This window comes from uncultured Thiothrix sp. (assembly GCF_937873765.1).
Lineage (GTDB): Bacteria > Pseudomonadota > Gammaproteobacteria > Thiotrichales > Thiotrichaceae > Thiolinea.
Genome location: NZ_CALMZC010000034.1, coordinates 1 through 55860, shown reverse-complemented (window position 1 = coordinate 55860; position 55860 = coordinate 1). Strand labels below are relative to the sequence as shown.

Genomic DNA, 55860 nt, shown 5'->3' with positions numbered 1-55860 from the left:
ACCCCCCCTACGACACTGGCAGTTAAAGCAGCCGCGACCAATAACTACGATGCCAGCATACTCCCCAAGCAATTGGTAGTTCGGGTGGCGTGGGAAAATGTGAGTAGTCTGCAATATACCTATTATGCAGGGCAATTTGGCGGTACGGATGTCGACTTACAGGCGTTTAATACCTCAGGAATCACCTCTAGTTGTGAGACCTATGACTCTAGTGATGCCCCTGCAACCTATGGCAACCCCACGCATGCAATAGTATCGGGCATTTATTTAGGTACAAATACCCCCGATAATGAAAATGCGCCACCATCGCCCTTGGATGGCATGGGTGATGATAGCACGGGAATCGACGACGAAGATGGTGTAACCCTACCGGCACTGACCCAAGGGCAAACAGCAATGATTAGTGCGACGGTGACCGGTACAGGGGGTTATCTACAAGGCTGGATAGACTTCAATGGAAATGGCATCTTTGATGTAGGCGAACAGATCGCCACTAATCTCCAAGATAATGCTGCTGGAGATACCAACGCCACCGTTGGCACACTTGCCTTTACGGTCAATGTGCCTGCTACCGCAGTAACGGCCCAGACTTATGCACGTTTCCGTTGGTCGACTACCATCAACCTTAATGCCACCACAGCCACCGTGAATGGTGAGGTGGAAGATTATGCTATTACTTTAGGCAGTAGTAGGACTGTTGAGGGCGTGGTGTTTGAAGATGTGAACTATGGTGGTGGCGCAGGGCGTAGCCAAGCAACTGCTTCCGGTCTAGGGGTCAATGGCGTTACCGTAGAGTTGTACAATAGCAGTGGCGTGTTAGTCACTTCTGCTACTACCGCTAATGATGGTAGTAAAGATGGTGCTTATAGTTTTACAGGGTTATCGGACGGTGCTTATTATGTGCGTGTAGTCAATGACACGGTAAACTCTACCCGCCTTGGTGGAGATGGAACAGAACTCGGTGTACAAACCTTCCGTACTGATGGCCTAACCCCTATCACTAGTGAGGTGGGTGGTAGACTACCCGCCTTGACTGATGCTGCCACGAATACAGGCACTGAAGTGCTGAATCCCAGTAATTTTATTCTCGGTGTTGTCGATGGTGGCAGACAAGCCCAATCAGTCACACCGATCACCTTAGCAGGTGCGGCTATTAGCGGCATCGACTTCGGCTTTAACTTTGACACCATTGTCAATACTAATGACAGCGGACAAGGCTCTTTACGACAGTTTATCCTCAACAGCAATCTACTGAAAGATATCCCAAACCAAGGTATTCATACTAGCAAGGAAACCTCAGTCTTCATGATCCCGGACGGTAGTGGTTATGCAGGTACTGCTGCACATGGTACTCTTGACCTTACCACAGCAGGAATTGCGGTCATAAAACCTCTCACCATGCTGCCAAATATCATAGATGCGGCAACAGCTTTGGATGCCAGCACCCAAAATACCGCAACTTGTACTTGGGGATCACGCAACCTGAAAGTGCAACTAGATGGTTCACTGTTATCAAGTACTGCAGTGGGTTTGCAAGGTGTACGAGTACGCGCCCCAGATACCTTGATTCGAGGTCTATCGGTGGTAAAATTTGCGCCCGGATATGGCTCGAACACGTACAACTACGGTATTTATATTGCTGAGGCAGGCAACCGTACCCACATTGCCTGTAACCATGTGGGGCTTGATACCATCGGTAGCGTGGCGCAACGCAACGGTGACAGTGGTATCCGTATTTTCCGTGCAGATGATGTACTAATCGGTGGTGATTCAGTTGATGATCGCAACATCTCCTCCGGCAACTGGCACGGTGTCTACTATATCGGCGCCTCCAACCTCACTATCAAAAATAACTTCTTTGGTGTAGACATCAGCGGCAACACAGCTATCGGTAACGGGAGTGAAGGTATATATGGCGGTGATGCAACTACCGGCGTTAATCCAGCTGAAGGTAGTAGTTTTACTGGCGTAGAAAGCAGTTTGAATGTAGCGATTTTGAATAACGTTGTATCTGGCAATCTACGGAATGCTATTAACCTGTCGGCAGGTACTAATCCTAGTTCCAGCACATCAGGCGTGATCCAAGGCAATCTCATCGGGGTCGGTGTAGATGGTATAACCGCTCTTGGCAACACAGCAGCAGGAATTTGGAACACGGTATCTTACCCCGTCACTTACCTAATAGGTGGCACTGGAGCTGGTGAGGCCAACATTATTGCCAATAACGGTACTGATGGTATCGACAACCGTGGTAATGGATCAGGACTCACCGTCTCTGCCAACAGCATATATGCGAATGGTGGCTTAGGTATTGATTTAGCTAATAATGCTGTTTCACTGAATGATGTCAACGATGCAGATGCTGGCCCTAATGCGGTGCTTAACTTCCCGCAGTTCAAGCAAACTATAGTCGTTGGCAGTAATCTAACTATCAGTGGCTGTGCGCCCACTGGAGCAAGTATTGAACTGTTTGAAGCGGATGTGTCGTCTACCTCATCCGCAGGTGTCAGCGCAGGCGCTAATCAATTTGGTAAAACACAAGACTATGGTGAAGGTGAACGCTATATAACCTCGTGGGTAGAAGGTACAGGCGAAGACACAGTGAGCACGCCTGTAGATTGTGCGACTTTAACCGATACCGATGGCAATAGCGCAGTAGGCATGAGCCCGTTCCAATGGACAATATCCTTACCAAGCTCCTTAGCGATCGGCGATAAACTTACCGCTACAGCAACTCTGAGTGGAGTTGGTACTTCTGAATTCTCCGCTATAGCTGTAATCACTGAGCCAGCTTATGACTATAGCGATGCCCCAGCAACTTATGGCAGCCCTATACATACGATTGCTAGTGGTCTGCACTTAGGTAGTGTGGCACCTGATGCTGATACTACTCAACCTACCCCCTTAAATGGGACAGGGGATGATACCACAGACAGTGATGATGAGGACGGCATCATTCTGCCTTCCCTCATCCAAGGTCAAACCGCCACGATCACTACAACCGTCACGGGTACAGGTGGCTATTTACAGGCTTGGATCGACTGGAATGGCAATGGCAGTTTTGCCGATGCAGGTGAACAAGTCGCGAATAATATCCAAGACAATCAGGTCGGTGATACTCATAACACTCTCGGAACTATTGCCTTCGATGTCAACGTCCCTACCAATGCAGTGACTACACCGACCTATGCGCGTTTCCGTTGGTCGACTACACAGAATTTAGATAGTACTACAGCCGCAACCAATGGTGAGGTCGAAGACTATGCCGTGACTATCCTCGCTCAATTTGAACCCGAACTACCTAACTCGGTCTGTACCATGAATGCGTATGGCTGGGCTGATACTCATACACCAATAGGTAGCGGCGGCGGAGAACCTAATCCGCCTTATAGCTTAGTCACAGGTAGTTATGACTGGGATGCAGCAGGTAACCCGCAGTGGACTGGCTCCAACACACCAACACACTCGGTACTAGCTAGCTTAGTCAATACCAGCTTGCCAGAGTTAGATCTAACCGATAGCTCAACCGGTCAGAATGAAGCATGGATGACCATCACTCGTTTAGAAGGTAGTCCGGGTAGTGCAGGCACTGCGATCATTCAGGATGGTGGCGCCTTAGAACATAAAGTATTTATTATCTCCGATGCAGCCGGAAATGTTTTGACCCGTTACCCGAGTGTCGTTAGCACCTCAACTAACACCGCTGTCACTCCACCGGGAGAACGTAATCTCAGTGGCTTGGTATTGAGCTTTAACTATCCTGCTGATGGTGTAGCCTATGTGCATATTTATGTAGTGGACTATTCGACTTATCGCGAAGTCCCTTATGTGGCGAGTTGCCTCCAAGACTTTGCTGACGCACCCGCCAGTTATGGCTCACCGGCTCATACGATTATGCGTGACCTACAACTTGGCAGCACAGCTCCTGACAGCGAAGCAAACGCCCAGCCGACAGTCGCTGCTAATGGCGATGATACAACCGGCACCGATGATGAAAACGGCGTTAACTTACCGATTGAGTTCAAACCTAATCAAATGACCAGCATCACTGTCAATGTGCTGGGGGCTAGTGGCCGCCTCCAAGCTTGGATTGACTGGAATGGTGATGGTGACTTCGCTGATAAGGGAGAGCAAATTGCTAAGAATCTTGCAGATAATGCGAGTACCGATACGGATGCTACCACTGGCGTGATTACCTTTAATGTAGCACCACCAGCCACAGCACTGATTGGCTCCACTTATGCACGCTTCCGTTGGTCTACGCAGACTAATCTAAACGCCACTGCAGCCGCTAATGATGGGGAAGTGGAAGACTATGCAGTGACCGTCGCAGCGAATGGAACTGCTCTCTCCATTGCAGGTCGTGTCTTCAATGATGTGAATGTAAATGGTATTGATAATACAGAAGCAGGCATCAAGGATGTGACCATCGTCTTGCACGATACGCTTGCCAATACTTGCAAAAGTACTCAAACCGCTGCCGATGGCAGTTATCTATTTACTGATCTTGCAACTGGTAACTACACTGTTTTGGAAGCAGTCGGTGCAAAACTGCCCACCCCTACGACTTGTCCACTGACGGCTAAAGACCCGAATGGCTGGGTTTCTACCACCTCAAATACACTAGCCGTGACTTTATCCACGAATGCAGTGAACGATGCTGACTTCGGCGAGGTACGCGCCCCAAGCTTTAGCTTAGATCATAGTAAGGTGATTTTACCTAATACGACGATTACTTATCCGCATGTGTTCCAAGCCTATGCAGATGGCAATGTGCTATTTAACATTGCTGCGGAACAAGCCGATCCTGCTACGCTAAATTGGGGTGTAACTTTATTCCTAGATAACAACTGTGATGCCAAACTCGGCCAAGGAGATGCGGCTATCACTTCTGCCTATCTTGTAAATGCAGGGGATAAGCTATGTATCCTCACTAAAGTGGCTGCTCCTGCTGATGCACTAGCAGGAGCACTTCATGTCTTAAGCATCAGTAGCGATTTCCAATACGGGGATGGTAGTTTACTAGCGGCCAATGACATACAAACCCATACTGATCGTACCCAAACTTCAGCCGGTAGTAATACCGAAGATCCCACAGAACCAATCAGCGGTGAAGGCAAGTTGTCTTTAGAAAAGTCAGTATGGAACTTGACGCGGAATATCGCTGGCAGTGTAGCCTTACCGGGTGAAACTCTGCGCTATACCATTCATTATGAAAATATTGGCAACGGTTTGTTAAATGAGTTGGCTATTCAAGACTCTGCCCCCGAATTTACACAACTAGTACCCCATTCAATGACCTGTGGAACGACCCCGCCTGAGTTATCTGCTTGCTCCCCTCAAGTGAATGCGACCAGTCTCGAGTGGACTTTTTCTGGACAACTTAAAGCAGGCTCTACTGGAGAAGTAAGCTATGAGGTTCAAGTAGAATAAAATTAAGCTAAGGATATTCAGGAATAGTTTAGCTGTTTTTGAATATCCTCAATAAGCGTACCTAGCCTGACTCTGCCTATTTTATAGGTATAGTTTTTTACTCATCAGCATCATAATAAAAATTATAAGGTAGCCCCAGCAATGACTGCTATCCTAGCTCGCGACATCTATGTAGTTATCCAGAAGTATCTTAATAAGCAATTTTTTTCAAAACTGCTACTCATCGTCCTGAGTGTCACTGGCAGCTATGCATACGCACTGCCTGATCTTAGCCTAGGTCTGTTTGGGCCAGGTATCCAAGATGGGACAGCACCTTTTAATGAAGATGGGAACTGTAGTAGTACCACCGCAAAAGCAGCCGCTGGCGACGACTGTGGAGAAGCTAATAATCAGGTTCGTACTCAAGATAGCGTCATTTTTAACTGGTCTATCACCGCCAGCAATTATATACCGGGTCAAACTAATCCTAAAAACGTGGTTCTAGAGCAAATTCTGCACCCCGGTGTGAATGCTAAGCTCTCTTTTGCACGGATACCGGCACGTTGTCTACCGGCTGGTGGTGGTGGTACTAATCCACCCTCTTCGCTCACCACTCAAACCAATGGTGATATTAAGCTGACCTGTAACTTAGGTGAGCTTACTGATGGGGGGCAAATTTCCTTCTCCACTTTTGCTAAAGTTTCTGGTTTATCGTGGAATGGCTCTACTTTTACTAGTAGCCAACGTCTGTACTCGAATGATGATACGGGTAACCCTAATGCTAATAGCGATACACTTCCTACCGTAGGGCCATTCGACATCTCAGCACGTCCGATGGTGGATTTAAGCAGCAGTGGCTTTCGTGGTTATTATCTATATGGTGATCGTGATGTCGGCCAAGGTTTAGAACCCGGTTATTACACTTGGGTAAATATGCGTCTGGCTTCACCGCAGAAATCAGGCACAGAAGCAATTAAACAACCCTTTACTTATACCTTTGACCTCTCTGCTACCAAAGCCGCTGTAAATGGCGTCGATTATACCAACTCAGGTTTTGAGTATCACATGGTCGATTGTTATTACAACAGCATTGGCTGGGGTGATAACTTATATGGGCGTGAGGCTTACGGTGCCTCTGACCTCACAACCTATCCTTTAGAGAAAAAGGTCATTGAATCGGGCACTTGTAATTTTAGTCGCGCTAATCCAGCTAATATCTCCTCACCTTATACTATGTCTATTAGCGGCACTGATCTATCTGGTGCACGCTATCCTACGCAAACCATTGGAGGCACTAGTTTAGCGGCAGGGCCTTATTACTATATGGACATGCTGGCACGGTTTTTTATCCCTATGCGGGTCATTGACAATGCTGATGGAGTGATGGATGGGAAGGGCAGTATCTATATTAAAAATATTCTCGGCAACTTTAGCCCAGAGGGAATTTCAGGTGCTAAGAACTATAACGGCCTTGAAGAACCGGGCTTTAATGGTAATCCGATGCCGAGTGGAACCATCAGCAATAATATTGCACAGCCTTATAATTACTATCTAACCACTCAAGGTTCATGGGCACACTATGCCTTCCCCCAAGACAATGATGCCGGAACAGGTTATAGCTATTTTGCACCGAATGATTCGCACTCTGGTCAAGGCTTAGTGCCTTCTGGCAAAGCTTTTGCCAGTGTTTTACATTTTGGTAACAATGGCTCGAATAACCTTTCACACCCACAAGCCTGTAATGTATTTGACAATAGTACCTTGAAACTGGTTGATCGTAGTTCTTTTGGTGCGACTGCAGGCACTTATGCTTATGTAGGGACGTATAATGCGAGTGGTTTCAATGCCACTAATTATCTTGTTGAGTACGGTCATATTGACCTGACAGGCGATGACCCGATTGACAAAAACGGTGATGGCACAGCCGATTATAATAATCAAACAGGGCGTTATGAAGGTAAATGGGATGTCCAAGGTTTAGCACGCTGTAATGATAATGCCACTGTTTGGAAGACCGATCCGACTCAAGTCGGCTCAGGCATAGACGATGTCAACATAGTTAGAGTACGCCTAAAAGATAGCGTTCAAGACACTGTCAAGTTAGCCAGCGCCCAATATATTCGCTTTGTGACCCCCTTAGCAGCTCGCAATAATTTTTATCAAGGCCCACATGATGGTGAACTGATCCCGATGGGTACTGTCATGGCTACTTTTGGTAGTGTGCGCACCGACGAATATTGGGGCGGTATTTGGACACCCGATAATATCCGTCCTTATAAACCCTCTCCTGAAACCGGTGTCTATGACGGTGATCGCGTTACTTTGGCACGTACCTCCACCCGTTTAGATTCTGAAACGTTAGTACCTGTGGCAACACCCGGCAATACGGCTAGCACCTTAGCCGGCAACCAAATTGTTTGGAAAGTGAATACAGCGATTCAAAGCTTATTAAGTACACCACCACAAGAAACCGGTGTAAAAATTATTGCTGAATTACCTCCTGAGGTCAGTTACAACCAGAGTTGCACTACTAGCTATACCAATGCTAGTGGCACAGTGATTGGCACACCAGCTAATTTAGTAGAGTTTAATACGGATCGAAATGGTCTTGCTAAAGCTGGCTATACACGCTTGATTTGGAACTTAGGGACAGTGACTGCGGATGTCGCGATTCCACCTCGAGTGATTTGCACTGACAGTGACCCCTTGGCAAAAAACAATACCAGTGTGGTGGGCTATTTTGAAATTAAGGGTGATACACTGATCTCTCCGTTATCCCAACGCAGTGATACACACACGATTACTTTGGAACAGATTGGCAGTATCCAACTCTCCAAGAAAGTAGACACTAGTTTAGACAATCAAAATGATAGTCAAATTTATACCTTGAGCTGGGCCAACTTTGCCGAGTCATTTAGCATTGCTGCTCCGACGGTGATTGATGTTTTACCCTATAATGGGGATGCAACCGCAACGAATACTGAACGTAGCCCTGCTTCCAATTTTGTGGGTACTCTCACCCTACAACAAGCACCGACCACGACTTGGATGGATGGCTCAGTACCTAGTGGTGCAGAGGCGAGCATGGGAACTTGGTATTACACCAACGACACGCCTAGTAGTATTAATTCTAATCCTGATCAAAATACGTCAAATTGGTGTTTAGCGAGTAATTTTGGCAGTGGTGCTGCTGGCTGTCCCAACAGCTTTGCGAATGTTACTGCACTAAAATTTGTGTCTAATTACGCCTTAGAAAAGGATGGACATCCACGCCAAGGGATGAAGGCGACCCTAAGTTTACAAGCCAGCAATAATAACCCGGGAAATCGCTATACGAATCGTTTTGCTTTTGACACCTCCTCCTTGCCAGCCGCCCAATTCCTACGGTCTAATAATGAAACGGTGTATATTGCTAGTTATTCATTAGGTGATTATTTATTCAGTGATAATAATCATAATCAAAAGTTTGATGCTGGGATTGATAAACCAGTCCCAGATGGTGTTACGGTAAATCTACATAAAGCAGATGGTACGCTGGTTCAGGCCACTACCACTGGTCTACAAAAATCCGGACGCTATTTATTCAATCTACTTGCAGCAGGCGATTATTATGTCGAGATTCCAGCCAATGAATTCCAAACGGGAGGCAAATTAGCTGGCTGGGATATTGATCTTAACAGCGCACCTGCGGCTAATGATATCAATGAAGTTAATAATCAAGACGGTTACAAAACAGGCTTACCCGCTAGTGTAGGCATTCGCTCGAATACCATTACTTTATCTGCAACCCCGCCCCTGCCCGGTCAAGTCCCGAAAGGAGATGAACCGATTGGCGATAACATAGCGAGCCTTACGGATAGCACAGGCGATGACTTCTCTAACTATACCCTTGACCTAGGTTTGACACCTATTTATGACTATGGCGATGCACCCGTCAGTTATGGGGTGGCTGCGCATATTCAGCAAGGATTGCCAGCACCCTATATTGATGTAGTGAGCCCTGATGCTGAAGCAACTAGCGCTCATTCCGCCGATGCAAAGGGTGATGGTAATGATGAAAGTTCACTGACTGAATTCCCAGTTTGGGAAGTTGGCAAAAAATGTAGCGGCTTATTATCCAATGGACAGTTTGGTACGGTACAAATGACGGCTACTAGCTATTGTTTGACGGTGAAGGCATCGAACCCAACAGCTAAAGCCGCTCAACTCATCGCTTGGCTCGACTTCAATAATAACCAAATATTTGACGAGAGTAGTGAGCGCTCGGTAGTTGTCTTGAATAACAACAGTACTGATGATGCGACTCAAGGCAATGTGCCCGCCAATAGTTTAAACAAACTCATTGTTTTGCAATGGACGGGAGTTACTCCACCGACGGGCAGTTCTATTTTCGCTCGGTTAAGAATTACTACTGATCCTGACTTTAAAACCACGACCTTAACCAGAAGTACCGAGGTGGCTGCCGATGGTGAGGTGGAAGATTATCAATTTCCCCTTAGTTTAGGTTATCCAGTAAGCGGACGGGTTTATCAGGATAAGAATGTGAATGGGGTAAGTGATAGTAATGAGCCGGGCTTAGAGGATATTCCGGTCGTATTGCTGAATACGAGCACCAACACTTGTGTGAGCGTCAAGACCGATGCACAAGGCAAATATACGTTTAATCAGGTGACAGCCGGTACTTACCGACTCTATGAAGCAGCTAATGCTCAGACTCCCCCAGTATGTGATATAACTACTGCACGAGATCTAAACACTTATCTATCTTCAACCGCTAATGTCTTAGCAAACTTTACAGTGAACGCACCCGTCACTGATAAAAACTTTGGCGATGTGAAACTGCCTAGCTTCACCCTTGATAATGAGCAAACAACCAATCCGGGCGGTAGTGTATTGCACCAACACATTTTCCAAGCAGCCACCGAGGGTAGCGTGGTGTTTAGCGTGAAACAAGCTAGTTCTAATCCAGCTAGTTTAACTTGGGGAATTACTTTCCATCTGGATAACGATTGTGATGGGCAGTTAAGCGGTACCGAACCTGCCTTAACGGCTAGCCTAACCGTCACTGCGGGGCAGAAAGTCTGCATACTCACTAAAGTCTTAGCACCCACCAATGCTAGCGATGGGGCTACTCACTTGGCTGAAATCCAAAGCAGCTTTACCTTTGGTAATGGCAGCTTAATTAGTACACCGAATCTACAAGTTCATACTGACCTCACGAAAGTGATCGACACGACAGTCACCGATCCAAGCGAAGGCAAAGGTAAGCTCAGTTTAGTAAAATCAGTCTGGAATGTGACACGCAATATTAATGGTAATGTCGCCCTACCCGGCGAAAAGCTCCGCTACAGCATTCGTTATGAGAATATTGGCACTGGCTTATTGAAAGAATTAATTGTGCATGATTCGATACCAGAGTTCACACAAATGGTCACTAACTCGCAACAATGCATAACCACACCGCCTGAGCTTAATGCCTGCACACCTACGCGTAATGGACAAAGCTTAGATTGGACGTTTAGTGGTCAGCTTAAAGCAGGTTCTAAAGGCGAAGTAGCCTATGAGGTAACCGTGGAGTAACAAGCGAGGACTAAAAGAAGCTGATCAACTCAGCTTCTTGTTAGACCAGCTTGAACTATTTCTTGGTCGACTTTAGCGTTAATTTGCTGCGAGGCTTGTCGTTATTGGGTGTAGCATTGGACTTACCCTTGGTAGGGCGCTTAGGTTTGTCCTCACGCGCCCGACTTGGCTTAGCCTTTTCTCGTCCAGCAAAACTCTCTTGGGTTTTAGGACGCTCACTACGCTCACGACTACTAGCACTACGATTGGTCTCACTGCGCTCTCTGTAGGAGCCACGTTCAGTTTGTCCACGCTCACCCTCGCGAGCAGGCCGACGCTCACGCTGAGAACCCTGTTCGGAACGCTCTGCATAGCTAGTACGCTCTCTAACATCACTATAGCTAGTCGCATCCGAAGTTGTACGACTAGGACGCTCACGCTCAGACCAATCAGCACGCTCACTACGTCCGCGTCCACCTCGATCAGAATCTCTGAAGCTAGCCTCATCTGAAGCAGGACGGCTCGGACGCTCACGATTGAACCCCTCTGAACGCTCATTACGCCCGCGTCCACCCCGATCTGCATAAGGCTTACGCTCGGAACGCTCATAGTCATGCGAACGCCCACCGGTATCCGCTGCAATATTTAAAGGCCTGCCACAAACACGGACATTTTTCAGATGGGCAAATAAGTCTTTTGGCATGCCTTCTGGCAAATCCAACAAAGTGAAATGATCACGAATGCTAATATTGCCGATAAAATTACTATCTAAACCAATCTCATTGGCAATCGCACCAACAATATTTTTCGGCTGCACGCCATGCTCACGCCCGACCTCAATCCGATAACGACACATATCCATGTCATTAGTCGCATTGAAGCGTTCTCGGCGCTCGCCGCCTTCACCTCCCCTACGCTCACGCCCACCTTCTCGACTGCGCTCAGCACGCTCATTAGGTCTGCGTTCTTGCTCGAGAGGCAAATCTTCAATTTCAGGTTGCAATGGCTGATCTTTTTGTACCAAATAAGCTAAAGCAGCCGCGACATCTTCCATATCTAACGCTTGTTCGTTTTGGAAGGACTCCATCAGCTCACGGAAGAACTCTAGTTCTTCTGACTGAATCGTCTCAGTAATTTGGCGCTTAAACTGATCAATCCGGCGATCAACAATTTCATTACGAGTCGGCAATTGCATTGGTTCAATGCGTTGACGAGTCGCTTGCTCAATTGCATAAAGCATGCGTTTTTCACGCGGAGCCACGAATAAAATGGCCTCACCGGTACGCCCAGCCCGCCCAGTACGTCCAATCCGATGTACATAAGACTCGGTATCACTGGGAATGTCATAGTTAACTACATGGCTAATCCGTGGCACATCTAAGCCACGCGCCGCTACGTCGGTTGCTACTACAATATCCAACTTGCCATCTTTCAAACGCTCAATGGTACGTTCACGTTGTTGTTGGTTTAAGTCACCATTTAAAGCCGCCGCCTCATAACCACGTGCTTCCAATTTTTCGGCTAGTTCTTCGGTCACGATTTTGGTACGCACGAAAATAATCATCGCGTCAAAATCGGTGACTTCCAGAATACGGGTGAGTGCATCTAATTTATGCAAACCACGCACTTGCCAATAGCGCTGGGTAATCGCTTCAACCGTGGTGGTCTTAGCAGCAATTTTAATTTCGACCGGATCATGCAAATGGCGCATCGCAATCCGCCGAATCGGTGCTGGCATGGTTGCTGAGAATAAAGCTACCTGTCGTTCAGGGGGAGTATGGCTTAAGATTTCATCCACATCATCAATGAAGCCCATGCGTAACATTTCATCGGCTTCATCTAGCACCACCGCTTTAAGGCGGCTTAAATCTAAAGTCCCACGGCCTAAATGATCTAAGACCCGTCCTGGTGTACCTACCACGACCTGTACACCACGTTCCAATTGACGCAATTGCTGCCCCATACTTTGTCCACCATAAATCGGTAAGACATGAAAGCCGGGTAAATGGCGCGCATAAGTTTGCATGGCTTCCGCCACTTGAATAGCTAACTCACGCGTAGGAGCTAAGACTAATAACTGTGGGTAATGTTCGTTACTATCAATCCGGCTCAGTAGGGGCAATGCAAAGGCAGCGGTTTTTCCTGTCCCTGTTTGCGCTTGGCCGAGTAAATCATGACCTTCTAGTAATAAAGGAATACTTTCAGCTTGAATAGGAGAGGGAGTTTCATAGCCAACTTCGCTAATCGCCTTCAGAATAGGCGCGGCTAAGGCCATTTCATCAAAACGGAGTGAAACGGGAGGGGTTACATCATTTGTCATGGAGCTGCCTGTTTGGAATGCCGGTAGGTGCGCGGTCAGATGGATTGGGTAAAGCTAAAAAGGTTGACTACCTTACGCTGTTTAAGATTAGCATGCAAGGCTCGTACTGACTAGTTATTAAGGATTAGTTAATATTTGCACATGTCTAGTTTATTTATAAGAAGATTTAGCATAGAAACCTGTTGACCTCCCCCCCTTATCTACCCTAGTGTAGGCATTCCTTGACTGCAAATTCCCGATGACTGTATGACATATTGTATTGGCATTTCCTTAAATGAAGGTTTGGTTTTGACCTCAGACTCTCGTACCAATGCGGGCATCGACCATGTCAGCACTTATAGCAAGATGAATATTTGCAAAACCAATCCGGATCGCTTTCTCGTCCTGATGACGGCTGGCAATCTGGCAACCACTCAAAGTGTGGTCGAGCAAGTTCAGCGTGATATTCGTGATGACAATAAAACCAACCTTAATACACTGAACTACATGGGGGATATTGCTGATTATGTGGGCGACTTACTAGTCAATCGGATTCGCCGCTATACCGAAAGCTCTGGCTTTGTGCCTGATGCTTCGTTGATTTTGGCGGGTCAGATCAAGGGCGGACGTGTGCGTGCTTTCATGATTTACCCTCAAGGTAATCATATTACTACCTCTGAAGAGACCCCTTATTTGCAAATTGGTGAAAGCAAATACGGTAAGCCGGTACTTGACCGATTCATTGATCTAGACACCAGCATGGATGATGCGGCGATTTGTTCTCTGATTTCAATGGACTCTACGATGAAAAGTAATGCGAGTGTAGGGCCACCCATCGAAGTTTTAATGTACCGTAAGGATGCATTGGTGGCTGAGCGCCATTATCGCTTTGGCCCAGATCACCCTTACCTACTGCAAATTCGTCAGCAATGGGCGAGTCAGTTGTATAATGCTTTCCGCGCTATGCCACCATTGCCGCTCCCCAATTAAACCTTAATAGGTGAGCAAGACCAGTCACTGACTGGTCTTTTGTTTTATAAGCTTCTAATTGCGCCGCAAATCCAAAGTATGGGGATATTCTGGATTCACTTTAGCGGGCTTCAATGGCACAGCGACTCCCGGCTCACTACCTTGTGGTAAGAAAGTACGAGTTGCCGCAGAACTAAACATCTTCGGCTCCGGCACTGGCTGACGATCTTGCATAATGTCCATATCCGCGCGGAAACGCGAAATCCGCCGTCCTTCAGCTTCAAAGGCATTCACTGGGAAAGTCTCATAACTGCGTCCGCCCGGATGCACCACATGATACGCACATCCCCCAATCGAACGATTATTCCAAGTATCCACAATGTCGAAGACCAATGGTGAATGCACACCAATTGTTGGATGCAAGGCTGAAGGTGGTTGCCAAGCCCGATAACGAATCCCCGTCACATATTGGCCATGCACCTCCGTTTTGCGGAGTGGAATCTCAACACCATTGCAAACAACGATATAGCGCGACTCGGTTAAGCCAGTGACTTTAATTTGTAAACGCTCCATAGATGAATCTACAAAGCGTGCAGTACCCGTATTACTCAGCTCTTCACCGAGGATATGCCAAGGCTCTAAGGCGGCTCGCAGTTCAATTTCAATCCCACGATATTGCACACGCCCGTAAACTGGGAAGCGGAACTCTTGGAAAGGTTCTAACCATTTTGGGTCGAAGTTATAGCCTGCCAGCTGCAACTCCTCACACACCTCTTTCATATCTTGCTCGACATAAAAGGGGAGCATAAAACGATCATGTAGCTCAGTACCCCAACGCACCAATTTATGTTTATAAGGCTCTTTCCAGAAACGTGCGACTAAAGCGCGTACCAACAGCATTTGCATAATTGACATGCGCGCATGTGGTGGCATTTCAAAAGCACGTAGCTCCACTAAACCTTGGCGACCACTCAAGGAATCCGGCGAATACAGCTTATCAATACAAAACTCAGAGCGATGGGTATTCCCAGTAATGTCCACCAAGAGATTGCGTAGTAAGCGATCAACTAACCACGGCTGATTACTTTCACCCTCCGGCATTTGCTGGAAGGCAATTTCTAACTCATATAAGCTTTCATTGCGCGCTTCATCCACCCGTGGTGCTTGACTAGTAGGTCCAATGAACATCCCTGAGAACAGATAAGATAAACCCGGATGATGCTGCCAATACGTTAATAAACTGCGCAATAAATCGGGGCGGCGTAAAAATGGACTATCCGTCGGTGTCGCAGCCCCCATCGTGACATGATTACCACCACCCGTGCCGGTATGGCGACCATCCAACATAAACTTTTCCGTACCTAAACGCGATTCACGTGCCAACTCGTACAGCACTTCAGTATTTTCAACCAAAGACTGCCAATCGGCTGCTGGATGAATATTCACTTCAATCACCCCCGGATCAGGGGTAATTTTGAAGGATTTCAAGCGGGGGTCAGAGGGTGGTTCATAACCTTCAAGCATAATCGGCATATGGAGCTTGGCCGCCGTTTTTTCTAAGTGGGCTAATAGATCTAAATAATGCTCCAGATAATTTAAAGGTGGCAAAAAGACATGCAAACGGCCTTGGCGAACCTCGATGCAAATCGCTGTACGTGGAATATCATACCAACTCGCATACAGTGGTTCTTTTTCCTTAGGCTCACCCGCTGCTACTGCCTGTGCTGCCCCTTCATGAAAATCGGGTAAGGGTTGCTTATCTTCAAACGGGCAAGGTTGGTTTTCGACATCACGCTCAGCTTCTGAAACCCATACTAAAGAATCGAGAGGTAAGCGGAAGCCCATCGGCGAGTTACCCGGAATCAGATACATTTCTTCACGGCGGAAATACCAAGGCGTTCCTGTCCAACGCTGTTGCTCATGACTCCAACTGAGAGGTAATGCAAAACCCGTCGGGGTATCTAAACCACGTTGCAAACTTAGCACTAAATCATTGCGGTGCTTGCTATCGCGCAGATTGAGAGTCAACCAATCCACATTGGGTGGCTGATTGGACTCTTTCCACAAGTAATATAAGCGATCTTCATAGCCCGCTCGTGCATAGGTCGTAGAAATTCCTAAACTAATACAAAGAGTATCCGTGAAGCGCTTGGCATCTTCTTGGGTTAAACCATAGTCTTTACCATCTTCAGCCAACCATTGTTGCTCAAGCCAGACTGATTTACCATCTGGACGCCAGAAGCAGCCTAAAGCCCAGCGTGGAAAGGGTTCGCCCGGATACCATTTGCCTTGCCCATATTGCAATACACTGCCCGGAGCAAAATGCGCCTGCATTTTCTTTAACAGGACACCCGCCAAAGAGCGCTTATGCTCACCTAAAGCGGCTGTATTCCACTGCGCTGAATCCATATCGTCAATCGAGACGAAAGTAGGCTCACCGCCCATAGTCATGCGCACATCATGGCTAATTAAATCATTTTCAACTTGCCCACCTAAAGTGAGAATCTGCGCCCATTGCTCATCGGTATAAGGCTTAGTGACACGCGGATCTTCATGGATACGCCGCACACTATTTTCATAAGCGAAGCTCACTTGACAAACACCAGTAGCACCCTCTACTGGCGCTGCGGAAGCTGGATCTGGTGTACATGCAAGGGGAATATGCCCTTCACTGGCAAACAAGCCTGAAGTCGGGTCAAGGCCAATCCAACCCGCACCAGGTACATAGACTTCAGTCCAAGCATGCAAATCAGTAAAATCCGCTTCTGGGCCACTAGGGCCATCTAAAGACTTTTGATCAGCCGTCAACTGGATTAAATAGCCAGAAACAAAACGTGCCGCTAAACCTAAATGACGCAAGATTTGCACCAATAACCAAGCCGTATCTCGGCAAGAACCACGGCGAATGGTTAAAGTTTCCTCGCAGCTTTGTACACCCGGCTCCATGCGAATGTTATAGCCAATGTCCTTTTGCAAGCGCTGATTCAGATGAACCAAAAAGTCATTAATATTCAGCTTATCGCGACTGACTGAATCCACCCAAGCTGTTAATAATGGACCCGATTCAGTAATTTCTAAGTAAGGTTGTAGCTCTTTTTTTAAACTATCTTTGTAAGCGAAGGGGTATTGAGTCGCGTACTCCTCTACAAAGAAATCAAAAGGATTAATCGATACCATATCCGCGATTAAATTGACTTCAATGCTGAGTTCTTTTAAGCGTTCAGGAAAAACTAAGCGTGCAAGATAATTGCCGAAAACATCCTGTTGCCAGTTAATAAAATAATTAGTTGCGCCAATTGTTAAGGAATAAGCATGAATTGGTGTGCGGCTATGCGCCGCTGGACGCAAGCGAATTACATGTGGAAAGACATTGATAAATTGGTCAAAGGTATAAGTAGTTTTATGATGAAGTGCAACTTGGATACTCATGTAAGTCCTCAATTAGCCCTGTGATTGCAATTGCAACTGCGAAAAATCCGTTTCTGGATAAAACCAAGTTCTAGCAATTTCATTATGCAAAACGGTTAAATCAGCTTGTAAGCGATCCATAAACCAATGCATTTGATCAACTGGAATGGCACTGATATCTTGTTTAGCGAATTGCTCAGCAATCTTTGTACTAATAGCACTCACCGCACCGGGCTCAGGCAAACGCCTTAAATAGAAATTAACACCTGTCAATGAATACAATAAAGAACGTGGAAATTGTAAGTCTTGGCATAAGAACTGGAGTACATCACGTGCGACGATGCGTGAGTTTTTATGCCGCAAATACATTTGCTGCCCACCTAAAGCCGACAACAAACTCGACCAGAGAATACTTTCGTAGCGGCGCAGCGCATGGCTACGATCTTCAGCTAATAAGAGAGAGGTCATTTCCAGAGTGCGACTGGTCATATCCGCACGTTCGACATGCTTACCAATCTGGATAAAATCAAAGGCATGATCGCGGCTTAAATGATTTTCCAGAACTCCACGAATCCGCTGACAAGCAGCCATCACATCACGCAGAACCATCTGCCGACTATGCCGACTACTTAAAGAAGACAAGGCAGCTTGTAGTTGCATATAAGTTTGGTTGACCTGCTCCCAAATTTCCTCAGGGAGTAAGTCTAATGAGGTGCGTACATTCTCCCGCACATTTGCAAAAGAACCCAAAAGCGAAGATGAGTTATCTTTATCCGCAATCAGGAAGCGCATCACATTTTCTTCACTGATTTCTGGATAAGACTTTTTATATTGAGCTTCAGCATTAAAGATAACAACGGGTGTAAACCAGTTAAACTCTAAAGCTTCCGGCAAATCCATTAATAAAACAGTATGGGCACTAATCAAGCGAGCTGTATTATCAGCCCTCTCCAAATAGCGTGCCATCCAGTAAACCCGCTCAGCAACGCGTGATAACATCATACTACTCCCCCTTCCCAATCTTGGTCAGCGACAATCCAAGTATCCTTACTCCCGCCACCTTGGGATGAGTTCACTACTAAGGAGCCTTCTACCATTGCCACCCGAGTTAAACCACCGGGTGTCACATAAATATCCTTGCCACTTAAAATAAAGGGACGCAAGTCTAAATGCCTAGGTGCAATTTTATCGCCACACCAAGTCGGATTAACGGATAAACTCAAAGTCGGTTGAGCAATATAGTTGTTGGGATTTTCTTGAATCAGGGTACGAAACTCTTCAACTTTCTCAGGGGTAGAATGTGGGCCGACTAACATGCCATACCCACCGGATTCATTCGCAGGCTTCACCACTAACTCAGGCAAGTGCTCCAACACATAAGCACGCTCTTCTGGTTTACGGCAAACCCAAGTCGGTACATTGGGTAAGGAGGGTTCTTCGCCTAGAAAATAGCGGATCATATCGGGCACATAAGCGTAGATAACTTTATCATCAGCCACACCACAACCGGGCGCATTCGCAATCGCTACCTTACCCTCGCGCCACGCGCGCATAATCCCCGGAATACCCAGCATCGAGTCTTTACGGAAAACCTCAGGATCAATGAAATCATCATCAATCCGCCGATAAATCACGTCCACGCGCTCAGGGCCTTGAATGGTTTGCATATAGACATAATTATCTTTGCCCACCATTAAATCAGCGCCCTCTAATAAAACTAAGCCAGCTTGTTGAGCTAAATAAGCATGCTCAAAATAAGCAGAGTTATAAATACCTGGGGTGAGTAAAGCGATGGTAGGCTGCTCTAAATCAGGGCGCAAAGAGGCCAGCATATTATAGAGCTGTTCAGGATAAGGACTAACTGGACTAATCGGCAGTAAGTTAAAAATTTCCGGCAGCACACGTTTGGTGATACGGCGATTTTCGAGCATATAAGCTACACCGGAGGGGACACGCAGATTATCCTCTAGCACATACATCACACCATCATTATGACGCACTAAATCAGAGCCACAGATATTTGCCCACACACCATGGGGTGGAGTCATACCCACACAGGCCTCACGATACCCCTTGGATTGCATGACGACCTCTTCAGGGATCACACCATCTCGAATGGCACGACGCTCACTATAAACATCCTGAATGAACATATTTAGTGCGCGGATACGTTGTTTCAGCCCTGTTTCAGTGCGAATCCATTCGCTGCCAGAAATAGCACGTGGAATAATATCAAACGGCCAAGCACGGTCGATGTTGCCAGCATCACTATAAATCGTGAAGGTAATCCCCATTTCACGAATGACACGCTCGGACTCATCCACCCGACGACAAAAATTCTCACGGCTAAGATTAGCAAGATAATTCACTAGCTTACTGCTATGTGGCCGACTCTCCTGACAAGCAACCATAAGCTCGTCATGAAACGGCTGCGGGTTATAGCGGCTCCACTCCTGATTCATACACAGCTTCCTTTTTTAATGTTATTTAACTAATAAGCAATTTGTGTGCCTAGAAATTATCGGTACTACCTCATCAGCTCGCTTTATAGCTAAGTGCAGCAGCCCCATTAGCACCTGTGGTAAAAATTTGAGTTTATCAAGATATCAGGCGAATTGCTGTGGAACTGCGCACCTAAAACGCATACTCTTGGCATAGCTCCCTAACACTGGTTTTGCACCAGTGCTAACACTAACCCACCACAGTCATGAGATAACAAGGCTAATCAAAAGCCCTCTATGGGCAAAATTTAATAGTAAATCGAGAGTTAATTAAAATTAGCCTGTTATGTGTACCCTAAGTTATTATATAGTTCGCATTCTAGACTAATAATCAGGAGGAGAATCCACATGACTCAAAAAGTAGCCTATGTCACCGGTGGAATGGGGGGTATTGGTACCTCTATTTGCCAAGCTTTATCGAAAGCAGGTTTTATCGTTGTTGCAGGTTGCGGCCCTAATTCGCCACGTAAAGACCGCTGGCTTGGTGAGCAAAAAGAACTCGGTTACGAATTCCATGCTTCTGAAGGCAATGTCTCTGATTGGGATAGCACTAAAACCGCCTTTGACAAGGTTAAAGCAGATTTAGGCTCTATCAGTGTTCTAGTCAATAATGCTGGCATCACCAAAGATGGTATGTTCCGCAAAATGACACTGGAAAACTGGAAAGCGGTCATTGATACCAACCTAAACTCCTTATTTTTCGTCACTAAACAAGTGGTCGACGATATGGCTGATCAAGGCTGGGGACGGATTATCAATATCTCTTCCGTCAATGGTCAAAAAGGTCAAGCGGGTCAAACTAACTATTCTACTGCGAAAGCAGGTATGCACGGCTTCACCATGGCGCTAGCTCAAGAGTTGGCGAGTAAAGGCGTGACAGTGAATACGGTATCCCCTGGATATATCGCTACCGACATGGTACGTGCTATTCGTGAAGACGTGTTAGAGAAAATTATTGCGACGATTCCCGTTAAGCGTTTAGGTACACCTGAAGAAATTGCTTCTATCGTTACGTGGTTAGCTTCTGACTCAGCAGGCTTTACTACTGGTGCGAACTTCGCCTGCAACGGCGGAAACCACATGACCTAAGCGTCAGAGCTAGTTTACTCTTCAAAAGCCGCTGCATTTAAGTAGCGGCTTTTTTATTTCTACAATTATTATTAGCAAAAGGCTCTTTAATAAAATTGGTATTACCAATTAAAGATTTGTCAAGGAGCTGAGGAGTGCATTAGAATCCAATATCTATGTTTGGCTATGTATTAAAAGCTATTCTTAGATTCGATCAAAATTAAATTGGTAAGACCATTTTAAGATTTGCTAATTAGGTAACGAGTACAGTAGGATGCGGCTGTAGCGTTCTGGCAACAAAATCAACCAACGCTCTTCTAGACAATCAAGTTTGGAATGGAGGAGGCAATATGAAGGGTTTATTGTCCCTATCGTCTGCAATTGACACACTCAATTACTGGATAGGTCGTGCAGTCATGTGGCTAGTATTGCTGATGGTCTTGATCAGCGCAGGTAATGCCATCATCCGTAAATTATTCAATACCAGCTCTAATGCTTATCTAGAAGCACAGTGGTATTTATTTGCTGCTGTTTTTCTACTAGGTGCTTCTTACACTATGCTCCAGCAGGGACATGTGAAAATTGATGTGATCATTTCCCGCTTTTCACGTCCTACCCAAGTCAAGATAGAGATCTTTGGGATTATCTTCTTTTTGTTTCCCTTAGTTTATTTTGTCATCACTGAGATCTTTCCAATTCTAGTACAAGCGTATAAGACCGGTGAGATGTCGGAAAATGCTGGTGGACTCATTCGTTGGCCAGTTTATGCGCTAGTCCCTACAGGTTTCTTCTTACTAGGCTTACAGGGTATCTCTGAACTCATCAAGCGGATTGGCTTTTTAAAAGGTTTATGTCCAGATCCAGGTGATGTGAAGGAAGTAAGTGCAGAAGAGGCTTTAGCTGAACACATCCAACAACAGCAACTGGCTCAAGGGCAAAAATAACTCCGCTATGCATGCCTCTCAGTAATCACCACAGTTGAGGATAACGATGATAGAATTTCTGGTTGCCAACTTTGCCCCTATTATGTTCTGTGGGCTGATCATATTTCTACTGATGGGCTATTCCTTAGCCTTTTCCTTGGGAGCCTGCGGCCTCTTTTTTGGCTGGTTGGCGGTCTGGGCGGGCGTTCCTGGTATGGAATCCCTGTTAAACGCACTTCCCTTGCGTATCATCGGTATTCTTAAAAATGATACCTTACTCGCTATTCCGTTCTTTACCTTCATGGGGCTGATCTTAGAACGATCGGGTATGGCGGAAGACTTGCTGGAAACGATTGGGCAGGTTTTTGGAGCTGTTAGAGGCGGCTTGGCCTTTGCGGTGATTCTGGTAGGTTCATTATTGGCTGCGACTACTGGCGTAGTGGCGGCCTCCGTTATCTCCATGGCCTTGATTTCTTTGCCTATCATGATGCGTTATGGTTATGACCGTCGTCTTGCTAGTGGAGCGATTGTTGCTTCAGGGACTTTGGCGCAAATTGTCCCTCCTTCCTTAGTATTGATTGTCATTGCCGACCAAGTTGGACGTAGTGTAGGTGATCTATACAAAGGAGCACTGATGCCAGCGATGACGCTGATTGGTGCTTATATTCTATGGATTCTGATTGTGACTCTAATCAGACCTAAAGCAGCCCCAGCATTACCCGTAGAGGCACGAGTGTTCCGTGATGCAAACGGACACTCTGGTTACACCTCACTCTGGATATTGATTGCAGTGTCGACTGTAGGCGCTGTTTTATATGCTAAAACTCAGCTTAGCGGACAATCTCTAGATAATGTAGTCGTTTTATCCATGGCGGTGGGGATTGGTATTGCCTTTGTACTAGCACTTATCAATCGTAGTTTAGGCTTAATCACGCAAGGCAAGATCAGTTTGCTATCAAAAATGGCACAGCAAGTGACCTTTGTACTCATCCCACCTTTAGCACTGATCTTTTTAGTTTTGGGTACTATCTTCTTGGGCTGGGCTACGCCAACTGAAGGTGGTGCAATGGGTGCTGTGGGTGCTTTAGTTTTAGCGGCGGCACGGCGTCGCCTCGGTCTAGAACAACTTAAACAAGCGATGGAAGCTACCCTTAAATTATCCAGCTTTGTGCTGTTTATCCTGATTGGAGCAACCGTGTTTAGCTTGAGTTTCCAAGGTGTAGACGGCCCTGAATGGATTCACAGCATGTTTAAGCTAATCCCCGGTGGAATGATTGGCTTTCTGATTTTCGTGAATCTCGTAGTGTTCATCTTAGGCTTTTTCTTGGATTTCTTTGAAATCTCTTTCATTGTCATTCCATTACTCATTCCTGTAGCAACGGCTTTGAATATTGATCTTGTATGGCTAGGTGTTATGTTAGCGATGAATCTACAAACCTCCTTCCTAACCCCTCCGGTGGGTTTCTCACTGTTCTATTACCGCAGTGTGGCTCCAGTAAAAGCGTATCTTGACCGAATTACCCGCAAGGAAATTGCCCCCATTGCCACTTTCGACATTTACCGTGGAGTGATTCCCTTTATTATTATTCAGGTCATTATGGTCGGGATGATCATTGCCTTCCCTAATTTGGTCACAGGTAATCTAGACAAAAAAGTTGAAGTTGATTTGAACACGATTGAAATTAATGTACCCTCTGGTTATGGAGCAGGTGCTTACTCGAATGACCCGCCAAAAACCGAAGAAGATCCTATGATGAAGTCGCTTAAGGGCAACAATTAAACCCTTCATTTTAGTTAACTAATTCATTTGCTTTAAATTGATTAAGTGATGAGGAGAAGAGAATGGAAAGACGTCAGTTTATTCAACACGCAGGGCTAGCCGGTATTTTAGCAGCTGGTATTGCACCTGCAGTGCGTGCAGAAAGCCCAGCCATTCGTTGGCGCTTGGCTTCTAGTTTTCCAAAGACGTTAGACACCATCTATGGAGCAGCAGAGACCTTTGCCGCCAAGGTCAAGGATATGTCGGGTGGCAAGTTTGAGATTTCTGTTCATCCGGGTGGCGAACTGATGCCTCCATTCGGCGTCGTGGATGGAGTACAGCAAGGAACTGTAGAGTGCGCCCATACCGCGCCCTATTACTTCTTTGGTAAAGATGAAACCTTTGCAATGGATTGTGCCATCCCCTTTGGCATGAACTCACGCCAAATGAATGCTTGGTATTACGATGGCAATGGCTTGAGCTTATTTCGAGAGTTTTACAAAACCTACAATATCGTTAATTTCCCAATGGGTAATACCGGTGCTCAAATGGGTGGCTGGTATCGTAAAGACATCAAGACCCTTGAGGACATCAAAGGTTTGAAAATGCGGATTGGTGGTTTCGGTGGCAAAGTCCTTGAGCGGATTGGGGGTGTACCCCAAAATATTCCGGGTGGGGAAATTTATCAAGCACTGGAGAAAGGTACAATTGATGCGACCGAGTGGGTTGGCCCTTATGATGATCAGAAGCTAGGCTTCCAAAAAGTCGCCAAAAACTATATGTACCCTGCTTGGTGGGAAGGTGGTCCGCAGTTAGTGCTGTATGTGAACAACAAGGCATTTGATGGTTTGTCGGCTGAAAATAAAGCGATTATTCAAGCAGCTTCTACTTATGCTCATGTAGAAATGCAAGCCAAATATGACTCACGCAACCCGAAAGCAATCAAAGAACTGATTGCAGAGGGCGTACAACTGCAACAAATGCCAAAAGATATTATGGATGCGGCCTTCAAGGCCTCTGAAGAACTGTATGCTGAGTTATCAGAGAAAAATGCCAATTGGAAGAAAATCTATGCAGATTTCTCAGCCGCCCGCCGTGATATGAACCAATGGTTCAGAGTCACTGAGTTTGGCTTCGATAGTTATATGCAATCACAGAAGCTCTAAACACATTAAACAGCAACACCTGCTACCCTAGCTTAGGGTAGCAGCCTAGCAAACAATAAAATTACTCAAGCACCGTTACATTCTTCATCACCACTGAATCAACAGGCACATCAGGCACACCATTTTTCTCGCCCGTTTTAACGGCTGCAATCGCATCCACCACATCCATGCCTTCAGTGACCTTACCAAATACCGCATACCCCCAACCTTGCGGCGTTTCACTATTGAAATTTAAGAAATCATTATCGACGATATTAATAAAAAACTGTGAGCTGGCCGAATCAGGATCTGGGGTGCGTGCCATCGCGATAGTGCCACGAACGTTTTTTAAGCCATTGTTCGCTTCGTTTTTAATAGAAGCTTTAACAGTCTTTTCGCTCAAATCAGCATTCATACCACCACCCTGCACCATAAATCCTGCAATCACGCGGTGAAAAATAGTGCCTTTATAAAAACCGTCTTTCACATAGCCTAAAAAGTTTTCAACCGTTTGGGGTGCTTTTTCTGCGTCTAACTCAACAGTGATATTACCTTTACTGGTTTCAATCAGCACTTTAGGATTAGCCGCTTGCGCGAGTGTAGACAGACCTAAGCTTGCTGCGAATGCCAAACCTAAGAAGATTTTTTTCATAACCAATGCCCTTTGTTAGCTTATTTTTAAAAGACCCACATCATAACTGATCTTTATAACGCACACCATTAACTGCAAATACCCTAGACCAGCACTTAATGCACTAGTTGGCCTTTAAAACCTAAAATTCCAGCACCACGCTCAGGTGCAACCTGTGTAACGCCTTTTATACGCCGACTTTCACTAATAAGCTCTTGAATTAAAGGTATTAAAATAATCTCGATCGCCGTTTTCATTTGCGCACCCGGCACTACCATTTGATCACGCCGCGTCATAAAAGCATTGGGAATCACTTTTAGTAATTTTGGCATCGCAAAGCGCTTAGCAAGTTTTTGGAAGTGAATCACGATATAGGACTCATCTAAGCTAGGCACTTCATCAAACTGAAAAGGATTGGAGGTATCTACCATCGGCATAATTTGGAAATTAATATGTGTACGTCCAAATTGCGGCGTAATGTAATTCACATAGTCACTCATCCGATCCAACACGACTTGACGAACTTCTTCAGGCGACAAGCCTTGCTTTAAATCACGATCAATCCGCCGCATCATTTCCAAATTGATGCTTGGAACTGCACCAATCAGTAAATCTGGGTAGCTTGAAATATCAATATCTTCATGAATCACTGCTCCATGTAAACCACGATATAACAAGAGATCATTATCCGCATCCATCTGCTGCCACGGGCTAAAGGTACCGGGTTCTAAGCCAATTTCTTTGGCAAACTGATCTGAATGTAGATAGTAACGAAATTGCCCAGTGCCAGTCACCGCATATTGAAAGAATAGCGACTCTAATTTATCAAAATGATTACCCTCTGGGCCAAAATGACTAAGATTCCGTCCTTCTTGGCGTGCTTTTAAAAGTTCAGCGCGCATAGTTTTACGGTCATAGCGATGAAAACCACTGCCGGAGACGTAAACGGCTTTGATGCGCTCACGATAAAAAATATGCTGTAAAGCTTGTGTGATGGTTGTGGTGCTGTGATCGGATGCACCCGTAATCGCTACAATGGGAAATTCTGCTGACATAGAAGCCTCTGGGCAAAGCAATGCCTGTACACTAATAATATCAAGCCAGATCGTCTATATCCCAAAAGCAGCTTAGAATTCTGCATTTATACCTTTGGGAATAGAGGGAAGTAGCTACGCTGGAAATCTGAGAGGTTAGTAGCCAACCAACCTCTACAATAACTCTATCTGAACTTAAGCCAATAAATTTACCGGCGAGACAATCATCCCATCTTCATCCGAATACACATAGTGCCCTTGTGTAAAGGTCACATCATGGAAATGTACCGGCTCACCTTTCACCCCAAAGCCACGCTTCACGCTTTTTAATGGAATTGTACCTAAAGCTTTCACCCCAATATCCATTTTACCAATATCCACTGAATCGCGAATCAGACCATAAACAATCACGCCATTCCAGCCATTTTTTACCGCTTTTTCTGCCAACATATCGCCTAATAGTGCACAGCGGGTAGAACCACCGCCATCGACAACTAGCACTTTGCCTTTACCTTCCATCGCGACGAATTCACGCACTAAGGAGTTATCTTCGTGAATTTTGATGGTGACGATTTCGCCCCAGAATTTATTACGGCCACCGAAATTGTGAAAGCCGGGTTGCACGACTTGTAGGAGCTTATCTTCATGATCGTCTAGTAGGTCGGCTGTTTTGAAATCTGTCATAACGAATCTCCTAGAAAAGGATAACCCCCATCCCCAGCCCTTCCCCCACAAGGGGAGAAGGCAGCAATAAAACACAATCTTTTATCCCCTCCCCCCTTGCGGGGGAGGGTTAGGGTGGGGGAAACAAACAATTACTTATTAATGGAATTGCTCTTCTTCAGTAGAACCACTTAAGGCTTTAACGCTAGAAGAACCACCTTGGATAACAGTCGTTACGTCATCGAAGTAACCCGCGCCCACTTCTTGTTGGTGAGATACGAAGGTGTAACCTTGCTCACGAGCAGCAAATTCCGGCTCTTGAACCATATTGACATAATGTTTCATACCTTCGCCGCGTGCATAGTTGTGCGCGAATTGGAAGGTGTTGAACCAGTTAATATGGATACCTGCTAAGGTGATGAATTGGTACTTGTAACCTAAGGCTGATAATTCATCTTGGAATTTCGCGATGGTCACATCATCCAGATTCTTCTTCCAATTGAACGATGGTGAGCAATTGTAAGATAGTAATTTGCCGGGGCAAGCGGCTTGCACGGCTTGAGCAAATTCACGTGCGAAACCTAAATCAGGCGTACCAGTCTCACACCATACCAAATCAGCGTATGGAGCATAGGCGATACCACGGCTGATCGCTTGCTCTAAACCATTACGTACACGGTAGAAGCCTTCTTGAGTACGCTCGCCGGTTAAGAATGGTTTGTCGTTAGCATCATGGTCAGAAGTCAATAGGTTCGCTGCTTCAGCATCAGTACGTGCTAACACGATGGTCGGAACACCCATGACATCCGCTGCAAAACGTGCAGCAATTAACTTCTCAACCGCCTCACCCGTTGGAACTAATACTTTACCGCCCATATGACCACATTTTTTTACCGCAGCCAATTGGTCTTCAAAGTGCACGCCCGCAGCACCAGCTGCAATCATATTTTTCATTAATTCAAACGCGTTCAGCACACCACCGAAACCAGCTTCCGCATCAGCCACGATTGGTAAGAAATAATCAACGAATTCTTTATCGCCGGGGTTAATACCACGTGACCATTGGATTTCGTCTGCACGCTTGAAGGTATTATTGATACGACGCACCATCGTTGGTACTGAATCGTAAGCATACAAAGATTGGTCTGGGTACATGGTTTCAGAAGTATTACCATCGGCTGCAACCTGCCAACCTGATAAGTAAACGGCTTCTAAACCTGCTTTAGCTTGTTGCATCGCTTGACCAGCTGTAATCGCACCAAAGGCATTCACATAGCCTTTCTTTGCTTCCCCATTCACACGTTTCCATAACTTCTCAGCACCTTGTTGCGCTAAGGTGTATTCAGGTTGCATTGAGCCACGTAGGCGTACAACGTCAGCCGCGCTGTAACCACGCTTAACATTTTTCCAACGTGGATTGGTTGCCCAATCTTTTTCTAAAGCGGCGATTTGCTCTTGACGAGATAAAGTCATGGTAAAAATCCTCGGAGTCAATCAATCAAAACTTGTTGTGTTACAGCCCTGCTTAACACGATGTTCCTGATAGTACGTGACAAAAAACTATGTCGACAATCAATAATATTTAATGTTTATTATTGCTATTTTTAATACTATTTTTCTTTTGAAAAAAACCGATTTAATCATTTTAATTATCTGATAAATAAACAATTTATTTTTTAATAACACTTAAAATAATGCACCGCAGCAATTTAACCAAAAAATAATTTGTCGAACACTTTAGAAAGGCCTAATAAACTTTCCCAGCAAATTCTAAAAATTTTTTTGACAAGTTAAGTACTGTTCTAGGCATAAAAAAAGGCCGTAATTTTTGATTACAGCCTTTTAATTTATTGATTTTAAGCAGATTTATAGCTTGCTTAAATTCAAGCAGCCTTCAACCCCAAAGTACTTAAAGTATGTTGGCGAACACTAGCTAGGAGTTCTGCATTCTCAATCAAGGACTGCCCATAAGAAGGAATCAAAGTCTTCATACGCTCTTGCCATTCTGGAGTGGCTAATTGCTGTTTAAAGCATTTTTCAACCACTTGTACCATTGCCGGTACAGCAATCGACGCACCGGGTGAAGCACCTAAAAGCGCTGCTAAACTGCCATCAGCCGCGGCAACGACTTCTGTACCAAACTCCAACTTACCGCCAAGTTTGGGGTCTTTCTTAATAATTTGCACACGTTGACCGGCAATCAATAACTCCCAATCCTCATCTTGAGCATTGGGATAATACTGACGCAGTGCACCTAAACGTGATTTTTCAGTTTGCAGAACTTCAGAAACTAAATATTTGATCAGATCAAAGCTAGTCATCCCGACTTTAATCATTGGCCATAAATTTTTAGGACGTAAAGACAGGGCTACATCAAAGATTGAGCCTTGCTTCAAAAATTTAGTGGAGAAACCTGCGAATGGCCCGAATAACAACGCATGTTGACCATCAATCACTCGTGTATCCAAGTGCGGTACCGACATCGGTGGAGCGCCAATTGAAGCTTTGCCATAAACTTTGGCTAAATGCTGATTGACCACCGCTGGATTCCTACAAGCCAGCCATTGACCGCTAACAGGGAAGCCGCCATAGCCATCGCCCTCTGGAATTTGCGACATTTGTAATAGTGGTAAGGCCCCACCACCCGCCCCTAAAAAGACAAAATTGCTGGTATAAACCTTTTCACCTTCAGGGCTATTCAAGGTGATTTGCCATTTGCCATTCTCTAAACGCTCGATACCTTTAACTTTATGCTTTAGCAATAGCTCAAAATCACCTTTAGCTTTTAAAGCTTGAATAAGATAGCGGCAAAGAGCGCCGAAATTCACATCTGAACCATATTGCACGCGTGTAGCAGCCACTGGCTCATCGGGATCACGCCCATCCATGACTAAAGGCATCCACTCACGCAGTACAGCTTTATCTTCGCTATACTCCATGTCCTTGAATAAATGATGCGCTTTTAAAGCAGCATAGCGATTACGCAGATACTGCACATTATCCGCCCCCCAAACAAAGCTGATATGTGGGGTAGGATTAATGAAGTTGTTAGGTGCTGGAAGCACACCTTGCTCAACTAAGGTCGACCAAAATTGGAGCGTATTTTCAAAGGAGGCATTAATTGCAAAGGCTTTGTCCGCATTGACAGTACCATCGGGATTTTGTTGTGTATAATTTAACTCACAATAAGCAGCATGCCCCGTACCTGCATTATTCCAACCGCTGGTACTTTCCTGAGCAACATCAGCTAATTGCTCAACCATGCAGAAACGGAATGAGGGATCAAGCTGTTTTAGCAAGACTCCAAGGGTGGCACTCATTATTCCGGCTCCGACAAGTAATACATCTACGTGATTAGTGGTCATGACGCTCCTTACACCTGAGTCTTACGAAAGCGTAGATAATAAAATGACTGGTCAGCAATTTCTACCCGTTAAGCGATTATTTTTAGCAGCATTGTCGACAATCGCGCTGCAGCAATCACTGATCCCTTGATATTTTGCTGCAAAGCAGCATATACAGAATTATCCTTTAAAATTCAATGTTTTTTATAAATTTAGCTAGATACACTTTGAAATCAGGCTAGCTCTAAGATCATGATATTGTCGACATCTAGAGGCAGGAACTTAGCATCGCTAAACTCCAAATCCATAATTTAGGTCAAGTTAGCTCGACTAGTTTGGTGGGAGGTTAAATGAGGCACCCCGCTTTTAGGGAGATAGATAATTGGAAACCTCAATGAGGTTCATGTCAGGATCGCGAAAGTAAACGGAAAGGAGTAGCCCTGTTGCTCCTGTACGTTGCACGGGACCGTCAATCACACTGACCTCACACGCACTCAGATGCTCCAAAACCTCTTGCAATGGCACTGAAGTAATAAAACAGAGGTCAGCAGATCCCGATGTTGGGTATGCCGCTTTTGGCTCAAACTCTTTCTTGTATTGATGTAGGTTAATTTTCTGCTTGCCAAAGGCCAGAGCTTTTCGATCACTGCCGAAAGTCACTAACTCCATACCTAAGACTCTGGCATAAAATGCTGCGGTCGTATCAATGTTTTGCACCGTCAGGACTAAGTGGTCAATGCTATCAATTTTCATTAGTATCTATTTCCTCCAGCGTCTAAGCTGAGGAACGCAGTCCTAGGAATCTGACTCATAGTATAAGAGACGTATCTTTTGTTTTAAAAATTTTAATTGAACATCATATTACTATGATATGCGTTATTTTGTGATGCTAACGAAAATAGCTGAGCAGAACTGGCATAGCCAGTTTCTGACTCAGCGACTTGTTGGTTGCTTGCGAGATAGTTATAAGAACTCCGTTTATTGAATTCTACACCGACAAATCGGAATTAAAGGAGTCTGCTGCAAAAGCATCATGAATTCAGTTAAGACTAGAAATTTCTGTCAATAACTACGTTTTGAAGAATTTCTAGTCTTAACTGAATAGCATGTTTTTTTGCTTTTTTCAGCTTCTTCTTATAATCTGAGATTTGTCTTTCAAATCAATAAATTGGTCTTGCTATCGCAACCAATAGATAGAATCTCTATACAACATCCTCGTCCAGACTCCACCTAGTCTGAGAAAACAAAGCCACATCTGATTTTTGGCGATATGCTGTATAGTTTGGGATTAGCATAGAAAATACGCTCACACTTTAACGACACTGATGACCGATAAATATACAGCAACTGGCTCAAACCCCACAACTGCATATTCTCATGCATTATGAATATGCCCGCCCTTCCCTCAACAACTTGAAGAATACCTAAACAAATTCAGCCAAGTAGTCGATCTAAAACTGCAGCTATTCCGCCTAATCCGAGAGCTTAGACAGAAACCAGCAAGCCAGCTAATAAGCCATCAAGATTTTTTGCTGATTTGTTCATACACTAGCCTCCCGTTGTTTGCCATAATCAGCCTCCATCCTCTGTTAGCCAATTTTAAGCCATGTTGAAACTCAATCATCTTTTACCTGCCTTGTGTTTATTCAGTGTTAGCTTGCCAGCAGCAGCGATTACCCCTTATGTCGGCATCAATACCAATGAAGCCGTACATTTTGACGCTAGCCTGCCCTTTGCTGATGTATTTCGCACCGCTGAACCTTTCCGCGAGAATGCCGAATTTACTAAAGGCAATGTTAGCTATGACGCGAATGGCTGGGTGAGCAACCTAAATGGTGGGCAAGCGGGTACTTGGTTTTTGCGTTGGATACCGGCTGCCGCTTTGCCACAAGGTAACTATACCGTCAGTTATGAAGGCAGCGGCAAACTAAGCTATCGCGAAAGTGCAACGCCTGTTTCGCAAGCACCGGGGCGCGATGTCATTACCCTCAAGCCGAATGCTGATGGTGAAATCTCGGCGGGTTTAGTCATCGAGCAAAGCGATCCAAAAAATCCAATTCGTAATATACGTGTCACTATGCCCGGTGGGATTTGTGAGAATAATCCGTATCAGCGTGTAAATGCGGGTGGGCAATGTGGTGGTAACTATATCGCTTTCGCGGATGCTGGTTCAAAAGTGGTATTTAATCCGGACTATCTAAATTTCATGAAGCAATTCCGCACGATCCGTTTTATGAATATGTCAGGGATCACGCGCAATGAACTGCAATCATGGAGTCAGCGCCCGAATCTGAATGAAGCAACTTGGGGTGGGCGCGAGGGTGCTCGTGGTGTACCGCTAGAAGTGATGGTACAGCTTGCGAATACTCTAAATGCCAATGCTTGGTTTAACCTCCCACATCGCGCCGACGATGATTTTGTGCGTCAATATGCCCAATACGTCAGCAGTAATCTCCGCCCAAATCTCAGAGCTTATGTGGAATACACCAATGAAGCGTGGAATAGCGTCTTCTCACAAGCCCAATATGTGATCAAGATGGGGCAACAAGCGCGCTTAGACGCAGTGCCCTTAAATGCGGGCCTGAAATACTATGCCCAACGCAGTAAAGAAATCTTTGGCATTTGGGAGCAAGTATTTGGCAATCGCCAACGTTTAGTGCGGGTTTTAGGTGGTTGGGCAGGCAATCCGGCGACTACACCCGTCATTTTAAAAGCAGCGGAAGTCTATAAATCCACTGATTTATTTGCTATTGCCCCCTATTTCTATGCTGATCAAACTGCTTTGATGCGTGCTAACAGTGTGGACGACATTTTCTCCCTCGTGAATGGCAATCAAGCCTATTCCATTAAACAAACCTTACGTTTGATTGATCAGCACATGATGCTGCTTGAACCCTATGGCGTAAGCTTAGGCGCTTATGAGGGCGGCCAACACCTCGTGCACTACGGAACTAAATCAAAGAAAGATCATCCTAACCCAATTCTGATTGAGGCCAATCGTGACCCACGTATGGAAACGGCTTATATCGAATTACTCGATGGTTTCCGCAAAGCAGGAGGTAGGCTATTTATGGCTTTTTCATCACCACGTGCGAACGCCTTCTATGGCTGTTGGGGTATTAAGGAATACATCACGCAGCCGACCTCAGAAACACCGAAATTTCGTGCTTTGACACGCTTTTAAGCCTAGGTTCGGCTAGCAAACATAAAAATACGAGTGTTCTGATAAGGATAATAAATGAGATGGCTAACTACTACACCGCTGAATCGCAGCCGGTACAAACCTGGGACTATACGCTGAACAATGAAAGCGTCTCAGCCTTGCAGCAGCAGTTGCCGCCAACGGATATACTATCTGCGCCCTTTTTAATTGGGAATGTGGGTGCACCGTTTGTCATCGGTTTAGCGGTTGGGTTCTTTGCCAAGAAAATCTTAAAGATTGCGCTGTTTTTAGCAGGCGGCGCCATTGTTTTATTATTCATCAGCGAATACTACGGCATGGCAAAAGTTTCTGATGCGCAATTGCAAACTGCAGCTGATGCGGCCACTGATCTTGCTCAACAATCAGGTGGTTTTTTGATGGATCGTCTGTCGCAAATTACTAGTAAAGGCGTCAGTGCCGTGGCGGGCTTTGCAGTCGGCTTAAAATTCGGCTAGCTTAATTTCTAAATTAATGTTCAAGAGCGCCGCCTAAGCCATCCTGTTAAGCTCAGGCGTTCTTGTTCAGTCGGCAACACTTCATGCTCAAAGCGTTCACTCAAAAATAGCACTAAAGTACCTGCCTCTGGTGCAACTTCCAGCGTTTTATTATCTAGATACATCTGTAATTGGCCGCCCTGCTCTGGCTGCCAGTCTGGATTCAAATACAAAATTACGGTCACCAAGCGCGCTGAACTACCACGGAAATTATCAATATGCTTACGATAAAAACCACCGGCTGGATAAAGCGCAAAATGTAATTCTGCCTCCACTAAGCTTAAAAATAATTCTCGATTCAGCTCAGTACGCAATTCTGTTAACCAAGCTAAAAACTCACCAGCCACACCAGTGTTAGGCTCTTCTAGCCACAATACCGCATCACGACGAATTTCAGTTTGGATGGTCTTATTATTGCCCTGTCCAATGCTCGCCTGCTTAAACTCACCAGCCGCGTAGTGGCTGAGCGCTTGATCACGCAGTTGACGGATCTGGTTAGCTTTTAAAAAATTGGGAATCACTATCCAGCCTTGGCTGGCGAGCGCTTCAATAATCGCGGTTTTATTCCTACACACAGACTTCCTCAGTTTCTTCTAAGTCGCTTCGCTCTTCATTTTCTTCAGTAACTTCCAGACGAATCCGCCGCATCGCGGGTAATAGGCTCAAAAAAACAGCCATCAGATGCGGATCAAGATGCCGACCCGCCATATCTTGCATTAAACCTAAAGCTTCATCCTCAGGCATCGCTTTTTTATACACGCGCTCATGTACCAAAGCATCATAAATATCCACGATAGTCGTGATACGTGCACTGATAGGAATCTTTTCCCCCGCCAAACCTTGTGGATAACCTGTACCATCCCAACGCTCATGATGATTTAAAGCAATATCCACCGCCATAGCCAAGACGGGAATCTTAGTGCCTCGCAGCATATTAGCGCCAATTTCTGTATGCTTTTTCATCACATTAAATTCTTCGTCATTCAGCACACCGGTTTTGCGCAACACTCGATCTGGAATGCCAATTTTACCAATATCATGCATAGGAGCTGCAACCCGAATGGTATCAATTGCTTCCGAACTCCATCCCAACGCTTTAGCCATGACCGCTGCATATAAACCAATGCGCCGCACATGTGCTCCCGTTTCTTCATCACGCAAACTTGTCAGGCTGACTAATTTAATCGCGATTTCCTCTTCACGCTTGCGGATTTCTAAAGTACGACGCTTTACTTCTGATTCCAGCATTTCTTGAGTCAACAAGCCATTACGAACTTGTTGAAGGCGAGACAAATCTTGAGTGTATTTTTCTCCTAATTGCTGTAATAACAGCACCTCCTGTCCATCTAAATACATGACACTAGCCTCTAAAGGCAGCTCATGTTCTAACTCATCAATTTCAATCCAAACCCCCGAAGATAAAGGTTCAGCACATTTAGCCTGCCAATGCTGTTCCGCATCCTCTATAAAACAACTCAGATAGGGGAAAGCTTCAATTAAATTATAGCTACCCGTATCTTCTGGTTTCACTAGGAAAAATACTAACCAATCAGGCATCGCTGAACATGGCGTAAATTGACCAATAGGGTTACGAGTAAACGCAATAAGATTAATATTTCGACAAATACTAGATAAGAAACTACTCATCGCTTAAACCTCAGAATTTTCTGGAACTAATTGCCTAGCTAGTCCCATAAATAGATCTTCTACCCCTTGATCTAATTTAGCGCTAGTCTCAATCACAGGGTAACTCAGTTGTGCTAAGGCATGAATATGCTCATGGTTAATAACCCACTGCGCTTTCAAGTCAGCTTTATTTAAAGCAAACACTGCGGCCACATCACCTAACTCCGTTTTTATACGTTTATGTAGAGCCAAGGCCACGTCAAAAGAATTTTTCCTAGTTCCATCAATTACTACAATATAACCCGATAAGCCGCGTAAATGAGCTGAGCGGATACTAGTAAAATCATCTTCTCCCGCAATATCCCAAACTATCAAGGTTAAATCCGTTGAACCGACAGTTACTTGTTTTTTATCGATTTTCACCCCAACTGTGGTTAGATATTTATCACTGAACAGTTTATTCACATAGCGCTGAATTAAACTAGTTTTTCCAACTGAAAATGCCCCTAATAAACATATTTTTTTCTGCAACACCTTAGCACCTATTCGTTGTGGCTCTTAGGTTTCAAAATAAATCCACTTGATAATGGATACTTCGCTCATCCCTACGCCCAGTATCTGGTTTGGGTACAGCGATAACGGCGGCTGGTACACCTTGCTGTAATAAATAATCACGCATCGCTAAAGCCCGCTCTTTGGCTAAACGTTCATTAATGGTTTCACTACCGGTCTCATCCGCTGATCCACTGATAGAGACTTGCGGCATTTTTCCCATTAGACGTGCAGTTTTTAGTAAATCAAAAATTAAAGCGATGACTTGCTGTGCATGGTCTTGCACATTTTCTAGTGAGCTACTGCCCAAACTAAAATTAAACCTTGAAGTTTCTATTTGTTTAACTAGCCTTCCTAAATGCTCGGTTAACTTTTCTGCATCTGGATCAATAATTTGCAGCTTACTCTGCTCTAAAAATTCAACCCCTGTAATTAACGAACCTACTTGGACTAATTTTTGCTGCCAGCTAGGCGTAGCTTGCCCTTGAACGACTAAGGTTTTTCCTTCCAGACTTAAGTTAACTTGAGGGGATGGTTGTAAAATTTGCTTGGCTCGTGCCAAAACAAATGTTGGCTCTAAAGATAAATACGGCTTGGTATGCAAGTTTAAAGGAAGATTTCCTTTCTGCAGAGCCTGAATCACCGCTGTTGGTTCTCGCGCTTGTGGATCTTTAAGAATTTCGTATTGATAACCTTCATCGGTTTTCTCAAAACCGACAACCACTAAACCCGGTTCAGCCCGTAAGGCCCCCAAAGCTTCTTCGGCGATGAGTTTGTGCTGATAATACTGGTAAGACCACCAAAGCCCTGCACCGGTAAAAGTGACTAATGCCAATACTGCCAACCAAGGAAACTTCTTGGTATCACGTAATTGGGTTTTTAAGCAGCGCTCTAATAAAGGCAAACAGCGCTTAAATATCGAAGTGTCTCCTTGAAAGGTTTTCAAGAAATAAAAGTGCTGCCGATGAATCTGCTCATTCACCTCTGTCAACAAGTTATTGAATTCAGCAGGGGGATTCCCGCGTACTACCGCAGCCATCATGGCATAGGGGCCTTGATTGAAAAACACGGTCAATTCATCTAATTGCAGTGTTTTCAAACTATTATCACTCGTTACTTGAAAAGAATCACGAATGAAATCCTGAATGGCAGTAAGCATGCCTGAAATCATGTCAGCGTCTTTACTGATCGCTTGTGGGGATAAAGCGTGCTGGAGTAATAAGCCAGACTCACGATGTATTAGAAACACTTGTTCTACTTGATAGACCAGTGTTTTTAATAAAACGACCTCTGAATAACTTCGTCCGGTGCGCCAAGCATCAAAACGCCAGAATAAAGAACGTACCGATAAGCTTTGCTCCAGTAAATGATTAAAAGTCTCTAGAGCCTGTTGTAAAACCTCTTGGATCGAACGGCGAATGGCTGGCCCCATCACTGGATAGAGTGCATTCGCCAAACGACTTGGATTATGTTCCACAGAACGGCTCACCGCCGCTTCAATCGTCGGAAATAAAGCATCTGATAAGGAGTTATCTTGTTGTGCACGCAGGGTCAAAGCTTCAGAAATGACCTCAGCGACATGTAAGCTGTAGCGTTCACGATCAAGTAGTTGCTGACGCAACTCGCTCAGAGTTTGATAATCCGCGCCCAACAGTAAGACCCGTAGCTGTTCTAAAGCATCTAAACCTTGAGCGGCTGGTGAATCTTGCTGTTTAGTTGTTTGCTGGATAGCTGCATGACTATCCAGTCCCTCAGTGACCAACATGCGCGCCTACTCTAAACTGATTGCATTAAAGAGCTTCGATTTTTTCTACATCAAATAATTGCTTAGCCATTCCATTCAGAATACCTGCAACTGCCTTACGGTCAGCTTTTTCATGACGTAGTTGCTCGGCGGTTTCCTGTAGCTGAACAACTAAATCTTTACGCCAAGCCTCCATGTGTTGCTCTAATTTATTGACTTCACTACTGATACGCTCATGTAACTCAGTTTGTACACCAGCACTACGCTTGGCTAAAGACTCTAATAAACGTTCATTTTGTTCTAAACGTTGGCGTGCAGCATGGATATCATCTCGACGAGCTTTAGTTTCCCCACTCAGCAAATCTTTGGTCAGACTTAGCTCGTGGTATAAGTCATCAAACTTACTCTGGGTATGTTCTGCCAAAGTGTTGATCGACACTCTTACAAAGCGTTCCAAGCTAGCATGTTTGCGATCCAATTCACGGATTTGCTCACCGAATAAAATATTACGGATCATATCCAAATTTTTATCCGATACCGGCTCACGGCGCATTGCACTCATTAAGATTTCAGAAGAGTGAACAGACTCAACAGGCACTTCTGGAGTTACAGTATTTGGGGTTTGCATAGTTCTTCTACTCATTAGCTGGCTTGACCAGAAAATCGAACAAATGCAATGACTTAGCAATACTTTTTATTATTAATAGCTATTACATTGCAGCTTGATAGTAGCATCATGCTATTTAATTACGCAGGATTTTCAGATAGATGGGAAGCCAGCTCAGCTTAGTTTCACTATAATTGCTCAGCAACTTTAGTAGGCAGGTTGGGTATGTAAAGTGGATGGCTACTACTTAAATAAACTTAGAAAAATAAGCAATCAGAAAAGGGGGAAGGAATAAAAAAAGTGTTATTTCAAAAATTTCAATTTATAGCAATTTGATTTTTAAGTTGATTTTCTAGGGCGATGAGCAAGTAAGCAGGCTCAGTCGCTTAGAAATTATTAATGTCGGAGAAGTCCCCCTGCTCTAGCCTAGCTAGTGCAGGAGGAAAACACACACATTGGAGTGAGAGAAATTTATTAAACACCTTTCGGTTGAGCATACGCTCCGGCAGGATGCTCATGCGGATCCATCGCGCCAGTCATAATGGCTACACCTTCTGACATAGTGTGTGTATCCGGTTTAATCACTGCATGCCGCTTCCCTAAACGGTGCACGTGAATCCGATCCGAAACTTCCCAGACATGCGGCATATTATGGCTAATCAGTACCACTGGCATACCGCGATCACGCACATCTTTAATCAGATCTAAGACACGTCGTGATTCTTTCACGCCCAAAGCTGCAGTTGGTTCATCCATAATTACAACTTTACTACCGAAAGCAGCAGCGCGCGCGACGGCAACTGCTTGGCGTTGACCGCCTGAGAGCGTTTCTACTGGCTGATTAATGGTCTGAATCGTTAGTAAACCTAATTCAGACAACTTCTCCCGTGCAATCCGCTGCATTTCCTTATGATCCAGCATATGCAGCCATTTGCCCAAGAAACCGGGCTTTTTTAGCTCTCTACCTAAAAATAAGTTATCTGCGATATTCAGTGACGGTGAAACTGCTAAATTTTGGTAAACGGTTTCAATCCCAGCCGAACGCCCATCCATAGGATTTCTAAAATTAGTCACCTGACCATCGAGATAAACTTCACCACTATCGGGTGGTGCAGCACCTGTTAGCGCTTTAATCAGAGAGGATTTGCCTGCACCGTTATCCCCAATCACGGCTAAGACTTCACCCGGATACAGATCGAAATCAGAGTGATCCAACGCGGTGACCCGACCATAGCGTTTGACTAAATTCCGCCCCATCAAAATGGGTTGCAATGTGTTTGCTGCAGCCATGTTTATACCCTCCGAATCCACTGGTCAGTGGCTACTGCTAAGATAATCAACAGACCAATCGCAAACTGTTGCCAGAGTACATCCACACCGGCTAAAGCTAAGCCATTTTGGAAAATCCCAACTACCAACGCGCCAATCAAGGTTCCGAAGATTGCACCACGTCCACCAAACAAACTCGTCCCACCAATCACCACTGCAGTAATACTGTCAAGGTTGGCCGTTTGACCCGCTTGTGGACTTACTGATCCCACACGTCCTATCAAAGTCCAAGCAGCAAGTGCGCAAATAATACCTGCCACAATATAGACAGAGAGTAAAACCTTATTCGTATCGATACCTGCTAGCTGTGCGGCTTGCGGGTCATCCCCTGTCGCGTAAACATGTCGTCCCCAAGGGGTATGGTTCAGGGCATACCACATACCAATGAAGAGCAAGATTAAAGTAATGGTTCCCAGCGTGAAGCGCGCTCCCATAATCTCAAAGGAAATTCCCATGAATTGCAGGAGTGAAGCTTGCTCAGCAATATCTTGTGAACGAATAGTTTCACTTTGTGAATACCATAAATTAATCGCAAAGAAGATACTCCAAGTACCTAAGGTAGTAATGAAGGGCGGCAGACGCAGGCGCGTAATCAAGAAACCATTAATCGCTCCACAGAGTGCACCCACCATAAACCCAAGCCCAATAGCGATGAATGAAGGCATACCCATTTCAATCGCGGTTCGTCCCATCACTACCGAGCACAACACCATAATCGCCCCTACTGACAGGTCAATCCCTGCCGTGAGTACTACTAAAGTTTGTGCAACCCCGATAATCCCGATGATCGTCACTTGTTGGAGCACTAGCGATAAGTTGAAAGGAGCGAGAAATTTCTCGCCCACAATCACATAGAAAGCTAGGATCGCTAACAGTAAAACGAACAACGGTGCTGCTGTCGGGTAATTATGTAGGAAGCGCTGCAAGCGCTCCCCCATACTTAGTTTTTCGACCTCAAACGAAGCAACCGTACCGCCGGCTTTGGCGGCAACTGCTTCAAAATCATCTGTTGCCATCCTTGACCCTCCTCAGATTTATGGATAATGGCTCATGCGTTTTAAGCTTAGCCCCAGCACTTCTTCAAACCTTCTTCTGAAGTGATTGAAGTTGCACCCGCTGCTGGTTTGTCAGTAATTAACTCAACGCCTGTATTAACAAAATCCAAGCCGTCGGTGTTTTTAGGCTTAGTACCTGATTTGGCGAACTCAGCAATCGCTTCCACACCCTTGGAAGCCATCAACAGCGGGAATTGCATAGAAGTTGCACCGATTACGCCATCCTTAACATTTTTCACGCCGGGGCAACCACCATCAACTGATACGATTAAAACTTCTTTTTCTTTACCAACGGCTTTCAGAGCTTCATACGCACCGGCTGCGGCTGGCTCATTAATGGTATACACTAAATTCACGCCAGAATCTTTCTGCAGCAGGTTCTCCATTGCCTTCCGGCCACCTTCTTCAGAACCTTGAGTGACATCATTGCCAACAATGCGCTTGTCATCTTCATCACCCATCTTCTTCGGATCTTTCAGATCAATACCAAAGCCCTTCAGGAAGCCTTGATCACGCGCGACATCGACTGAAATTTGATTAGGATTCAAATCTAACAGAGCGATTTTTGCATCTTTCGCTTTGTCACCTAAAGTTGCTGCTGCCCATTGACCGATTAACTCACCCGCTTTGAAGTTGTCAGTGGCAAAGGTTGCATCCGCTGCATCCGCTGGATCTAAAGGTGTGTCTAAAGCAATCACTAACATACCCGCTTTACGTGCTTTTTCAACCGAAGGAACAATCGCCTTTGAATCGTTCGGGGTAATCAGAATACCCTTAGCACCCGCTGCGATTAAGTTTTCAATTGCTTGTACTTGAGAGTCATTATCGCCATCGACTTTGCCCGCGAAGCTTTGCAGGGTCATGCCGAGTTCTTTCGCTTTGGCTTCAGCGCCTTCTTTCATTTTCACGAAGAAAGGATTGGTATTAGTTTTGGTGATCAGACCGACCACTGCACCTTCTGCATGGCTAACCGCTGGAACTAACAGGCTTAAAGATAAAGCAAAAGCGATAGAAGTTTTCTTGAACATGGTATATCTCCTCCAAATGTCATAAATACCGAGTGATTCATGGGTAGCTGCGTTTTGGTTTCTGCTTACTACTCACGCTGCTTGCTAAAAAGCTTAATCCGCTCTGAAAGTTCTGTCAATAAATAATTCAATTTGATTTATTAATAAATGCAGACTACTCTTAGCACTGCAGGCGGCGTTGTACAGCTTATAATCAGCGCTTTTCTAAAAAGTTAGGAATACTGTTAGAGGAGAACTTTGTGAAACTGAAACAAACCAGTGGAGGTAGCAATTTATCAGGCATTGCACAGTACAATGAACGCTTAATCCTGCAACTGATTCGCCGCTCCGGCAGCCTGACTAAAGCGGAAATCTCTCGCCTCACTCAACTCAGTGCACAGACCGCTTCCGTGATCATTAACCGTTTGTTAGATGACGAACTACTGTATAAACAAGAACGCCGTTATGAAATTGGTAAAGTTGGTCAGCCCGCTGTACCGATTGCGCTGAACCCTGAAGGCGCCTATTCGATTGGAGTGAAGATTGGTCGCCGCGGCCTTGATCTTGTCTTGATCAATTTTACTGGGATCATTTTGCAGCGAATTAATCATAGCTACGATTATCCTGATCCTGATTTTATTTTCCCCGCCATCGAAAGTGGTATTAAAGAACTGATTGCTCGGCTCAATGCAACCCAACATCGACGCCTGCTCGGGATTGGAATTGCCGCGCCTTATGGTTTAGGTGGCTGGCAGCAAGAAGCGGATATTCCACACGACATTACTGAACATTGGAATAGTTTAGACATTAAAGAAACCGTTCAAGCCCATCAGCCTTACCCAGTTTGGCTCGTCAATGATGCTACTGCAGCCTGTATTGCTTCCCTAGAATTTGGTAATCCTGAGCGTTTTAATAATTATCTACATATTTTTGTCGGCACTTTTATTGGTGGCGGCATTATTATGAATCGCACTCTATATCTAGGTAGCTTTAATAATGCTGGTGCGATTGGCTCAATGCCCTTACCCAGCAGCTATGCACAAAGCGAAACACTAGGCTCTACTGTGCAACTTATCAACTGTGCTTCACGCTATTTATTAAATAACCGCTTTGAAGCGCATCAGCTTGATCCTAATTTAGAAGTCGAGCTACTCGCCAATGATGAAGCCGCGAATAGCTCCTTAAGCCGCGATATTTTCCAAACTTGGATGCAAGCCGCTGCTGCTGCTATTGCTTATGCAGTAGTGGCTGCTGCGAGCTTAATTGACTTTGAAGGTGTGATTATTGATGGCTTATTACCAGCACGTTTGACCCAGCAACTCACCGATGCAATTCAAACTGAAATGAAAAGGCTCGATATAGAAGGCTTGATTTTACCCAAACTTTCAGCAGGAACGATTGGCAATGATGCCCGTGCTTTAGGTGGGGCGTTCTTACCGTTTTACACTAACTTTGCCCCTGATCGGAGTATCTTAATTAGCAGTGAGGATAATATTTTTCAAGCATTCTAAGATGGACTAAAACCTTAAAATTTTGTGCCCTCACTCACTACAGCTAACTCAATGAGCTAGCTGCATAGCAACCGGTAATACTGTAGTTGGTGTTTTTACGGAAACTTGCCCTTGACGCGTTTGATAGCGGGCATGTATCCACGCTGGTAGAGTGAGACCACTTAAGAAAATTACCAGCCAAACCCATTTTTGATTATCGGTCAAAGCCCAATCACCCCAACGGAAAGGGATATAGCAATATAACACCACCAAATGGAACGCAAACACCTGCAAGGAATGTTGCCCTAAAAAGGCTAGCCAGCGCCCCACTAAATAAAAAGGTTTAAAAATACCATAACTGTTATGCAGTTTAATCAAACCAGCAATCAGATAAACAAATGCCAAGAAATTTAATAAACGTAGCCAACCCATATTATCCCGAGCAATGTGCGGATACTCCACTAGCCATTGACCACCTAGAAAACTAGCCGGCTTTACATAGCCATGTCTTAAACAGAATAATAAAACGATTAAAGCTAAAGCTGCACAAAACAGTGGCTTATTAAACTGGGTAGTTTCCCCCCGATGGCTAAAACGTAGAAAACCAGCCACCATGCCCAGCACAAAAATCAATTGCCAAGCCATATAATCGAAAGCCCCCATGCGCACCATCACCGAGCTAGGCAACTGCTGTAGCATTAAATGCCAACCACCTTGGTGCGAAAAACCCCAGAGCGTAATACTGCCTAGGAGGACTAAGGCAATACCTGCCGCTTTAAAATGTATCATTACGCGTAAAGCCAGTGGTGCACCCAGCATTAATAGCACATACATGGGGAGAATATCGAGCATGGGTGGTTGATAACTCAGCACTATGCCTGATAAGAGTGCACGCAAGGGTTCAACTTGCATTTCAGTGGCAAAACTTTTCCAATCCGCTCCTGAAATAACGGTTAGCACGGTAAAAATAAACACGACTAATAAGACCGCGAGGTGATAGAAATAAATGACGCCTGCACGCTGCCAAATCTTTTGCTCTAAAATCAGGCCACCTTTTATCTGATAACGGCTATACACCAAGGCGACCAGCATCCCTGATAAAAATACAAAGCCTTCTGCCGCGCTTACATAGCCTGCATACTCATACAAATGTTGGAAAATAGGCTCACCAAAATGATCAGCCGCCATAATTAGCAGCATAATACCGCGCAAAATATCTAAAGACAGGTCACGTTTCATAGCTTCAGTAGCAGAGTTATTTCAATAGAAATTAGCGGTCTGTTGCCCGCTCCGAGCACACTATACCTTCAAATGATGCAGTGCACAAAAGTATCTGTTGTATAGGCTTTACAAGTCATTTACAATCCACACCGCCTAAACTATGGCTCATCAATTAATCGGTGCTCACCACTTCACACGTCCAACAAAAATGAAAGCTTTCTCAAAATTATGGTTTGCCGCTCAAGCCTTTAGCTTACTCTTCGCAGGCTCTGTAACGGCTGAAGAGGGTTGCTATTCTTTTGTGCAAAAGCTAGCTGAACAAACCGCACACAGCTCTTATGTACAAACACCAATGCTGCAGGTCGATACTGGGCGGATCACCTATGACCACTATCAACGTATTCGGTTCCGTGGTGAACACACCTTTTGGCGTAAAGAAAATTTGCCCTTTCAATTAGAGTTTATGCACCCCGGCATGCATTTCATTCGCCCAGTGCAACTCTATAGCTGGGAAAACGGTCAGGCCATACCAATTAAATTTTCCAGCAAATACTTTGATTACCGCGAAGTTCAAGATCTGCATATTGAGCAAGATGAAGCTCGCATGGGTTTCACCGGCTTTCGCATTTTGTCGAAACTCGGACGTACAGGTGCAACGAGTCCGATGAATGAAACTTTAGTGTTTCAAGGTGCTAGTTATTTTCGAGGTCTAGGCCAAGATCAAACTTATGGCTTATCAGCGCGTGGTTTAGCGATTAATACGTCCATCGAAGGCAAAGAGGAATTTCCAGACTACACGCAATTCTGGTTAGAAAAACCCAGCAAACAGGCCGATAGCCTCGTCTTTTGTGCTTTATTGAATAGTGCTTCTTTAACAGGAGCCAGCCGCTTTGTGCTCAAGCCCGGCAAGGCCACGGAAATTGAAGTGGAGACTAAAATTTTTCCACGCGCTACAACTAGCGCAAGCGAAATAGGTGTTGCACCCTTAACCAGTATGTTTTTCCACGGTGAGAACTCCACTCAGCACTACGGTGACTATCGCCCAGAAGTTCATGACTCCGATGGACTACTGATTCAACAAGATAACAACTGGTTATGGCAACCCTTAGCTGAAGTACCTTATTTTACCCTACAAACGACACCTGTCGCTCAGCTTACGGGCTTTGGTTTAATCCAGCGTGATCGCGAATTTGAGCACTATCAAGATTTAGAAGCACATTATCATCAGCGCCCTAGCGTTTGGGTCGAGCCTCTAAATGACTGGGGTGAAGGGGCGATTCGTTTACTACGTTTACATACCGATTCAGATATCGTCGATAATGTAGTCGCTTACTGGACTGCACCGAATGCTAAACAAGCACAAGAGTTAAAATACCGTCTCTCTTGGCGCTCAGAAGACCCTCCTGAGCATCCACTCGGTAAAGTCATCGCTACCCGTGCAACTAATCGAGCGGTGGATGGTTTACCCGGTCATCAAGGACGCATTCGTTTTATTCTTGATTTTAACCAACTGCCTAAATTTAAAGGCTCACTCAAAGCCATGGTGAGTGTCGATGGCCCTGCGGACACTAAACCGGTGGTGATTCAAGCCAATCCCTCTATTAAAGGCTGGCGCGTGATTGCACAGATTTATCCAAAAACTTGTGAGCAACCGATTTTTTTTAGTATTCAGTTGACGGACGGACGCAACCCTTTGACAGAAATGTGGTCATATCCGATTCCTAAGGATTTGTGCACTGCACAGTGAATGCTGATTACAGAACATGGCATGAAAATTGCCGAAACCTAATTAGACCTTACTTAACTAATCATTGTAGTCCAGGTAACAACAGAACAAAATACGAAGGAAAACAAATGAGTCTCTCGAATAAACTAGCGATTCCCCAAGCTCTATCTGCAAAAGATCCTTGGGCCTTAGCACGGCGGCGTGCACGTACTTATTTAAGCTTACAAGCCTTACCAGAAGCCACTTGTGAGCAAATTCTCCAACAAGCTTTGCACTATCTGCCCTCTAAACCACCAAAAGCTGAATCTGAGCAAATTCAAGCCTTTTTACAGAGTGCACAGCAAGCCACCCAAATTTTGTTAGGTAGTAGTACCTATAACGCACAACTTGTGAATAGCGCAAAGACGGGGCGCTTCGTCAATTGGACAGCCCGCAAAACCGGGCCACGGGTAGAGCGAAGCAGTATCAAGGTTGCACCTTTGCAAGCGATATCTTTACGCTTGAAACCAGTGCAAGCTGCAGCCAGTCGGCATTAGTTCATCCTGCATGGATAAACTTACCCAGCCAGCTTGGCGTAGTGCTGCTATAGGCCGGCGCAGTTTCTTTTTTACAGCGATTGCTTGTTTAACCGCTTTAGCCAGCTATTGGTTGGGTGCTAACCTCCCCAGCAAACTCCCGTGGTTTTGGCATGCACTAGTCATCGCCCCTTTTAGTATCTTATTTTTCTGGCTGACCTTAGGGTTTATGACCGCCGTCACCGGTTTATGGGTCATGATGCGCGGTGATGCCTATCGCATTATCCCACCACCCGCTACACCCTTACCCCGTTTAAATGCTAAGCAAACCACCGCGATTCTATTGCCCATTTATAATGAAGAAATCGCGTATGTGTATGCTGGTTTGAAAAGTATTTACCAATCGCTCGAACAGACTGGGCAGTTAAACTATTTTGAGTTTTATATTTTGTCTGACTCAGATGATGCCAGTAATTGGCTGCGTGAGGAGTCGGCTTGGTCAGCTCTTTGTCGCGATTTGGGGGCTACTGAACGCATTCACTATCGCCGTCGTAAACATCGCACGAAAAAGAAAAGCGGCAATGTGATGGATTTCTGTCGGCGTTGGGGCAAACGCCATGAATACATGATTGTACTGGATGCTGACAGCCTGATGACCGGTGAAGCGTTAGTGCGCATGGTAGATGCCATGGAGCGCAATCCACAAGTCGGCTTGATTCAAACACCACTCTACACGATTGGACTGGATACGCTGTATGCTCGTGGCCAGCAATTCGTCAATCGTCTGTATGGGCCGGTATTTTTTGCGGGTCTACATTATTGGTGGCTCGGTGATAGTCAGTACTGGGGGCATAATGTCATCTTACGCACGCGTGCTTTTATGGAACATTGCCACCTCCCCAAACTCAGTGACCGTGGTGTGTTAAGTGGCGAAATTCTCAGCCACGACTTTGTGGAAGCGGCTTTGCTCAATCGTGCAGGCTGGGAAACTTGGCTTGCTCATGATTTAGAAGGAAGTTTTGAACGCCCGCCGCCCACCTTGACCGATGCACTGAAACGGGATCGCCGCTGGTGTCAAGGTAATTTACAGCATTGGCTGGTGATCTGGTCACAAGGTATTTCACATTTACATCGCTTCCTGCTCTTGGGCGGGATTATGTCGTATGTAGGCTCCTTGATTTGGCTGGCATGGCTATTGATTCTGACCGCGATTGCGCTGCTCTATCCTGAGCTAACCTTGATTCCATTGACTCAAGATAATAGTGCTTTGTTGGGTTTAACCATCACCTTACTATTTTTCTATAAAACCTTTGGTCTGATTCAGGCTTTGCGTAAAAAAACGATTCGCTTATTCAGTGGTGCATTTGCCTTAGCGCGCTCGGTGTTAGTAGAAACGCTACTTTCCATGCTCACCGCACCGGTACGCATGATGTATTACAGTAAATTTGTGGTGCAAATCTTACGCGGCAAACGGGCTAATTGGGGCACACAACAACGTACAGGCGGGGGATTAAGTTGGCAGGATGCAAGTCGTGAATATGGCTGGATTACTGCGCTTGGTGCGGCATGGGCTAGTGCTTTAATCATGACTAACCCAATGGCCTTCCTATGGATGTCGCCGGTGTTAGCAGGCTTAGTTTTATCTATTCCTTTGGCGGTTTTAACCAGCGCACAAACCAGCTTACAAAGCACCTTATTCCGTACTCCTGACGAAACAGCACCCGATGCTATTTTGCAAGCCTTTGAGCAGAACTATACAGAACTCCAGCAGCATCCTAGTTTATCAACTCGCGATTTATTTATTCGGGTGGTGGTTGACCCGCTTGCTTTGCGCCAACATCTGACCTATATTCCGCATCGCTCAAATGTCCCAGAATCGACGCACCAACATCGTAAGCAGTGGTTAGAACTATTACTCAAACGTGGCCCCTCAGCGATTAGCAATCAAGAGCGTCTGATTATTCTGGAAGATGCTGGCATGCTCTGCCAATTGCATACCGAAGTTTGGCAGCTTCCAGAAGAAAAATTTAACCGGATGTGGATGGCGAAGCTTTAAGAACTCGAATCTGTCCCTGACGGGCATCGAGCTCAATCATTAGCCCTGAACTCAGCTTGGAAAACTGTTCTAGGCTGACTACTACATAAGGAATGCCGTATTCCCGAGCCACCAGCGCTGAATGCGCTAAGCGATTACCTTGCAACACAATAATACCTTTGAGTTTTGGAATGAGGTGCACCCAGCGATTATCAAAATAAGTACTCAGCCAAATACACTGCTTCGGTAAAGCCAGAGCTTGGCTCGAATGAGGAGCTACTTTTAAAACAGTTCCTGTTACCACTGTCGGGCTAGCTAAGGATTGAAACTCTGAATTGGTATGGCTTAGCGCATAATCATAAATCGCCAAACCTACCGCCTGATATTGACGCATTAAAGCCTGACTAAAATCTTGCTTTTGATACTCACCCCAATCACAAAACACCAAAGCTTTTTTGCCTAATAACTGCTGCTTTAATTTATTTAATTCCAGCAAAAAAATACTACGGAGCTTTAAATTGAGCGGAGCTGAATGATCTAAGCTTAAATGCTCTGCTAAATTAATCCAAGATAACTCATAAGCATGCATCGGTGGTACTAGCTCGCGCCCTTCACCAACCTGCAAAATGGTTTGGATGAGCCAAGCAGTAAATAAGCTAGCCAGACGCTGATAATCAAACGCAGCGTCTGGATCAAAATTAGCTAAGACAGTTTCTGCTTTATTTTTAAACTCAGCACTTCTAAAGCCACGCCAAAAACCGCCCATTAAACTAGAGGCATAGAAAAGCTGTTCCCGTTTAGTATCCACTAATACCGTACCATCGGATTGATAAGCTAAGAAATCTACTTGAATGGCTTTGAAACCTAAACGCTGTAGAGCAGGTATAGATTCTTGATAGAGCTGCTTTAATAAGCTAAAAGATAAAGGTGAAAGCTTGCCTAAGCTTTCTGAGAGAGCCGTAAACTGCCAATTATTAGAAGGAGGCTCTAGGTTTTCAGGTAAAGCGCAAAAAGAACCCATTGCATGAGTTTGTGCTCGTACTTGCAAGACAATTATTTGTTGCTCAAGACTTGAATAAGCCCATTCGCAATCAATCGGAAAGTTAAAAGTAGTAGCTAAGCGTTTAGCTAGCGCCCGTAATGGCAGCTCTAAAAAACTCAGCTCACTAGGCAAAGCTAAAGGATTAGGCTGGTTAGCTTCTAAGCCAATTAAAACCGCATGAGCTTGACCTGCAACAACCTGCTGCACACCTCCTGTCGAATACTCAACATAAGCATATTCCGAGAAAAAGCTCCAAGGCATGAATAACACACCTCCAATTTCATGCTGAATATATTCCTGCAGCATGAGTAGAGGCGTTTGCTCTAAACCTAGTTGAGTTAATAAGCGTTGATTCTCAAGCCACGCTGTTTGAATCGTTGCACTCACCTGCTCACGACTCACTGCTGCTGAACTCCAAAAATGCCCTGCGAGAGAATGTCCGCTGCCATCTTCTGTTTTATTTGCACTACGCACAATAAATTGGCTTGCGTTAGGAAAGCTCGCTAAGAAACTCTCAATTTCGGTAGTAGGGTCAGTCAGTAATAAACTACGTGGCGTCTGTAAGCCAGCTTCGGCTGATTCGATTAAACGTTGGTATTTCGCGGGTAACTCAGTTGATAAGGCCACGTAAATGTTGTCCAGTTTCGTCATAAAGCCCCGCAACTTTGCCGCCTTGCTGCTCAATCAACCAAATCAGATTTAAGCCTTGAAAACAGCCGCCATACTCTTTACAGACAATCAAAACCGGTTTGGTTTTGGAGACAGTTAGCACCGGTTGTAAATCAGCCGTCGAAGCGGTTTCATAGGGAAGCTGTACCAAATTGGGAATCTTCATTGCAACACTTCCTGCAGGATCAACTTGTACTTTATACGCATCCATCGCTAGTGCCTGTTGCTTAGAGGGTTGCAGTGGGGCTTTGACTTTAAAATCAACCTTGCCTGTGACTGGTAAACCTTGTTTACTCCAAGCCGCTAAGCCGCCTTGCAAAAACGAGACCTGCGCAAAGCCTGCATGTTTTAAAAACTGCGCCCCCATATAACCACGCAAACCTGAATGGCAGAGCACCACAATCATCCGATCTTTCGGCAGGTTTTTCGGTAAAATATCATGCACTAAGTCGCCATAACGAAATACGGCGTCATAGCGAATACTGAATTTAGACTGCTCCATTGCTTCACGAATATCTAGGATATACAGCTCATTGCCACGTCTGGCGAGCAACTCCTGCAAAGCCTGCGGGGTAAAAGACTGAATATCTTGATAGTTCACGAATGGTAAATGACTGGCAGTGCGGGTTAACTTTGCTTCCTGCTCCATTTCATGCACGGTTTTTAATTTCCAGTCGCGCACCCATTTATCCTGTTCACGTTTAATGACCGTTTCAATCGGTAGTAGCTCACCTTTGATTGGATTGACTGTACTACTTGGACTAGCTGCAAATAAAGGACTAAGCGCGAACCCACTGAGGATTAGCAACACAACAAGCACAGGAATAAAGATCCTTTTACGCTTTAAGATCGGTGCATGCTGCATTAAGAATTGGCGTGCCGTGATCCATGCACCCGCCAAAAACACGGAAACCACCCCAAGCATTTGCAAAATCGTCTGCCATAAGGAGGCAACCACATCCGGTGGTGGAATAGCAAATGCAGGAGAAGCAAACAGCACCAGACTGAGAGAGAGCAGAACTTTACGCGGCATGATTTATCCTTGTTAACTTGAGCAGCTATAAAGCCATTGACCGTTCTGAGCGCTTAGCGTTCCCTTAAAAAAGGTAAGACTCAGAACAGTCAATGCGAGTGCGCATTAGAATTAATTTACTATAAATAAACAGGCAGTACTCGATTAGAACAACCAAATTTATGACCAACTCACTTACTTAGCTTTAGCGGTCTTGTGTTGTAGACAAATTCGGACGCCATAAGCTCAGTAATTCTGACTTCCGACTAATCTGTAACTTCTGATAAGCCCGTTTACGATAAGTGATAATGCTCGACTCAGCTAGATTCAAAAGACGTGCCATAGTCTTGGTTGTATGTCCTTCTAGAATGAGTTCACAGATGCGCGCCTCACGCTCAGATAAAGCCGCAGCCCGCAAACAGGTCGAGCTAGTTTGCTGAGCTTCCAGTTTAAAATGGCGCAATAATAAAGCGCTGATCACTGCCACATTTTGCTCAAGCTGCGCTAATTCTTCGGCTGAAAAGCTTTGCTCTTTACCCGCGTGATACAGATTGATATAAAATAACTCTTGGCTATACTCATCACGAGCGGCAATGGCAAACTTGCCGGTCAACTCAGGTCGATTGAAAAAACGCCGTCGATAAACCGGCGGCAGCGAACCGCGTAGTAATAATTCACAAGCTGGACGCTGCGGATTACTCAGTAACTCCTCGGCTAATTTAGCCAGCAAAGCATCCTGTTGATAATTGCCCGCCATGTATTGTGAAGCAAGTTGCAAGCCTAAATCGGGACTTGCCACATTATGCGCTAAACGACAAGTGGCAGTTTGGCGATCGGGTGAAAATACAAACACCATATACTGCCCTATCGCGGCTAAACCCTCCATCCATTGAAAAAAGCGTGGATAAAAGCGTTCAGAACCTAAAGTCTCAATACAGGCCGCTAAAGCCAAAGAGCCGGTAAAAATTGCTGCAGGTTTTTCTGGTATAGCTGGTTTGTCAAGCAGAGTCGGCTACCTCATTGAAGTTGTCAATCTTCCACATTATCCCTCATTCAGGGGATATAAAAATCGCAGGCAGTGAACTAAATTTAAGCCATACCAATCAGCTAAATTTCCAACTCCTCCTCTCCTCAAGGCTAAATCAGGCTCCCACCAGAGCCTGATTTAATTGTTAGGCTTTAAAAGTTTGTCCCATTTTTCTAGGGACAAAGCTTACTCCTTAAACCTTTAAGCTAGCTCTTCAAAACACAGGCAATGGAGGAGCATTTATGTATATTCCAGACAGTACACCGCGAGCTTCGGTGTATTACAACTACCAAATTTACCCCTTTCAAACCCCACCCGAATTATGTGGCGAAACTAAACGCTACTCAGTCGTCATTGTAGGCGCAGGGCCGATTGGTTTAGTAACGGCTTTGGAACTCGCGCACTATGGTATATCAGTGGTCGTAATTAACGCCGAAGTACAAGTGTCGCATGGCAGTCGGGCGATTGTGTTTACGCGCCGCTCAATGGAGATTTTGCAACAGGTTGGGATTGCTGAACGCATGTTGAACAAGGCTTATGCGTGGCGTTCGGGCAATTCGATTTATCGAGGGCAGTGCGTGTTTCGCCTCGAAGCGCCTCATGATGAGGATGATCGCTTTCAGCCTTTGAATAATCTCCAGCAGCCATATGTTGAGCAATATCTAGTTGAACAAGCGCAGCAGAATCCCCTAATCGAATTGCGTTGGGGCAGCAAAGTGATGGGTGTGACAAGTTTGCCAGATCATGCCGAATTACAGATTGATACGCCCGAAGGCGAATATACTTTGAGCTGCGATTGGCTAATTGCTGCCGATGGTGCAAAATCGACGATTCGCCAAGAGCTAGGCTTGCGCATGGAAGGCGCTTCTTATAGCGGACGCTTTGTGATTGCAGATATTAAAATTGATATTCCGTGGCCGACCGAGCGCTTAGCGTATTTTGATCCTGACTGGAATCGTGGCAATACCATTTTGATGCACCGCCAGCCTGAAGGCATTTGGCGCTTGGATTATCAATTGCCACCGAATGAAACGCCTGAACAAGCTCTCGCTCCTGACTCTTTGAACGCACGCATTCAAGCGCAATTAGATATGGTTGGCATTAATGCGCCTTGGGAGTTAGATTGGTGCTCAGTGTATTCAGCACGTGCCATGACTTTGCCCGATTATATTAAAGAACGCATTATTTTCACCGGCGATGCCGCGCATATGCTGCCAATTTTTGGGGTGCGAGGTGCGAATACGGGGTTTCAGGATGCCCAGAATTTAGCATGGAAACTCGCGATGCTACTGAACGGTGTAGGTAGTGCAGAGTTACTGGTAACTTATACCAGCGAACGTGTGACCGCTGTGCAGGAAATTATTGCTGAAGCTAGTAAAAGCACGCGTTTTATGACCCCACCCGATCATGGCTTCCGTCTAGTGCGCGATGCGGTGTTATCTTTATCCCTCACACAAGCATTTGTCCGTCCGCTATTTCATTGGCGTACTTCACGTCCGCATGATTATCATGCAAGCGCATTGAATGCGCTGAATGATGACAATGCACAATTTATCAATGGCCCAGCACTTGGTATGCCACTGCAAAATATTTGTTTAGCCGAGAATAACTATTTATTTGATCATTTAGGCGCAGCATTTCATATCCTGTATTTCACTGATCAAATCGTTCCCAAGTCGATTTTGGACGCTATCAAAGCACTACAAAACCAAGCGATTCCGCTTCAGCTCTTGGTGATTGGCAAAACACAAGGCTTGCCCGATCACGATGGCCATTTTGCCAAGCGTTATGACGCGCAAACCGGTACTGCTTATTTAGTTCGCCCTGATCAGCATGTCTGCGCGCGATGGAAGAGTCTTACCGCGGATAAGCTAACAGCAGCGGTCTATCAAGCCTTAGGGCAAGGAGCAAAATGATGAGCCAATTACCTTTAGTCGAATTAGAAGCTGTTTATGATGCGCTGGCAGAGGCGCTTAATCAGGTGGGAACTGAACAGGAGAGCTTGTTTTTGACGAAGCTAGTCTTCTTACTCGCGAATCAAGTCGGCCATCAGGCTCAAGTGGAGCAAGCCATTAAAACTGCGTTGTTAGATCTGCAATAGATTTTAACTCCTATGAACTTGAGAAGTATTTCTAAAGCTCTAAATCCTATGATCGGGTAGACCTTAGCCTAAAATTCTTTTGAATTTAGCTAAAATCAAACTTTGTTTTGTTGCGGGGTCAAATTATGTCTTTTCAAATTCGAGCAATTAATGCTGTAAGCCAACCACAAATCGCTGAATTAAGTCACTTACTAATCGCCTGCGTAGAAGCAGGTGCTTCTGTGGGTTTTATGTTGCCTTTCACGAATACTAAGGCAGAAACGTATTGGCAGCACGTTAATGAAAGTTTGCAGCAAGGCGAGCGCTTAGTCCTTATTGCTGAGACAGCAGACGCTAAAATAGTCGGTTCGGTACAAATTGTTTTAAGTCAGCCAGAGAATCAGCCGCATCGAGCGGATTTAAGCAAAATGCTGGTGCACCCTAAAGCACGGCGGCAAGGCATTGCAGCGGCTTTACTGACGGCTGCTGAAACGGGCGCACAAGCACAAGGTAAAAACTTATTGGTTTTAGATACCGCCAATCCTGAGGCAGAACGTGTCTACGAACGAGGCGGCTGGCAACGTTGTGGGGTAATTCCTAACTATGCGCTTTGGCCAACGGGTGGTTTATGTGCAACCACCTTTTTTTATAAAAAACTCGGTCATGCACCAGAGGAGTTGAAGAGCCACTAAAGCGGTAGTAACTTAAGCGA

Annotated in this window: 37 protein-coding genes and 1 pseudogene; 16 read left to right on the top strand and 22 right to left on the bottom strand. The window is 45.2% G+C overall.

Annotation, left to right across the window (positions count from 1 at the left end; all coding sequences use genetic code 11):
• Together Q0307_RS09310 and Q0307_RS09305 are read left to right on the top strand one after the other, a co-directional pair.
• Positions 1-5433, top strand: a 5433-nt coding sequence (locus tag Q0307_RS09310) for a GEVED domain-containing protein (RefSeq protein ID WP_298659774.1), incomplete at its 5' end; no start/stop codon positions are given.
• Between the two features lie 141 nt (positions 5434-5574).
• On the top strand, positions 5575-10992 hold the full coding sequence (locus Q0307_RS09305; protein WP_298659772.1) for an SdrD B-like domain-containing protein: 5418 nt from the start codon (positions 5575-5577) through the stop codon (positions 10990-10992).
• A 616-nt stretch (positions 10993-11608) separates the two neighbouring features.
• On the opposite strand, the pseudogene Q0307_RS09300 reads toward Q0307_RS09305, so the two are convergent.
• Positions 11609-13246: pseudogene (locus Q0307_RS09300) on the bottom strand (DEAD/DEAH box helicase); the annotation flags it as partial.
• Positions 13247-13537: 291 nt separating this feature from the next.
• Between Q0307_RS09300 and Q0307_RS09295 the strand changes: the two are divergent.
• Entirely contained in the window at positions 13538-14260 is a 723-nt protein-coding gene (locus Q0307_RS09295) for a proteasome-type protease (protein ID WP_298659770.1), read from the top strand.
• 54 nt (positions 14261-14314) lie between these two features.
• Here the strand turns inward: Q0307_RS09295 and Q0307_RS09290 are convergent, their stop codons facing one another.
• The 3 genes from Q0307_RS09290 to Q0307_RS09280 are packed head-to-tail and all read right to left on the bottom strand — an operon-like array spanning position 14315 to position 20109.
• A complete protein-coding gene (locus tag Q0307_RS09290) occupies positions 14315-17668 on the bottom strand; it encodes a DUF2126 domain-containing protein (RefSeq protein ID WP_298659768.1) in 3354 nt (1117 codons plus the stop codon).
• Positions 17669-17680: 12 nt separating this feature from the next.
• On the bottom strand, positions 17681-18649 hold the full coding sequence (locus Q0307_RS09285; protein WP_298659766.1) for an alpha-E domain-containing protein: 969 nt from the start codon (positions 18647-18649) through the stop codon (positions 17681-17683).
• Positions 18646-20109: a circularly permuted type 2 ATP-grasp protein gene (locus tag Q0307_RS09280; RefSeq protein ID WP_298659764.1), complete on the bottom strand. Its 1464-nt coding sequence runs from the start codon at positions 20107-20109 to the stop codon at positions 18646-18648. The genes Q0307_RS09285 and Q0307_RS09280 overlap by 4 nt, the downstream gene beginning before the upstream one ends.
• 387 nt (positions 20110-20496) lie before the next feature.
• On the opposite strand from Q0307_RS09280, the gene phbB reads away from it, so the two are divergent.
• The 4 genes from phbB (at position 20497) to Q0307_RS09260 (ending at position 25064) form a co-directional block, all read left to right on the top strand.
• Positions 20497-21237: an acetoacetyl-CoA reductase gene (phbB, locus tag Q0307_RS09275; protein WP_298659762.1), complete on the top strand. Its 741-nt coding sequence runs from the start codon at positions 20497-20499 to the stop codon at positions 21235-21237.
• Between the two features lie 329 nt (positions 21238-21566).
• Positions 21567-22160, top strand: a complete 594-nt coding sequence (locus Q0307_RS09270) for a TRAP transporter small permease subunit (protein ID WP_298659760.1) — start codon at positions 21567-21569, stop codon at positions 22158-22160.
• A gap of 46 nt (positions 22161-22206) precedes the next feature.
• Positions 22207-23919, top strand: a complete 1713-nt coding sequence (locus Q0307_RS09265; RefSeq protein WP_298659758.1) for a TRAP transporter large permease subunit — start codon at positions 22207-22209, stop codon at positions 23917-23919.
• A 62-nt stretch (positions 23920-23981) separates the two neighbouring features.
• A complete protein-coding gene (locus Q0307_RS09260; protein WP_298659757.1) occupies positions 23982-25064 on the top strand; it encodes a TRAP transporter substrate-binding protein in 1083 nt (360 codons plus the stop codon).
• A 61-nt stretch (positions 25065-25125) separates the two neighbouring features.
• Here the strand turns inward: Q0307_RS09260 and Q0307_RS09255 are convergent, their stop codons facing one another.
• The 6 genes from Q0307_RS09255 to Q0307_RS09230 form a co-directional block, all read right to left on the bottom strand.
• Positions 25126-25695, bottom strand: a complete 570-nt coding sequence (locus Q0307_RS09255; RefSeq protein WP_298659755.1) for a peptidylprolyl isomerase — start codon at positions 25693-25695, stop codon at positions 25126-25128.
• A 95-nt stretch (positions 25696-25790) separates the two neighbouring features.
• Positions 25791-26729, bottom strand: a complete 939-nt coding sequence (locus tag Q0307_RS09250; RefSeq protein ID WP_298659753.1) for a phosphoribulokinase — start codon at positions 26727-26729, stop codon at positions 25791-25793.
• 174 nt (positions 26730-26903) lie between these two features.
• Entirely contained in the window at positions 26904-27392 is a 489-nt protein-coding gene (rraA, locus tag Q0307_RS09245) for a ribonuclease E activity regulator RraA (RefSeq protein WP_298659751.1), read from the bottom strand.
• A 138-nt stretch (positions 27393-27530) separates the two neighbouring features.
• Complete coding sequence (gene aceA, locus Q0307_RS09240; RefSeq protein WP_298659749.1) at positions 27531-28844, bottom strand: isocitrate lyase; 1314 nt, start codon at positions 28842-28844, stop codon at positions 27531-27533.
• Between the two features lie 410 nt (positions 28845-29254).
• Complete coding sequence (gene mqo, locus Q0307_RS09235) at positions 29255-30736, bottom strand: malate dehydrogenase (quinone) (RefSeq protein WP_298659747.1); 1482 nt, start codon at positions 30734-30736, stop codon at positions 29255-29257.
• A 345-nt stretch (positions 30737-31081) separates the two neighbouring features.
• On the bottom strand, positions 31082-31468 hold the full coding sequence (locus tag Q0307_RS09230; protein ID WP_298659745.1) for a VOC family protein: 387 nt from the start codon (positions 31466-31468) through the stop codon (positions 31082-31084).
• Between the two features lie 853 nt (positions 31469-32321).
• On the opposite strand from Q0307_RS09230, the gene Q0307_RS09225 reads away from it, so the two are divergent.
• Positions 32322-33899 carry a hypothetical protein gene (locus Q0307_RS09225; RefSeq protein WP_298659743.1) on the top strand — a complete coding sequence of 526 codons (1578 nt, stop codon included), beginning with the start codon at positions 32322-32324 and terminating at the stop codon, positions 33897-33899.
• Positions 33900-33958: 59 nt separating this feature from the next.
• On the top strand, positions 33959-34372 hold the full coding sequence (locus tag Q0307_RS09220; protein ID WP_298659741.1) for an FUN14 domain-containing protein: 414 nt from the start codon (positions 33959-33961) through the stop codon (positions 34370-34372).
• Between the two features lie 20 nt (positions 34373-34392).
• Here the strand turns inward: Q0307_RS09220 and Q0307_RS09215 are convergent, their stop codons facing one another.
• From Q0307_RS09215 to Q0307_RS09180, 8 genes are all read right to left on the bottom strand, one after another.
• Positions 34393-34986 (bottom strand): 2OG-Fe(II) oxygenase, encoded by a 594-nt coding sequence (locus tag Q0307_RS09215; RefSeq protein WP_298659738.1) that lies wholly within the window; start codon positions 34984-34986, stop codon positions 34393-34395.
• Positions 34979-36058 carry an HD domain-containing phosphohydrolase gene (locus tag Q0307_RS09210; protein ID WP_298659736.1) on the bottom strand — a complete coding sequence of 360 codons (1080 nt, stop codon included), beginning with the start codon at positions 36056-36058 and terminating at the stop codon, positions 34979-34981. Before Q0307_RS09210 ends, Q0307_RS09215 begins: the two co-directional genes overlap by 8 nt.
• A gap of 3 nt (positions 36059-36061) precedes the next feature.
• Complete coding sequence (locus tag Q0307_RS09205; RefSeq protein ID WP_298659734.1) at positions 36062-36571, bottom strand: Rab family GTPase; 510 nt, start codon at positions 36569-36571, stop codon at positions 36062-36064.
• Positions 36572-36602: 31 nt separating this feature from the next.
• Positions 36603-38354, bottom strand: a complete 1752-nt coding sequence (locus tag Q0307_RS09200) for an OmpA family protein (protein ID WP_298659732.1) — start codon at positions 38352-38354, stop codon at positions 36603-36605.
• A 25-nt stretch (positions 38355-38379) separates the two neighbouring features.
• Positions 38380-38961, bottom strand: coding sequence for a hypothetical protein (locus tag Q0307_RS09195; RefSeq protein WP_298659730.1), 582 nt, complete (start codon positions 38959-38961; stop codon positions 38380-38382).
• Positions 38962-39414: 453 nt separating this feature from the next.
• Positions 39415-40230 carry an ATP-binding cassette domain-containing protein gene (locus tag Q0307_RS09190; protein ID WP_298659728.1) on the bottom strand — a complete coding sequence of 272 codons (816 nt, stop codon included), beginning with the start codon at positions 40228-40230 and terminating at the stop codon, positions 39415-39417.
• A 2-nt stretch (positions 40231-40232) separates the two neighbouring features.
• Complete coding sequence (locus tag Q0307_RS09185) at positions 40233-41285, bottom strand: ABC transporter permease (protein ID WP_298659726.1); 1053 nt, start codon at positions 41283-41285, stop codon at positions 40233-40235.
• A gap of 47 nt (positions 41286-41332) precedes the next feature.
• The gene (locus tag Q0307_RS09180; protein ID WP_298659724.1) at positions 41333-42352 is read right to left on the bottom strand and encodes a sugar ABC transporter substrate-binding protein; all 1020 of its coding nucleotides are present in this window, start codon (positions 42350-42352) and stop codon (positions 41333-41335) included.
• A 239-nt stretch (positions 42353-42591) separates the two neighbouring features.
• Between Q0307_RS09180 and Q0307_RS09175 the strand changes: the two genes are divergently transcribed.
• The gene (locus tag Q0307_RS09175; RefSeq protein ID WP_298659722.1) at positions 42592-43842 is read left to right on the top strand and encodes an ROK family transcriptional regulator; all 1251 of its coding nucleotides are present in this window, start codon (positions 42592-42594) and stop codon (positions 43840-43842) included.
• Positions 43843-43890: 48 nt separating this feature from the next.
• Here the strand turns inward: Q0307_RS09175 and opgC are convergent, their stop codons facing one another.
• Entirely contained in the window at positions 43891-45060 is a 1170-nt protein-coding gene (gene opgC / locus Q0307_RS09170) for an OpgC domain-containing protein (RefSeq protein WP_298659720.1), read from the bottom strand.
• 142 nt (positions 45061-45202) lie between these two features.
• On the opposite strand from opgC, the gene Q0307_RS09165 reads away from it, so the two are divergent.
• The 3 genes from Q0307_RS09165 to mdoH all read left to right on the top strand — a co-directional run bounded on the left by Q0307_RS09165 (position 45203) and on the right by mdoH (position 49339).
• On the top strand, positions 45203-46789 hold the full coding sequence (locus Q0307_RS09165; RefSeq protein ID WP_298659717.1) for a glucan biosynthesis protein: 1587 nt from the start codon (positions 45203-45205) through the stop codon (positions 46787-46789).
• Between the two features lie 107 nt (positions 46790-46896).
• Positions 46897-47304 carry a hypothetical protein gene (locus tag Q0307_RS09160; RefSeq protein WP_298659715.1) on the top strand — a complete coding sequence of 136 codons (408 nt, stop codon included), beginning with the start codon at positions 46897-46899 and terminating at the stop codon, positions 47302-47304.
• 10 nt (positions 47305-47314) lie between these two features.
• Positions 47315-49339 (top strand): glucans biosynthesis glucosyltransferase MdoH, encoded by a 2025-nt coding sequence (gene mdoH / locus Q0307_RS09155; RefSeq protein ID WP_298659713.1) that lies wholly within the window; start codon positions 47315-47317, stop codon positions 49337-49339.
• Here mdoH and Q0307_RS09150 read toward each other — a convergent pair.
• The 3 genes from Q0307_RS09150 to Q0307_RS09140 form a co-directional block, all read right to left on the bottom strand.
• The gene (locus Q0307_RS09150; protein ID WP_298659711.1) at positions 49311-51011 is read right to left on the bottom strand and encodes a PEP-utilizing enzyme; all 1701 of its coding nucleotides are present in this window, start codon (positions 51009-51011) and stop codon (positions 49311-49313) included. The genes mdoH and Q0307_RS09150 overlap by 29 nt on opposite strands.
• Positions 50971-52062, bottom strand: a complete 1092-nt coding sequence (locus tag Q0307_RS09145) for a rhodanese-like domain-containing protein (protein ID WP_298659709.1) — start codon at positions 52060-52062, stop codon at positions 50971-50973. The genes Q0307_RS09150 and Q0307_RS09145 overlap by 41 nt, the downstream gene beginning before the upstream one ends.
• A 184-nt stretch (positions 52063-52246) precedes the next feature.
• On the bottom strand, positions 52247-52993 hold the full coding sequence (locus tag Q0307_RS09140) for a helix-turn-helix transcriptional regulator (RefSeq protein ID WP_298659707.1): 747 nt from the start codon (positions 52991-52993) through the stop codon (positions 52247-52249).
• Between the two features lie 317 nt (positions 52994-53310).
• On the opposite strand from Q0307_RS09140, the gene Q0307_RS09135 reads away from it, so the two are divergent.
• The 3 genes from Q0307_RS09135 (at position 53311) to Q0307_RS09125 (ending at position 55840) form a co-directional block, all read left to right on the top strand.
• Positions 53311-54984, top strand: a complete 1674-nt coding sequence (locus Q0307_RS09135; RefSeq protein ID WP_298659705.1) for an FAD-dependent monooxygenase — start codon at positions 53311-53313, stop codon at positions 54982-54984.
• Positions 54981-55169 carry a DUF2783 domain-containing protein gene (locus Q0307_RS09130; RefSeq protein ID WP_298659703.1) on the top strand — a complete coding sequence of 63 codons (189 nt, stop codon included), beginning with the start codon at positions 54981-54983 and terminating at the stop codon, positions 55167-55169. Before Q0307_RS09135 ends, Q0307_RS09130 begins: the two co-directional genes overlap by 4 nt.
• 125 nt (positions 55170-55294) lie before the next feature.
• Positions 55295-55840 carry a GNAT family N-acetyltransferase gene (locus Q0307_RS09125; RefSeq protein ID WP_298659702.1) on the top strand — a complete coding sequence of 182 codons (546 nt, stop codon included), beginning with the start codon at positions 55295-55297 and terminating at the stop codon, positions 55838-55840.
• Positions 55841-55860: the final 20 nt, after the last annotated feature.

Coding starts and splice junctions, on each gene's coding strand:
- Q0307_RS09295 (WP_298659770.1), top strand. CDS start 13,538: ATGACATATTGTATTGGCATTTCCTTAAATGAAGGTTTGGTTTTGACC.
- Q0307_RS09225 (WP_298659743.1), top strand. CDS start 32,322: ATGTTGAAACTCAATCATCTTTTACCTGCCTTGTGTTTATTCAGTGTT.
- Q0307_RS09260 (WP_298659757.1), top strand. CDS start 23,982: ATGGAAAGACGTCAGTTTATTCAACACGCAGGGCTAGCCGGTATTTTA.
- Q0307_RS09190 (WP_298659728.1), bottom strand. CDS start 40,230: ATGGCTGCAGCAAACACATTGCAACCCATTTTGATGGGGCGGAATTTA.
- mdoH (WP_298659713.1), top strand. CDS start 47,315: ATGGATAAACTTACCCAGCCAGCTTGGCGTAGTGCTGCTATAGGCCGG.
- Q0307_RS09195 (WP_298659730.1), bottom strand. CDS start 38,961: ATGCAAACCCCAAATACTGTAACTCCAGAAGTGCCTGTTGAGTCTGTT.
- Q0307_RS09210 (WP_298659736.1), bottom strand. CDS start 36,058: ATGAGTAGTTTCTTATCTAGTATTTGTCGAAATATTAATCTTATTGCG.
- Q0307_RS09135 (WP_298659705.1), top strand. CDS start 53,311: ATGTATATTCCAGACAGTACACCGCGAGCTTCGGTGTATTACAACTAC.
- Q0307_RS09150 (WP_298659711.1), bottom strand. CDS start 51,011: ATGACGAAACTGGACAACATTTACGTGGCCTTATCAACTGAGTTACCC.
- Q0307_RS09305 (WP_298659772.1), top strand. CDS start 5,575: ATGACTGCTATCCTAGCTCGCGACATCTATGTAGTTATCCAGAAGTAT.
- Q0307_RS09250 (WP_298659753.1), bottom strand. CDS start 26,729: ATGTCAGCAGAATTTCCCATTGTAGCGATTACGGGTGCATCCGATCAC.
- Q0307_RS09165 (WP_298659717.1), top strand. CDS start 45,203: ATGGCTCATCAATTAATCGGTGCTCACCACTTCACACGTCCAACAAAA.
- Q0307_RS09285 (WP_298659766.1), bottom strand. CDS start 18,649: ATGATGTTATCACGCGTTGCTGAGCGGGTTTACTGGATGGCACGCTAT.
- Q0307_RS09230 (WP_298659745.1), bottom strand. CDS start 31,468: ATGAAAATTGATAGCATTGACCACTTAGTCCTGACGGTGCAAAACATT.
- Q0307_RS09270 (WP_298659760.1), top strand. CDS start 21,567: ATGAAGGGTTTATTGTCCCTATCGTCTGCAATTGACACACTCAATTAC.
- Q0307_RS09130 (WP_298659703.1), top strand. CDS start 54,981: ATGATGAGCCAATTACCTTTAGTCGAATTAGAAGCTGTTTATGATGCG.
- Q0307_RS09255 (WP_298659755.1), bottom strand. CDS start 25,695: ATGAAAAAAATCTTCTTAGGTTTGGCATTCGCAGCAAGCTTAGGTCTG.
- Q0307_RS09220 (WP_298659741.1), top strand. CDS start 33,959: ATGGCTAACTACTACACCGCTGAATCGCAGCCGGTACAAACCTGGGAC.
- Q0307_RS09185 (WP_298659726.1), bottom strand. CDS start 41,285: ATGGCAACAGATGATTTTGAAGCAGTTGCCGCCAAAGCCGGCGGTACG.
- Q0307_RS09265 (WP_298659758.1), top strand. CDS start 22,207: ATGATAGAATTTCTGGTTGCCAACTTTGCCCCTATTATGTTCTGTGGG.
- rraA (WP_298659751.1), bottom strand. CDS start 27,392: ATGACAGATTTCAAAACAGCCGACCTACTAGACGATCATGAAGATAAG.
- opgC (WP_298659720.1), bottom strand. CDS start 45,060: ATGAAACGTGACCTGTCTTTAGATATTTTGCGCGGTATTATGCTGCTA.
- Q0307_RS09290 (WP_298659768.1), bottom strand. CDS start 17,668: ATGAGTATCCAAGTTGCACTTCATCATAAAACTACTTATACCTTTGAC.
- phbB (WP_298659762.1), top strand. CDS start 20,497: ATGACTCAAAAAGTAGCCTATGTCACCGGTGGAATGGGGGGTATTGGT.
- aceA (WP_298659749.1), bottom strand. CDS start 28,844: ATGACTTTATCTCGTCAAGAGCAAATCGCCGCTTTAGAAAAAGATTGG.
- Q0307_RS09160 (WP_298659715.1), top strand. CDS start 46,897: ATGAGTCTCTCGAATAAACTAGCGATTCCCCAAGCTCTATCTGCAAAA.
- Q0307_RS09145 (WP_298659709.1), bottom strand. CDS start 52,062: ATGCCGCGTAAAGTTCTGCTCTCTCTCAGTCTGGTGCTGTTTGCTTCT.
- Q0307_RS09125 (WP_298659702.1), top strand. CDS start 55,295: ATGTCTTTTCAAATTCGAGCAATTAATGCTGTAAGCCAACCACAAATC.
- Q0307_RS09180 (WP_298659724.1), bottom strand. CDS start 42,352: ATGTTCAAGAAAACTTCTATCGCTTTTGCTTTATCTTTAAGCCTGTTA.
- Q0307_RS09200 (WP_298659732.1), bottom strand. CDS start 38,354: ATGTTGGTCACTGAGGGACTGGATAGTCATGCAGCTATCCAGCAAACA.
- Q0307_RS09280 (WP_298659764.1), bottom strand. CDS start 20,109: ATGAATCAGGAGTGGAGCCGCTATAACCCGCAGCCGTTTCATGACGAG.
- mqo (WP_298659747.1), bottom strand. CDS start 30,736: ATGACCACTAATCACGTAGATGTATTACTTGTCGGAGCCGGAATAATG.